This is a genomic window from Pseudomonas sp. HS-18, assembly GCF_020401845.1.
GTDB classification, from domain to species: domain Bacteria; phylum Pseudomonadota; class Gammaproteobacteria; order Pseudomonadales; family Pseudomonadaceae; genus Pseudomonas; species Pseudomonas nitroreducens.
Genome location: NZ_CP084413.1, coordinates 6441729 through 6493503, shown reverse-complemented (window position 1 = coordinate 6493503; position 51775 = coordinate 6441729). Strand labels below are relative to the sequence as shown.

The following is a 51775-nucleotide window of genomic DNA, read 5'->3' as shown; positions in this document are numbered from 1 at the left end:
GGATATCCCCCAAAAGAAGTCGCAAAGCGAAACAGACCGCCATTGTATCCGCGCCAGACCAACTTATCCACAGTTAAGCGTGCCAGGACACAAGCAAAATCAAGGTGTTAATGATTTTACCGGTGGTCGGGTAATGGCGCCTTGAACCTTGTGGATAACAGCTTGATGGGGCAGGGGACGACGCAGGGGATCAATCTGTGGAAAAAACTTCTGTGGAAAAAACCGCATTCCATACCCAGCTTTCCAACCGGCCCCACACAACCCGCGCACGACTTCCCGACAGGGTTATCATTGGCTGTACCCCGCGCACCCTGTTCCCTTTGAGGAGTTATGCACAGGCAGATACCTGCATAAACATAATCATCGATTCAATCTTTAAAGAAAGAGATTTCCTTCCTTTCTATAGATTTTGTTTCCGATGCTGGTTGGAAATTGACCTGACCGCATGATTTCACTAGAATCGCCGGTCTCTTTAAACGGGGTCACTGCGACCTCATGTCGTCAAACCCAGGTACCGAATCATGAAACGTACTTTCCAACCCAGCACCCTCAAGCGCGCTCGCGTTCACGGCTTCCGCGCTCGCATGGCAACCAAGAACGGTCGTCAGGTTCTGTCGCGTCGTCGCGCCAAGGGCCGCAAGCGTCTGACCGTCTGATTTGTCCGACACAGGTGGTGAGTCAAGATTTCAGCCGGGAAAAACGTCTTCTGACAGCCCGGCAATTCACAGCAGTCTTCGACTCCCCCACCTCCAAGGTTCCCGGCAAGCACATTCTGCTGCTGGCGCGCGAAAACGGTCTCGATCATCCCCGCCTCGGCCTGGTGATCGGCAAAAAGAACGTCAAGCTCGCCGTCGAGCGTAACCGCCTTAAACGCCTTCTCCGCGATTCCTTCCGCCTCAACCAGCAGAAGCTGGCTGGTCTGGATATCGTGGTGATCGCGCGCAAAGGTCTTGGCGATCTGGAGAATCCGGAGCTGCACCAGCAGTTCGGCAAACTCTGGGAGCGCCTGTTGCGCAATCGGCCAAGTCCGGAACCCGCGACAGAATCTCCGGGAGTGGCCGACAGTTCCCATGCGTAGACTGGCGCTGTTACTGATCCAGTTTTACCGCTACGCCATCAGTCCCATGATGGGCAGGCACTGTCGTTTCTACCCCAGCTGTTCCTGCTACGCGCAGGAGGCCATTGAAATCCATGGCTTCCTGCGTGGTGGCTGGCTGGCCGCTCGTCGCCTAGGCCGCTGCCATCCCTGGCACCCCGGTGGCTACGACCCGGTACCGCCAGATCCTTCCAAGCCCGCCCCTTCCTCGACGGCCGAGTAACCATGGACATCAAACGTTCAATCCTATTCGTCGCCCTGGCAATCGTGTCCTACGCGCTGGTTCTCCAGTGGAACAAGGACTACGGCCAGCCCGAACTGCCGGCGCAGACCGCGACCTTCAATCAGACTGAAGGCCTGCCGGACACTTCCGTGCCTGCCGGCAACGCGGCCAACGCTGACGTACCCACCACGCAGAACGCCCAGGCCAGCCTGCCTAACGAGCAGAAGCCGGCAGCAGCCAGCGAACAGCTGATCCGCGTGAAGACTGATGTCCTGGACCTGACCATCGACCCGCGCGGCGGCGACGTGATCAAGCTTGGTCTGACCCAGTACCCGCTGCGCCAGGACCGCCCGGATGTGCCGTTCCCGCTGTTCGAGCGTGACAACCAGCGTACCTACCTGGCCCAGAGCGGCCTGACCGGTGCCAATGGTCCGGACGCCGCTGCCAGCGGGCGCCCGCTCTACGCTTCGGCTAAACCTGTCTACGAACTGGCGGACGGCCAGGACCAGATGGTCGTCGACCTGACTTATGCACAGGACGGCGTCAGCTACATCAAGCGCTTCACCTTCCACCGCGGCCTGAAAAGCGACTGCACCGAGAAAGAAAAGGCGCAGAAGAAGCTCGAGTGCATCAACCCCAATGCCTATCAGGTCGGCGTGAGCTACCTGATCGACAACCAGAGCGACAAACCGTGGAGCGCCTCGCTGTTCGCCCAGCTCAAGCGTGACGCCAGCGTCGACCCGTCCTCTACCACCGCGACCGGTGTGTCGACCTACCTCGGCGCCGCGGTCTGGACCCCTGAAAAGCCCTACGTAAAAGTGTCCATGAAGGACATGGACAAGGAGCAGTTCAAGGAAACCGTCCAGGGAGGCTGGGTAGCCTGGCTGCAGCACTACTTCGTCACCGCCTGGGTTCCCGCCAAGGGCGATACCCACAGCGTGATGACCCGCAAGGACGCTCAGGGCAACTACATCGTCGGCTACACCGGCCCCAACCTGACGGTTGCGCCGGGTGCCAAGGGCGAAACCAGCATGACCCTGTACGCCGGCCCCAAACTGCAGGCGTACCTGAAGGAACTGTCCCCGGGCCTGGAACTGACCGTCGACTACGGTCCGCTGTGGTTCATCGCCCAGCCGATCTTCTGGCTGCTGCAACATATCCACAACCTGGTGGGTAACTGGGGCTGGTCGATCATCTTCCTGACCATCGTCATCAAACTGGCCTTCTTCCCGCTGTCCGCCGCCAGCTACCGCTCCATGGCCCGCATGCGCGCCGTGTCGCCGAAACTGGCCGCCCTGAAGGAACAGCACGGCGACGATCGCCAGAAGATGTCCCAGGCGATGATGGAGCTGTACAAAAAAGAGAAGATCAATCCGCTGGGCGGCTGCCTGCCGATCCTGGTGCAGATGCCGGTCTTCCTCTCCCTGTACTGGGTACTGCTTGAAAGCGTCGAGATGCGCCAGGCTCCGTGGCTGGGCTGGATCGTCGACCTGTCGGTGAAGGATCCGTTCTTCATCCTGCCGATCATCATGGGCGCTACCATGCTGGTTCAGCAGATGCTCAACCCGACTCCGCCGGACCCCATGCAGGCCAAGGTCATGAAGCTGATGCCGATCATCTTCACCTTCTTCTTCCTGTGGTTCCCGGCTGGTCTGGTTCTGTACTGGGTTGTGAACAACTGCCTGTCCATCGCGCAGCAGTGGTACATTACCCGTCGGATCGAGGCTTCCGCGAAGAAGGCTCCCGCCTGATATCGCAGCCTCAAACCGATCGACAAGACGCCCCCTAGTGGGGCGTTTTGCTATGTGGATAACGTTGCTTTCCCGCGCGCCACGAACACAACCGCGAGACCGCCGACATGAATACAGCCCGTGAAACCATCGCCGCCGTTGCCACCGCTCAGGGCCGTGGCGGGGTGGGCATTGTCCGCGTCTCCGGTCCCCGTGCCCGCACCATGGCCATTACCCTGAGCGGGCGCGAGCCGCAGCCTCGCCATGCGCACTACGGGCCGTTCCATGCCGATGATGGCGACGTTATCGACGAAGGCCTGCTGCTCTTCTTCCCCGGCCCGAATTCCTTCACCGGCGAGGATGTGCTCGAACTGCAGGGCCACGGCGGCCCGGTGGTGATGGATATGCTGCTGCAACGTTGCCTGGAGCTGGGAGCGCGCCAGGCCCGTCCGGGTGAGTTCAGCGAACGCGCCTTCCTCAACGACAAGCTCGACCTGGCCCAGGCTGAAGCCATCGCCGACCTTATCGAGGCCAGCTCAGCCCAGGCTGCGCGCAATGCCGTGCGTTCACTGCAAGGAGAGTTCTCCCGCCGCGTGCACAGCCTGACCGATCAATTGATCGGCCTGCGCATGTATGTCGAGGCCGCCATCGACTTCCCGGAAGAGGAAATCGACTTCCTCGCCGATGGCCATGTGCTGTCGCAACTGGATGCGGTGCGCGCAGAGCTTGCCTCGGTATTGCGCGAGGCTGGCCAGGGCGCGCTGCTGCGCGATGGCATGACCGTAGTGATCGCCGGGCGTCCCAATGCCGGCAAATCGAGCCTGCTGAACGCCCTGGCCGGCCGCGAAGCCGCCATCGTCACCGATATCGCCGGCACCACCCGCGACGTGTTGCGCGAACATATCCACATCGACGGTATGCCGCTGCACATTATCGACACCGCCGGTCTGCGCAGCACTGATGATCATGTGGAAAAGATCGGCGTGGAACGCGCGCTGAAGGCAATCAGCGAAGCCGACCGCGTGCTTTTGGTAGTGGACTCCACCGCGCCGGAAGCCAGCGACCCCTTCGCCTTGTGGCCTGAGTTCCTGGACAGCCGACCCGATCCGGCGCACGTGACCCTAATCCGCAACAAGGCGGATTTATCCACAGAGTCAGTCGGGCTGCAGGAGAGCGCTGACGGTCACGTCACCATCGCCTTGTCCGCCCGCTCGGGGAATGGGCTGGACCTGTTGCGCGAGCACCTGAAGGCCTGCATGGGCTTCGAGCAAACAGCAGAGAGCAGCTTCAGCGCCCGCCGCCGGCACCTGGAGGCCTTGCGCCAGGCAGGAGATAGCCTCGAGCATGGCCGCGCACAGCTCACCCTGAGCGGCGCAGGTGAACTGCTGGCCGAGGACCTGCGCCAGGCCCAGCAGGCACTTGGCGAGATTACCGGCGCCTTCACGCCGGACGACCTTTTAGGCCGAATCTTCTCCAGCTTCTGCATCGGCAAGTAATCCACAACCCAGCCTTTCCCCACCGGTGACGGAGCCATTCCGTCACCGCGCATCCTGCCGTCCCCGTTTTCCCTCTGGAACATCTATCCACAGCCATGAATACAGCTGAAGCCTAGTGATGCGTGGCTTTCAGAGAATAAAAGGATCCTTCCACAGGCATTCGTGAACCCTGTGGAAAAGTACCGTACAGATTAGTAGACAACCCCTGCACCATCCTGTGGGTAAATCCACCTGTTGATAACATGCTACTTCATCCACAGGCTGAACACGGGAGATCCCCTGCAACCTGACAGCATCGACACAGGGTTGTTATCGGCTGAAACCTTTATGGTTCAAGGCCTGCATCGGCTTATCCACAGAAAACCGCTTCACCATACATAAACACAAGCTCTAAAAAGATTTAAAAAAGTTCCTCTCTTTTATTTTCTATAGCGTCGAACAAAACCGATTGGCTATTTTTTGTTCAGCGCCTTCAATCGAAAGCCCTTAACCCCTATACTGTCCGGCTCTCTTCTTTCTCCTTGATCAACAGGCACGAGGTGCGTGGTGGATTTCCCTTCCCGTTTTGACGTGATCGTGATCGGCGGCGGCCATGCCGGCACAGAGGCCGCATTAGCGGCTGCACGCATGGGCGTGAAGACGCTGCTGCTCACCCACAATGTGGAAACCCTCGGCCAGATGAGCTGCAACCCCGCCATCGGTGGGATCGGCAAGAGCCATCTGGTCAAGGAAATCGATGCCCTGGGCGGCGCCATGGCGCTGGCCACCGATAAAGGCGGCATCCAGTTCCGCGTCCTGAACAGCCGCAAGGGCCCGGCCGTACGCGCTACGCGTGCACAGGCAGACCGCATCCTCTACAAGGCAGCGGTGCGGGAAATCCTCGAGAACCAGCCCAACCTCTGGATATTCCAGCAGTCCTGCGATGACCTGATCGTCGAGCAGGATCAGGTGCGCGGCGTGGTGACCCAGATGGGTCTGAAATTCCATGCGGATAACGTCGTGCTTACCGCCGGCACCTTCCTCGGCGGACTTATCCACATCGGTCTGCAGAATTACTCCGGCGGCCGCGCAGGCGATCCGCCCTCCATCGCCCTGGCCAAGCGCCTTCGCGAGCTGCCGCTGCGTGTCGGTCGCCTGAAGACCGGGACGCCTCCGCGCATCGATGGTCGCAGCGTCGATTTCAGCGTGATGACCGAACAACCGGGCGATACCCCGATTCCCGTGATGTCCTTCCTCGGTTCCAGGGAAATGCATCCGCGCCAGGTCAGTTGCTGGATCACCCACACCAACTCGCGGACCCACGAGATCATCGCGTCCAACCTCGATCGCTCGCCCATGTACTCCGGTGTGATCGAAGGTGTCGGTCCGCGTTACTGCCCGTCGATCGAAGACAAGATCCATCGCTTCGCCGACAAGGACAGCCATCAGGTTTTCCTCGAACCCGAGGGCCTGACCACGCACGAGCTGTATCCGAACGGCATCTCCACGTCGCTGCCCTTCGATGTGCAGCTGGATATCGTCCGGTCGATCCGCGGCATGGAGAACGCGCATATCGTTCGCCCGGGCTACGCCATCGAGTACGACTACTTCGACCCGCGTGACCTCAAGTACAGCCTGGAAACCAAGGTGATCGACGGCCTGTTCTTTGCTGGCCAGATCAATGGCACCACTGGCTACGAAGAAGCCGGCGCCCAGGGCCTGCTCGCCGGCACCAACGCCGCACTGCGTTCGCAAGGCCGCGACAGCTGGTGCCCGCGTCGTGACGAGGCCTACATCGGCGTACTGGTCGACGACCTGATCACCCTCGGTACCCAGGAGCCGTACCGCATGTTCACCTCGCGCGCCGAATACCGGCTGATCCTGCGCGAGGACAATGCCGATCTGCGCCTGACCGAAAAGGGCCGCGAGCTGGGTCTCATCGACGACGAGCGCTGGGCTGTATTCGAAGCCAAGCGCGAAGGTATCGAGCGTGAAGAACAGCGGCTGAAGAGCACCTGGGTTCGCCCCAACACTGCGCAGGGCGATGCCATCGCCGATCGCTTCGGCACTCCGCTGGCTCACGAATACAACCTGCTCAACCTGCTGGCCCGTCCGGAAATCGACTACGCAAGCCTGGCCGAAGTGACCGGCGCTGGCGCAGAAGACCCGCAGGTCGCCGAACAGGTGGAGATCCGCACCAAGTACGCCGGCTATATCGATCGCCAGCAGGAAGAGATCGCTCGCCTGCGTGCCAGCGAGGACACCCGCCTGCCTGTGGATATCGACTACCAGTCCATTTCCGGGCTGTCGAAGGAGATTCAGCTCAAGCTGGGTAATGCCCGACCGGAAACCCTCGGTCAGGCCGGCCGCATCCCGGGCGTGACACCGGCGGCGATTTCCCTGTTGCTGATCCATCTGAAGAAACGCTCGTCCGGTCGTCAGCTGGAGCAGAGCGCCTGATGTCCGTGGTCACTGCCCGTCACGCCGACGAACTCGCGCGTGGCATCCAGACGCTCGGCCTGGATATCGACGCCGCTGCCCAGCAACGACTGCTGGACTACCTGGCCCTGCTGGCCAAGTGGAACAAGGCCTACAACCTCACCGCCGTGCGCGATGTGGATGAAATGGTCTCGCGCCACCTGCTCGACAGTCTGAGCATCGTCGCGCAATTCGAAGCCGCCGGCGGTGAGCGCTGGCTGGATGTCGGCAGCGGTGGAGGCATGCCTGGTATCCCGCTGGCCATACTGTTCCCCGCAAAGTCCCTGACCCTGCTGGACAGCAACGGCAAGAAGACCCGCTTCCTGACCCAGGTGAGGCTGGAGCTCAAGCTCGACAACCTGCAGGTTATCCACAGCCGTGTGGAAGCCTTCCAGCCCGAGCAGCCGTTCGACGGGATCGTCTCGCGGGCTTTCAGCAGCCTCGAAGACTTCACGAACTGGACGCGTCACCTGGGTGACACTCGAACCAACTGGCTGGCCATGAAAGGCGTGCACCCCAGCGACGAGCTCGCGGCACTCCCGGAAGATTTCCGGGTCGAAGCCGAACACGCTCTGGCGGTGCCGGGTTGCCAAGGCCAGCGCCATCTGCTGATACTGCGCCGCACTGCATGACGGGGAGTGGGGAAAACCATGGCTAAGGTATTCGCGATCGCCAACCAGAAGGGCGGCGTCGGCAAGACCACGACCTGTATCAACCTCGCGGCATCGCTGGTCGCCACCAAGCGACGCGTGCTGCTGATCGACCTCGATCCACAGGGCAATGCCACCACCGGCAGCGGTGTGGATAAGTTGTCCCTGGACCATTCCATCTACGACGTGCTCACCGGCGAATGCGACCTGGCCCAGGCCATGCAGTTCTCCGAGCACGGCGGTTACCAGCTGCTGCCCGCCAACCGCGACCTCACCGCGGCGGAAGTGGTGCTGCTGGAAATGGATATGAAGGAGCATCGTCTGCGCCACGCGCTGGCGCCGATCCGCGAGAACTACGACTTCATCCTCATCGACTGCCCGCCGTCGCTGTCGATGCTGACGGTCAACGCCCTGTCCGCCTCGGACGGCGTGATCATCCCCATGCAGTGCGAGTACTACGCACTGGAAGGGCTGACCGACCTGATGAACAGCATCCAGCGCATCGCCGAGCGCCTGAATCCGGCGCTGAAGATCGAAGGCCTCCTGCGCACCATGTACGACCCGCGCATCAGCCTGACCAACGACGTCAGCGCGCAGTTGCAGGAACACTTCGGCGACAAGCTCTACACCACCGTGATCCCGCGCAACGTGCGACTCGCTGAAGCCCCCAGCTTCGGCATGCCGGCGCTGGTCTACGACAAGCAATCGCGCGGTGCCCTCGCCTACCTGGCGCTGGCCGGCGAGCTGGTGCGCCGTCAGCGCGCCGCTCGCACCACCGCACCCGCCTAAGAGATTAAGGAACCCGCATGGCCGCCAAGAAACGAGGTCTCGGACGCGGGCTGGACGCCCTGCTCAGTGGCTCCAGCGCCGCTACGCTGCAGGAAGAAGCCGTTCAGGTGGACAGCAAGGAGCTGCAACACCTGCCGCTGGACCTGATCCAGCGCGGCAAGTACCAGCCCCGCCGCGACATGGACCCACAGGCCCTCGAGGAACTCGCCCAGTCGATCAAGGCCCAGGGTGTGATGCAGCCGATCGTGGTGCGCCCCATTGGCAACGGTCGCTACGAGATCATCGCTGGCGAGCGCCGCTGGCGCGCCACCCAGCAGGCCGGCCTGGACAAGATCCCGGCGATGGTCCGCGAAGTGCCCGACGAAGCTGCCATCGCCATGGCACTGATCGAGAACATCCAGCGCGAAGACCTCAATCCCATCGAGGAAGCGGCTGCCCTGCAGCGCCTGCAGCAGGAATTCCAGCTGACCCAGCAACAGGTCGCCGACGCCGTGGGCAAATCCCGCGTCACCGTGGCCAATCTGTTGCGGCTGATCGCTCTGCCGGAGGAGATCAAGACCCTGCTCTCCCATGGCGACCTGGAAATGGGCCATGCCCGCGCCTTGCTCGGACTGCCGGAGAATCGGCAGGTTGAGGGTGCGCGACATGTTGTCGCACGCGGTTTCACTGTGCGTCAGACCGAAGCACTAGTGCGCCAGTGGCTCAATACATCCGAGGAACCTGTCAAAACGGTCAGGACCGACCCGGACATCAGCCGCCTCGAACAGCGCCTGGCCGAGCGCCTGGGCGCTCCCGTGCAGATTCGCCATGGCCAGAAGGGCAAGGGCCAGTTGGTGATCCGCTACAACTCCCTCGACGAGCTGCAGGGTGTGCTCGCCCACATACGCTGATACGAAAGGCTATGTAGGGGGTCGTCGGAAATCACTACCTGACGGTTGAACGGGTATGCGGCGCCCCCTATACTCTGCGCGCAATTTTGTCGGCACAAAGTATGCCAAGTTGTTGATTTGTGAAGCCGACGCCAGAGGACTGTGAGCTCAGATGGAACCCCGCAAGCCCAATCGTTTGCCCTTCCATCGTCAACCGGCGTTTCGCCTGTTGCTCGTCCAACTGGTGGTGCTGCTTATCGGTGCAGCAACCCTGTGGTTTGCCCGGGGATCGGTCGCAGGTTATTCCGGATTGCTCGGAGGCCTGATTGCGTGGTTGCCGAATCTGTACTTTGCTCGCAAGGCGTTCCGTTATAGCGGCGCGCGTTCTGCCCAGCTGATAGTCCGGTCCTTTTATGCCGGTGAGGCGGGAAAACTGATTCTGACGGCAGTGCTCTTCGCACTGACGTTCGCAGGTGTGAAGCCGCTGGCGCCCCTGGCGCTGTTCGGCCTCTACCTGCTGACCCTCGCGGTCAGCTGGTTTGCACCCCTGCTGATGCGAAACACATTTACAAGACCTTAGAGCGATTGAGGCAAACATGGCAGCAGAAAGCGCTTCGGGTTACATCCAGCACCACTTGCAGAACCTGACCCTGGGTCGTCTGCCGGATGGTTCCTGGGGGTTCGCCCACACCGCCGAACAAGCCAAGGAAATGGGCTTCTGGGCATTCCACGTTGATACCCTGGGCTGGTCCGTATTCCTCGGCCTGGTGTTCATCCTGATCTTCCGCATGGCAGCCAAGAAGGCCACCAGCGGTCAACCTGGCGGCCTGCAGAACTTCGTCGAAGTTCTCGTGGAGTTCGTCGACGGCAGCGTGAAGGACACCTTCCACGGCCGTAATCCGCTCATCGCACCGCTGGCGTTGACCGTGTTCGTCTGGATCTTCCTGATGAACCTGATCGACCTGGTGCCCGTGGACTTCCTGCCGCTGGCGGCTCAGGCGGTCACCGGCAACGAGCACCTGTTCTTCCGCGCCGTGGCCACTACCGACCCGAATGCTACCTTCGGCATGTCGATCGCCGTGTTCGCGCTGATCATCTTCTACAGCATCAAGGTCAAGGGCATCGGCGGCTTCCTCGGCGAGCTGACCCTGCACCCGTTCCACAGCAGCAACATGGTGGTTCAGATCATCCTGATCCCCGTGAACTTCCTGCTGGAGTTCGTGACCCTGATCGCCAAGCCCGTATCCCTGGCACTGCGTCTGTTCGGCAACATGTACGCCGGCGAGCTGATCTTCATCCTGATCGCCGTGATGTTCGGTTCCGGCATCCTCTGGCTGGGCGGCATGGGCGTGGTGCTGAACTGGGCGTGGGCCGTGTTCCACATCCTGATCATCACCCTGCAGGCCTTCATCTTCATGATGCTGACCATCGTCTACCTGTCGATGGCCCACGAAGACAGCCACTGATCCAAAGATTCTATGCGCCCATTCCCTCGCGGGAGTGGGCGTAAGAAGAGCTTCACCACCTTAACTTGCTTCAACCTTTAACCAACACGACAAAAAAGTCGGGAGGAAAAATGGAAACTGTAGTTGGACTCACTGCTATCGCCGTTGCACTGCTGATCGGTCTGGGCGCTCTGGGTACCGCCATCGGCTTCGGCCTGCTGGGCGGCAAGTTCCTGGAAGGCGCTGCTCGTCAGCCGGAAATGGTTCCGATGCTGCAGGTCAAAATGTTCATCGTCGCCGGCCTGCTCGACGCCGTGACCATGATCGGTGTTGGTATCGCTCTGTTCTTCACCTTCGCTAACCCGTTCATTGCTCAGGTTGCCCAGTAATTTCCGCAACGCGGAAATCTGTGACTGAACAACGAACGAGCGAGGTATTGGCGTGAACATTAATGCAACTCTGATCGGCCAGGCCATCGCGTTCGCCATCTTCGTCCTGTTCTGCATGAAGTTCGTGTGGCCTCCGGTCATTGCGGCTCTGCACGAGCGTCAGAAGAAGATCGCCGACGGCCTGGACGCTGCCAACCGCGCGGCTCGTGACCTGGAACTGGCCCACGAGAAAGCGGGTCAGCAACTGCGCGAAGCCAAGGCTCAGGCAGCCGAAATCATCGAGCAGGCGAAGAAGAGCGCTAACCAGATCGTTGACGAAGCCCGTGATCAGGCCCGTGCCGAAGGTGATCGCATGATCGCCCAGGCCAAAGCCCAGATCGAACAGGAACTCAACAGCGTCAAAGACGCCCTGCGTGCCCAAGTGGGTGCCCTGGCTGTCTCCGGCGCCGAGAAGATCCTGGGTGCTTCGATCGATGCCAACGCGCAAAAGCAGCTGGTTGATCAACTGGCCGCCGAGATCTAAGCAGAGGGCGATATGGCAGAACTGACCACATTGGCTCGTCCTTACGCGAAGGCGGCTTTCGAGTACGCCCAGGCTCATCAGCAATTGGCCGATTGGTCTGCTGCTCTGGGTGTGCTGGCTGCAGTGTCGCAGGACGACACCGTGCGCCAGCTGCTCAAGGAGCCTCAGCTGACCGCAGCCGCCAAGGCTGACGCGCTGATCGACGTGTGTGGCGACAAGCTCAATGCTCCGGCCCAGAACTTCGTCCGGACTGTGGCTGAAAACAAGCGGCTCGACCTGCTGCCGACCATCTTCGTGATGTTCGAGCAACTCAAGGCCGAGCAGGAAAAATTGGTCGAGGTCGAGGTCACCAGTGCCTTCGCCCTGGACCAGCAACAGCAGGACAAACTCGCCAAGGCTCTCAGCGCCCGGCTCAGTCGCGAAGTGCGACTTCATGCGTCGGAAGACGCGAGCCTGATCGGCGGCGTGGTTATTCGCGCCGGCGACTTGGTAATCGATGGCTCGGTGCGCGGCAAAATCGCGAAACTGGCCGAAGCGTTGAAATCTTGAGTTTGAAGGGGCAGCGGCATGCAGCAACTCAATCCTTCCGAAATTAGTGAAATCATCAAGGGGCGCATCGAGAAACTCGACGTCGCCTCGCAAGCGCGCAACGAAGGCACCATCGTCAGTGTTTCCGATGGCATCGTGCGCATCTTCGGTCTGGCCGACGTCATGTACGGCGAGATGATCGAATTCCCGGGCGGCGTCTACGGTATGGCGCTGAACCTGGAGCAAGACTCCGTCGGTGCTGTGGTACTGGGTGAATACCAGGACCTCAAAGAAGGCATGAACGCCAAGTGCACCGGCCGCATCCTGGAAGTCCCGGTTGGTCCGGAACTGCTGGGTCGCGTTGTCGACGCCCTGGGTAACCCGATCGATGGCAAAGGCCCGATCGATGCCAAACTGACCGACGCTGTCGAGAAAGTGGCACCGGGCGTGATCTGGCGTAAGTCGGTAGACCAGCCGGTTCAGACCGGTTACAAGTCGGTCGACGCCATGATCCCGGTTGGCCGTGGCCAGCGCGAGCTGATCATCGGTGACCGTCAGATCGGTAAAACCGCTCTGGCCATCGACGCCATCATCAACCAGAAGAACAGCGGCATCCGCTGCGTCTACGTTGCCATCGGTCAGAAGCAATCGACCATCGCCAACGTCGTTCGCAAGCTGGAAGAAAACGGCGCCCTGGCCAACACCATCGTGGTGGTTGCCAGCGCTTCCGAATCCGCCGCTCTGCAATACCTGGCTCCGTACTCCGGCTGCACCATGGGCGAGTACTTCCGTGACCGCGGCGAAGACGCTCTGATCGTTTATGACGATCTGTCCAAGCAAGCTGTTGCCTACCGCCAGATCTCCCTGCTGCTGCGCCGTCCGCCGGGCCGCGAAGCTTACCCGGGTGACGTGTTCTATCTCCACAGCCGTCTGCTGGAGCGCGCTTCCCGCGTTTCCGAAGAGTACGTAGAGAAGTTCACCAACGGCGAAGTGAAAGGCAAGACCGGTTCCCTGACCGCCCTGCCGATCATCGAGACCCAGGCCGGCGACGTTTCCGCGTTCGTTCCGACCAACGTGATCTCGATCACCGACGGCCAGATCTTCCTGGAATCCGCCATGTTCAACTCGGGTATCCGTCCGGCCGTCAACGCCGGTATCTCGGTATCCCGTGTCGGTGGCGCGGCCCAGACCAAGATCATCAAGAAGCTCTCCGGTGGCATTCGTACCGCCCTGGCCCAGTACCGTGAACTGGCGGCCTTCGCCCAGTTCGCCTCGGACCTGGACGACGCGACCCGCAAGCAGCTGGAACATGGTCAGCGCGTTACCGAGCTGATGAAGCAGAAGCAGTACGCGCCGATGTCCATCGCCGAGATGTCGCTGTCCCTGTATGCCGCCGAGCGTGGCTTCCTGCAGGACGTCGAGATCGCCAAGGTGGGCGCCTTCGAACAAGCACTGATCGCCTACTTCCAACGTGAGAACGCCGCTCTGCTGGCGAAGATCAACGAGAAGGGTGACTTCAACGACGAAATCGACGCAGGCATCAAGGCCGGCATCGAGAAGTTCAAGGCCACCCAAACCTGGTAAGCCGCAGCGGGGGTCGGTGACGGCCCCCGCCTGCTAAACCGATAGGTGTGAAATGGCAGGCGCAAAAGAGATTCGCAGCAAGATTGCGAGCATCAAAAGCACGCAAAAAATCACCAATGCCATGGAAAAGGTGGCGGTGAGCAAGATGCGCAAGGCACAAATGCGCATGGCGGCCGGCCGTCCCTACGCGGAGCGCATTCGCCAGGTGATCGGCCATCTGGCCAACGCCAACCCGGAATACCGTCACCCGTTCATGGTCGAGCGTGAAGTAAAACGCGTCGGCTACATCGTGGTGAGCTCCGACCGTGGCCTGGCTGGCGGCCTGAACATCAACCTGTTCAAGGCGCTCGTCAAGGACATGAGCGGGCAGCGCGATCGTGGCGCGGAGATTGATCTCTGCGTGATCGGCTCCAAGGGTGCATCCTTCTTCAAGAGCTATGGCGGCAACGTGGTTGCAGCTATCAGCCACCTGGGCGAAGAGCCGTCGATCAACGATCTGATCGGCAGCGTCAAGGTCATGCTGGATGCCTACCTGGAAGGTCGTATCGATCGCCTGTACGTGGTTTCCAACAAGTTCGTCAACACCATGACCCAGAAGCCGACCGTGGAACAGCTGATTCCGCTGGTGGCCGAGGACAATGCCGAGCTGAAGCACCACTGGGACTACCTCTACGAACCCGACGCCAAGGCCCTCCTCGACGGCCTGCTGGTGCGCTACGTGGAATCCCAGGTGTACCAGGCCGTGGTTGAGAACAACGCCTGTGAGCAGGCGGCCCGGATGATTGCAATGAAGAACGCTACCGACAACGCCGGTGATCTGATCAGTGGTCTGCAACTGATCTACAACAAGGCGCGTCAGGCGGCGATCACCCAGGAAATCTCGGAAATCGTCGGCGGCGCTGCCGCGGTGTAAGAACAGGTTCAAAATTCAGAGGAACCAGACATGAGTAGCGGACGTATCGTTCAAATCATCGGCGCCGTGATCGACGTGGAATTCCCGCGCGATGCCGTGCCGAGCATCTACGAGGCCCTGAAGGTTCAGGGCGTCGAAACCACTCTGGAAGTTCAGCAGCAGCTGGGCGACGGCGTGGTTCGTTCCATTGCGATGGGTTCCACCGAAGGCCTCAAGCGTGGCCTGAACGTGGAAAGCACCGGCGCAGCCATCTCCGTCCCGGTCGGCACCAAGACCCTGGGCCGTATCATGGACGTGCTGGGCAACCCGATCGACGAAGCGGGCCCGATCGGCGAAGAAGAGCGCTGGGGTATTCACCGCGACGCTCCGTCCTACGCTGACCAGGCTGGCGGCAACGACCTGCTGGAAACCGGCATCAAGGTAATCGACCTGGTCTGCCCGTTCGCCAAGGGCGGTAAAGTCGGTCTGTTCGGTGGTGCCGGTGTCGGCAAGACCGTCAACATGATGGAACTGATCCGTAACATCGCCATGGAGCACAGCGGTTACTCTGTGTTCGCAGGTGTGGGCGAGCGTACTCGTGAGGGTAACGACTTCTACCACGAGATGAAGGATTCCGGCGTACTGGACAAGGTAGCCCTGGTTTACGGCCAGATGAACGAGCCGCCGGGCAACCGTCTGCGCGTTGCGCTGACCGGCCTGACCATGGCCGAGAAGTTCCGTGACGAAGGCCGTGACGTACTGCTGTTCATCGACAACATCTACCGTTACACCCTCGCCGGTACCGAAGTATCCGCACTGCTGGGCCGTATGCCTTCCGCAGTAGGTTACCAGCCGACCCTGGCCGAAGAGATGGGCGTTCTGCAAGAGCGCATCACCTCCACCAAGAAAGGCTCGATCACCTCGATCCAGGCCGTCTACGTTCCCGCGGATGACCTGACCGACCCGAGCCCGGCGACCACCTTCGCCCACTTGGACGCCACCGTCGTACTGTCCCGTGACATCGCCTCCCTGGGTATCTACCCGGCCGTGGATCCGCTGGACTCGACTTCCCGTCAGCTGGACCCGCTGGTCATCGGCCAGGATCACTACGACACCGCTCGTGGCGTGCAGTACGTTCTGCAGCGCTACAAGGAGCTGAAGGACATCATCGCGATCCTCGGCATGGACGAACTGTCCGAAGCCGACAAGCTGCTGGTGGCCCGTGCTCGTAAGATCCAGCGCTTCCTGTCCCAGCCGTTCTTCGTGGCTGAAGTATTCACCGGCTCGCCGGGCAAATACGTCTCCCTGAAGGACACCATCGCTGGCTTCAAAGGCATCCTCAACGGCGACTACGATCACCTGCCCGAGCAGGCGTTCTACATGGTCGGCGGCATCGAAGAAGCCATCGAGAAAGCGAAGAAGCTGTAATCCGTGCGCCCGGCAACGGGCGCCCAGGCCGTCGAGGAGCGTTGCGAGCGACGGTCAGGCAAGGCGGAATTGATCGAAGAAGCGCAGTTTACGTTGGTAAACGAGCATTCTGAGATCGATTCCAACGCCGCCTGGCCTAGCGCAGTAGCGCATCGACAGCCTAATTACGTGAGGCAAGGGTATGGCTATTACAGTCCACTGCGACATCGTCAGCGCCGAAGCGGAGATCTTCTCCGGTCTGGTCGAGCTGGTCGTAGCGCACGGCTCCCTGGGCGATCTGGGTATCGCTCCGGGCCACGCGCCGCTGATCACCGAGCTCAAGCCGGGTCCGATCCGCCTGGTGAAGCAGGGTGGCGAGCAGGAGGTGTACTACATCTCCGGCGGCTTCCTCGAAGTACAGCCGAACATGGTCAAGGTTCTCGCCGACACCGTGATTCGCGCAGGCGACCTCGACGAAGCGGCTGCCCAGACCGCACTGAAGGAAGCTGAGAAGGCTCTGCAAGGTAAAGGTGCAGAGTTCGACTACAGCTCCGCCGCAGCCCGCCTGGCCGAAGCCGCAGCGCAACTGCGCACGGTCCAGCAGGTTCGCAAGAAGTACGGCGGCTAAGCCGCGAAGTCCTCAGGGACTTCAGCGTCAAATGGGAAAAGGGTAGCCTTGGCTACCCTTTTTCTTTTTCCACTCGCGGATAATCCCGCTCACCAGGACGGTCTCCCACCCATGTCTCTCGAAATCGTCATTCTTGCTGCCGGCCAGGGCACCCGCATGCGCTCGGCACTGCCGAAAGTCCTGCATCCGGTCGCTGGCAAACCGATGCTTGCCCACGTGATCGATACCGCCCGAGGCCTTGGCCCGTCGCGCATCCATGTGGTGATTGGCCATGGCGCCGACCTGGTGCGTGAGCGCCTGCAGGCGGATGACCTGAATTTCGTTATCCAGGAACAGCAGCTGGGTACCGGCCATGCTGTGGCGCAGGCAGCCCCGTTCCTGAGTGCAGACAATGTGCTGATCCTCTACGGCGATGTGCCGCTGATCGAGCAACCGACCCTGGAACGCCTGATGGCCCAGGCCACGCCGGAACAGCTGGCACTGCTGACGGTCGAGCTGGACGATCCGACTGGCTACGGCCGCATCATCCGCGGCGCCGATGGCGAGGTTCGGGCGATCGTCGAGCAGAAGGACGCTACCCCCGAGCAGCGTGCCATCCGCGAAGGCAACACCGGCATCCTCGCTGCGCCCCGTGAGCGCTTGCTGGGCTGGTTGTCGCGGTTGTCCAACTCCAACGCCCAGGGCGAGTACTACCTCACCGACGTCATCGCCATGGCGGTGGGGGACGGCCTGCGCGTGGCCACTGCCCAGCCGCAGGTGGCGATGGAAACCCAGGGCGCCAATGACCGCCTGCAGCTTTCCGAGCTGGAGCGCTTCTTCCAGCAGCGCGTGGCGCGCCGCCTGATGGCTCAAGGCGTGACCCTGATCGACCCGGCGCGTTTCGACGTTCGTGGCGAAGTCAGCGTCGGCCGCGACGTCAGCATCGACATCAACGTGATTCTCGAGGGTCAGGTGGAGATCGAGGATGACGTGCAGATCGGCCCGAACTGCTACATCAAGGACAGCACGCTGCGTCGCGGTGCGATCATCAAGGCCAATTCGCACCTGGAAGGCGCCCATGTCGGCCCCGACAGCGATGTCGGCCCGTTTGCCCGCCTGCGTCCGGGCAGCGTGCTGGAGCGCAAGGTGCATGTGGGTAACTTCGTCGAGCTGAAGAATGCACACCTGCAGGATGGCGTGAAGGTCGGCCACCTGACCTACCTGGGTGACAGCGAAGTCGGTGCGCGCTCCAACATCGGTGCCGGCACCATCACCTGCAACTACGATGGCGCCAACAAGTGGCGTACCACTATCGGCGAAGACGTTTTCATCGGCTCCAACAATTCGCTGGTGGCGCCTGTGGATATCGGCACCGGGGCCACGACTGGCGCGGGTTCCACCATTACCGCCGAAGTCCCGGCCGGCACCCTGGGCGTCGGTCGCGTCAAGCAGCGGGTGATCGAAGGCTGGAAGCGCCCGGAAAAGATCAAGAAATCCTGATTCACAACGCATCGCCCTGTGGGTAAGTCGTTATCCACAGGGCGATTTTTTCTGTTATTCACAAAGCCTTGCTGTGCAGTGGCTCGTTCTTGCTGGAGTTTTCCCGGTCATGCTCGGCGTCGCCATCCTGATCTTTCTGATCACCGATCCATTCGGCAATATCGCGGTGTTCCTCGCCGCCCTCAAATCCGTACCGGCTGAACGCCGTCTGAAGGTAGCGTTGCGTGAACTGCTCTTCGCGCTGGGTCTGCTGCTGCTGTTCCTCACCCTGGGCGAGCACATCCTCACCGGACTCGGCTTGTCCAAGGAAGCCACCGGTATCGCTGGCGGCATAATCCTGTTCGTGGTCGCCATGCGCCTGATCTTCCCCACGCCCCAGGGCGTGCTGGGCGACATGCCGGACAACGAGCCGCTGTTCGTGCCGCTGGCTACCCCGGCGGTGGCGGGGCCGTCAGCGCTGGCGATGCTGATCACCCTGCGCAGCACCTACACTGGTCCCTTGTGGGAGCTGTATCTGGCGGTGATCCTGGCCTGGGCCGCGACCGCCTTCATCCTGATGCAGGCGGCATTCCTCCAGCGCTTCCTCGGCCCGCGCGGGCTGATGGCGGTGGAGCGTCTGGCCGGCATGCTGCTGATCATGCTCAGCGTCAACATGCTCCTGCAGAACGTGCGCAGCTTCCTGCACATCGCCGCCTGATGCTGTCCCCTTGAGAACTGCCATGACCCTGCGTGTCCTGACCTTCGTGCTTCTCACCACACTGCTCGCCGGCTGTGCCGACAAGGGGCTGCAGATCGATCGCGAGCACGTGTCGAAGAACCAGGACAGCCGCATCCAGTACGTCATCGTCCACTACACCTCGGCCGACCTGCCGCGTTCGCTGGCGCTGTTGACCCACGGCGAGGTGAGTGCGCACTACCTGATCGGCGACAACCCGGCGACCATCTACCAGTTGGTGGACGAAAACCGTCGCGCCTGGCACGCCGGCGCCAGCGAATGGCAGGGCCGGACCTGGCTGAATTCCACGTCCATCGGCATCGAACTGGTGAACCCCGGCTACCGCGACACCCCCAGCGGCAAGATCTGGTATCCCTATCCGGATGCTCAGATCGACGCATTGATCGCCTTGCTCAAGGACATCACCAAGCGCCAGGGCATCACCCCGGAACACATCCTCGGGCACAGCGACATCGCCCCGCAGCGCAAGGTCGACCCGGGCCCGCTGTTTCCCTGGAAGAAGCTGGCCGACGCGGGCCTGATTCCCTGGCCGAAGCCGGGCGAGCTGTCGCGCCGGCTGGCCGAGCTGAATGGGCAATTGCCGGCACCGGTCTGGTTCCAGCAGCAGCTGGCACGCCACGGTTACGCGGTGCCGCTCGGTGGTGTGATGGATGAGGAAACCCGCAATGTGATCGCGGCGTTCCAGATGCGTTTCCGCCCGGCGCGCTTCGACGGCGAACCGGATCTGGAAACCGCCGCGCTGCTGCTGGCCGTACCGACGTCTTAAACCGGCAACAGCAGGTAGAAGCGCGAGCCCTTGCCCTGTTGCGAGCGCAGGGCAATGCGTCCACCGTGCAATTGCACGATTTCCCGGCACAGGGCCAGGCCGAGTCCGACGCCGCCTTTCTTGCGACCCACCTGCACGAAAGGCTCGAAGATACGTCCCTGCTGGCTGAGCGGTATGCCGTCGCCGCTATCTTCCACGGCAATCGCCACGCGCTCGTCCTGGCAACGCGCCTGCAGGCGGATAGTGCCGCCCTCGGGAGTGTGGCGCAGGGCATTGCCGATCAGGTTGTCCAGCACCCGTTCGATCTGCGTGCGGTCGATGTTGATGGGCGGCAGTCCCTCGGCGATCTCCAGGTCCAACTCGATGTGCTTCTCCGCTGCGGGCCCGATGAAGCGGTGGTTCGCCTGACGAAGCAGGTCGGCAACGTCGCAGGGCTGCAACTCCAGCTTCTGAGTGCCGCTCTGGTAGCGGGAGAAGTTCAGCAGATCGTTGATCAGCCGCACCAGACGATGCATTTCCTCGTCCACCGTACGCACCAGGTCTCGCTCGCGGGATTCCGCGGGGAATTTCAGGCGCTCGGCGAGCAGGCCGAAGGCCATGTGCATGCCGGTCATGGGGGTGCGCAGTTCGTGTGAGGCTCGCAGTACGAAGTCGTTGCGCACGCGCTCGAAGGCGCGCTGCTCGGTGACATCGCGCACCACCATCACCGCGCCGATGTTGCGGCCGTCGTCATGGCTGACCGGCGAAATGCCCCAGGTCAGCAGCCGGCTTTCGCCACTCACTTCCACCACCAGGTCCTGCGGGGTCTCCTCCAGAAGGTTGCCACTTAGCACGCGCTGCACTGCCTGGGTCAGCGCCGGGTTGTTCAGCATCGTGCCGAGGTCCTGGCCCTGGGGATCGCCATGGGAGAACAACTGGCGCGTGGCGACCGGATTGGCGTGCTCGATGCGGCCATGCCGATCAAGGATCACCAGGCCGTCATCGATGCTGTCCAGCACTGCCAGCAGGCGCTTGCGCCCTGAGCCCAGGGCTTCGGTGTTGCTCGCCCGATAGAGGCGCAGCGCTTCGGCCATCAGGCCGAAGCGGCGGCTCAGGGAAGACATCTCGGCGACGCCGGAGACCGGCAAGGTCACGTCGAAATCCCCCTGGCCTATCTTGTCCGCCGCCTTGGCCAGCGTCTCGATCGGGGCGCCGAAGCGCCGGGCGATGCTATGGGCGGTGATAAAGCCGACGACCAGGATGGCGATGCCGATCAGCCCGAGCAGGCCGCTGATCAGCAAGGTTCGGTCACGGGCCGAGCGTTCGTCGTTGCTGATGTTTTCCATCGCCACCTGGTGCAGCGCCAGCAAACGGTTGCGCAAGACGTCCAGGGTGCGGCTGAGGTCGCTGTCTTCCAGCAGTTCCGGGCGCCCCGGTCCAGGCGTATCGGTCGCCTCGACGAACAGTCGGTGGGCGTCGGCGATCTCCGTCATGGCCTGGCGTTCGCCGCTGTTGCGCGCGAGCGCGCGGCCACGCTCGAGCGCCTGGGAGAAATGCGTGCGGGCCAGTTCCAGATGTTCAGCGCTCGGTCGCGCGCTGAGAACCTGCACCAGTTCGTCGCCCAGCGCCTGGCGCAGGCGCTGACTGACCTCGATGGCTTCGAAGTTGCGCTGGATCAGCTGGGCCTGCTGACGGCCGGTCAGCACCACGCTGAACAGGCCCAGCAGCAGGCCCAGCAGGGCTACCGTGATGAGTGCGGAGATGCTGAGAAACAGCCTCGTGCGCAGCGTCATCGGGATAGGCAGGTTCACAGGCTGTACTGCTTGCGCTTGCGATAGAGGGTGGAAGCGTCGATCCCCAGAGTCTTGGCCGCCTGGTCAAGGGTAGCGCTGGAGGCCATCACGGCGGCGATGTGGGCTTTCTCCAGTTCCTCCAGGCTCATTGCCTCGCCGATGCGCGGCGCGGAGTTGGAAGTCTGTTCCCCGATGGCGAGCTGTTCCACGCCAATGAGATCAAGATTGCAGATGATGCTCGCCCGTTCAATTACGTTGCGCAGCTCTCGCACGTTCCCCGGCCAGGCGTAGCGGCGCAGCAGCGCGCGGGCCTCGTCGGTGAAGCCGCGGGCAGGGCGGCCGTAGTCCTTCACGAAGCGCGCCAGGAAGCGTTCGGCCAGGCCGATGATGTCCTCGGCGCGTTCGCGCAGCGGCGGCAGGTTCAGCACGATGACGTTCAGACGGTAGAGCAGGTCTTCGCGGAACGCGCCCTGGGCGACCATGCCGGCCAGATCCCGGTTGGTGGCGGCGAGGATGCGCACATCGGCGTTGCGGGTCACCGGGTCACCGACGCGCTCATACTCCTTGTCCTGGATGAATCGCAGTAACTTGGGCTGCAAAGTGAGGGGAAAATCGCCGATCTCGTCGAGGAACAGCGTGCCGCCATCTGCTTGGCTGATGCGCCCCAGGGTGTTTTCGGTGGCGCCGGTGAAGGCACCGCGGCTGTGGCCGAACAGCTCGCTTTCCATCAGTTCGGCGGTCAGGGAAGGGCAGTTGATCGTTACGCAGGATTTCTTCGCGCGCTTGCTCCAGTTGTGGATCGCCCGCGCCAATTCGCCCTTGCCCGAGCCGGACTCGCCGAGGATGAGAATATTGGCGTCGGTGGCGGCGACCTGGCGGGCGGTTTCCAGCACAGCGGCCATGGCCGGGCTGTGGGATTCCAGCACGTCGCCCTGTTTGCGCATCTCTCCTTCCAGCGCCTCGATGCGCGCGGTGAGCTGGCGCACTTCCAGTTGCTTGGCGGCGGCCAGGCGCAACTGGTCGGGGCTGCAGGGTTTCACCAGGTAGTCGGCGGCGCCGGCCTGCATGGCGTCCACGGCGGTGTCCACAGCCGAATGCGCGGTGACTATCACCACCCGCATCCAGGGCGCCTGCACCCGCATCTGCGCCAGAACGTCCAGGCCGTTGTCATCGCCCAGACGCAGGTCGAGGAAGCAAAGATCGAATACCTGACGTTGCAGCAGGTTCTCGGCCTGCTGTGCGCTGCTGGCGGTCGCCACGCTATAGCCTTCGTCCTCCAGGCAATAGCGGAACGAGCGCAGGATGGCGGACTCGTCATCGACCAGAAGGATGCGGCCCTGCTGTTCAGGCGTTGCGTCCATTCAGCGTTTTCCTCGTATGAATCGTTGTTGTTAAGTGTGGGATTTTGCTTAGTCCAGGGATTTTCGTGCAAGTTGCAAGAATCTTTCGCTCCCCTCGGGCAGGGTGCACAGTCAGGGGGGCTGTATGAATTACTCAACACATTGAATTAAAAGATTTTTATTCTAATAAGCGCACTGGCATGGGGCTTGCGAATCCAATAGCGAAACATCGTTGGACGGAGACCGCCATGCCTAACCCGAAGATCCTTGCCCTGGCCCTGGGTTCCGCGCTGCTCGCCCTGCAGCCTCTCGCCAGCCACGCTGCCGAAGCCGGAATCGCCGCGCAGTTGGCCGAAGCCCGCCAGGAGGGCTCGATCTGGACGGCCATCAATCTCAATCGCGAACTCAAGCCTTACGCCATCAAGGTGGACGTCGAGAACGGACGCGCACAACTGACCGGCGCTGTCGCCAGTGAGGAGCAGAAGGCACTGGCCGGGCAGATTGCCGGCAGTGTCGAAGGTATCAGCGCTGTGGATAACCAACTGGCCGTCGATGCCTCCCTGGCGGATGCGCAGAAAGGCGATGCCGCCAAGGACGATGGCGTTGTGCAGCGCTGGGACGACGCGACTCTCGCTGCCAAGGTGAAATCCAAGCTGTTGCTGGAAAAACGTGCCGATGGCCTGGATATCAAGGTCACCAGTCGCTCTGGCGCCGTCACGCTGGAGGGCACGGCTGCCAGCGAGGACGCCAGCCAGCAGGCTGCTCATCTCGCCGCGCAGACCGAAGGCGTCACCTCTGTGGATAACCGCCTCAAGGTCGACCCGGATGCCGCGTCGACGCAGAAGCTGGAGAAATCCGTCGGCGACGCCCAGGCGGCTGTCAGCGATGCCTGGATAACCAGCCAGATCAAGGCCGGCATCCTCTCAGCCCACGCGCTGGATGGCCTGTCCATCGGTGTGTCCACCCGCGATGGCGTGGTGACCCTCAGTGGCCAGGTACCGAGCGCTGACGAGCGCCAGCAATTGATCGATTCCGCGCGCAAGACCCGCGGTGTGCGTGAGGTGGATGCCACCGCGCTGAAGGTGGCCGGCCAGGCCGCCTAACGCTTCCACCCTTCCTTGCAGGAGTAACTCCCATGTCCCGCATGACCAGTCAGCTCAACGAACTTATCGAGATCACCCGCGACGGCCAGCGCTTCTACCAGCACGCCATCCAGGAAGTGAAGGACGCGCGTCTGCAGAGGCTGTTCCAGTCCATGGCGCAGGCCAAGACCGACGTGATCAATGCTCTCGCCGGCAAGGTTGCCGCCAACCATGAGGAGCCCGCCGCCGGCGGCACCCTGTTGGGCAAGCTGCGCCAGGTCTACGCCGACACCCGTGCCACCCTGGCGAGCGACGAAGGCGCCACCTACGTCGCCCAGTTGGAGGAAACCGAGGATCGCATCCTCCATGCCTTCGAGGACGCCATGCAGAAAGGCACGCCGGAAACCCAGGCGTTGCTGCGTGCCGAACTGCCCAAGGTGCGGGCCTGCCATGACCAGATGAGCCAGCTCAAGCACTCGCTGAAGTGACGTGGTTCACAGGGCGCAGGGACGCGCCCTGGAAGCGGGGTTGCAAAACGCACGACCAATCCTCCCCCATCGTGCAGGATGCAGCTCAAAGGGACCTTAGTACGAGATTCAAGTTATTGATTTATAAGGTAAAAATAGAAAATTCAAGACTGGCACGCGGCGTGCAATTTCTCTGATAAGCCAGTCAACAAACCACCCGCGGCGGCGAGAGCGAAAAGTCCGATAGAAAACGGACCGAAGCTCGAACAAGAAGACCGGAGGCGGGCAGGAGAAACGGGATGAACAGCGCAATGAACAGCCAGGTGCACGTCGCACGAATCGATGTCTGGAGCCGGATCTTCTTCGCCGGTGCCCTTGTGCTGCTGCTGATCAATCAGGTGCAGCTGCAGATGCAGGTCTCCCGCACTCAGGCCGCCAGCGTTACGGCCGCTTACGTGCCGACCACCTCCAGCACGCCTGGCCTGTACCGCGAAGCTTCGCGTTATCCACAGACCGCGCCGGCTCGCAACCAGCCCCAGGTGCTGCCTGCCCCGCAGGCACAGACCCAGGCGCAGGTGCAGCCGATGGCGCGACCGCAGGGCGGCTGGGTGTTCTGACCGAATTCATGAATCGCCGGCGGGCCGAGGGCCTGCCCGATACGTCCGCAGTGCCCGGAAGCGCCCGGGCGGACAAAGCCTTCCGGAGGCTGCCTTGCGAATACTCCGCGGGCTTTCACTGGAGCAGGCACCTGGAGTGGGTGCCGAACCGACAACGAGAAGAGGAGAGACCCCATGCTTAGCTGGGCACTGACATTCCTGATCATCGCCATCATCGCCGCAGTCCTCGGCTTCGGTGGTATCGCAGGCGCAGCCACCAGTATCGCCAAGATCCTGTTCGTGATTTTCCTGGTGCTGTTCATCGTGTCGTTCTTCATGGGTCGTCGTCGAGGTTGATGCCCACGGACCAGGCTGAAGACGAGCAAGGAGCTTACCGATGAGTTTTACCCGCAGCCTCCTGCTGTCCCTTCTGCTTGCCGGCGCCGGGGCGAATGCCCTGGCCGCCGAGGCGGACAAGGACGCGCAGTACCGCCTCAACGAGCTGATCGCCACCGACGAGCAGTACCGTGAAACCTGGCAATCGGTAGTCAAGGAGGAGAGCCGCCTGCCGGACTGGGTGATGAACCTCAGCGGCACCGCCACGCCGATGCAGGCGGTGGACGAGCAGGGCGACAAGTATCTGGTGGGTCAGCTGTGCGAGCAGCACAACTGCGCCGCCGAACGGTTGTACGTGGCCTTCACCTGGGACAAGGACAAGGCCTACGCGCTGTATGTGAAGGTTCCCGAGAACCTGCCGGCGGACAAGTCGCCGAGCAAGCACGCCAGTTTCCGCTGGCTCGGCGAGCCGGACGATTCGGTGAAACGGATCCTCGACGACCAGCTCAAGAGCGATCCCAACTGGTATTGATGCACCGATTTCGAATACCGCGTCGCCATTACGGCGTACGCATGGCCAGGGGGCCGGGACGTTCGGGATGCGCCATGTCTTGAGCGACCTAGGGGTACAGGGAGTACCTCCGCGTCAGCGGGCTGGGTCAGGCAAGGCGTACGGAACCGGGGCGACGCGCTCGCACCGGTTCCGGAGCGCCACACAGGTCAGGGCTTGAAGTTGGCCGCGTCGCGCGCCCAGCCATCGAGCACCGGCTTCAGGTCGTCGAGGGTGAGGTGAGTGCTGGAGTTCTCCAGCGTCTTGCCTGCACCCTTGCGCACCACCTTGGCGACCGGCTTGCTGGTCGCGCCATCCAATGCCTCGAATTCCACGAAAACCTCGGTGTCCTGGTCACGTGTGCCGATGGCGGTCGATGTTGCCGCTACCACCAGAGCGATCGGGATGACTTCATAGGCGTGCAGGCCTTCGTTCGATACGTCCACACCGCTGATCGCGGTGCGCAGCACCAGCGTGTCGCGGTCAGCCTGCTGGACGATGCGGTAGCGGCTGCCCAACTGCAGTTCGACCTGCTTCTTCAGGTAGTCGGGAATTTCGTTGAGGGTTGTCTGATCGAGGTTTTCGTTCGGCTTGGGCGGCGGGTAGTAGACCGGCCGCTCGACCAGCACCGAGCTGTAGTTCGCGAGCTTCAGGTTCGGGTCGACCCAGCGCAGCACCGGCTGGCCACTGGGCGAAGTGGCGGGCTTGAGTTGCGAGTAGTCGCCGAGGAAGCCCGAGTACTGCGAGGCGTCCGGTTTCTGGCTGGAACAACCGGCCAGCGCGAGTGCACCGGCAAAAAGCAGGGTAGGTACTACAGAGCGTCGCGTCATGGAGCGTCCTTATTCAGAGTGTCACCGCGTTGTGTTTTCATCACATCGAACAACCCATTGCTTACCCGGCTGTCGCGGCGGCAGGGTATCCGCGCCCTTGCTCGAAACCGCTCGAACTTCACTGATGTCGGTCAATCCGCACTCCGAAGGATCCGTCCTACAATGCCTCGCCGATCCCCGTCGGCCGAATCGACGGCCCTCCGGCATCCCAATAATGAAGAGCGGAATCCGACACTTATCCACAGTGCCTGCTTTCCCGCCAGCCTCGCAGTCGAAGGGCCCTTTTCCTCGCCCTCGGCCATCCATGACGGTCCCCTGGCGGCGACCGTACATCCGGTAACAAGAACCCGCCCGTGAGCGCGCGCGGACTTCTTATCCGAACAATCCGGGCCATTGATGGCCAATCAGCACCAAGCCTAGACGGCTTTGCAGAGCGCTGCGTGACAGGCATCGAGGAACCTGGATCATGCAGAAAATCAAGGGTCTTACGACCTGGAACCAAGGTTTCAGATGCCTTTTCCTATGCCGATTGTGCATGGGGTAGGCGTTTCCGGCATTAGACGGGAAAGGGGTGGGTCGGAATCATGCGCCCCTTTTTTCGCTGGCCGTCGGCATCCCGATGGTTTGGCGACCCCGACTTCCACAAGAATCAAGGGTGACTCACTATGGGCAAAGCCAAGCTCAGCCTCGCCTGGCAGATCCTCATCGGCCTGGTACTCGGAATTGCACTGGGCGCCGCGCTCAACCATTTCAGCGCGGAAAAGGCCTGGTGGATCAGCAACATCCTCCAGCCGGCGGGCGATATCTTCATCCGCCTGATCAAGATGATCGTTGTTCCGATCGTCATCTCCTCGCTCATCGTCGGCATCGCCGGCATGGGGGATGCTAAGAAGCTCGGGCGGATCGGCCTGAAGACCATCATCTACTTCGAGATCATCACCACGGTCGCCATCGTGGTTGGTCTGCTGCTGGCGAACATCTTCCAGCCCGGCGCCGGCATCGACATGAGCACCCTGGGCACTGTGGATATCTCCCAGTACGCGCAGACCGCCAAGGAAGTCGAACACCACCACGCGTTCATCGAGACCATCCTCAACCTGATCCCGTCGAACATCTTCGCGGCGATGGCCCGTGGCGAAATGCTGCCGATCATCTTCTTCTCGGTGATGTTCGGCCTGGGTCTGTCTTCGCTGCCGGCGCCGACTCGCGAGCCGCTGGTGAAGATGTTCCAGGGCGTGGCCGAGGCCATGTTCCGCGTCACCCACATGATCATGCGCTACGCCCCCATCGGTGTGTTCGCGCTGATCGCCGTGACGGTGGCCAACTTCGGCTTCGCCTCGCTGCTGCCGCTGGCCAAGCTGGTGGTACTGGTGTACTTCGCCATCGCCTTCTTCGCCTTCATGGTGCTGGGCCTGGCCGCACGCCTGTTCGGCTTCTCCATCATCAAGCTGATGCGCATCTTCAAGGACGAGCTGGTCCTGGCCTATTCCACCGCCAGCTCCGAGACCGTGCTGCCGCGCATCATCGAGAAGATGGAAGCCTACGGCGCGCCGAAGGCGGTCAGCAGCTTCGTGGTGCCCACCGGCTACTCGTTCAACCTCGATGGCTCGACCCTGTACCAGAGCATCGCAGCGATCTTCATCGCCCAGCTCTACGGCATCGACCTGTCCATCGGCCAGCAGTTGATGCTGGTGCTGACCCTGATGGTCACCTCCAAGGGCATCGCTGGCGTGCCGGGCGTTTCCTTCGTGGTGCTGCTGGCGACCCTCGGCAGCGTGGGCATTCCGCTGGAAGGCCTGGCCTTTATCGCCGGCGTCGACCGCATCATGGACATGGCGCGCACCGCACTGAACGTAATCGGCAACGCCCTGGCGGTGCTGGTCATCTCCAAGTGGGAAGGCGTGTACGACGCGCAGAAAGGTGCCCGCTACTGGCAGGCCATGCAGAACGGTCGCGTTGAAGCCTTCCTCGAAGGCGAGGGCGCGGATGGCAAGGAAAGCCCCGCCGCTCGCTGACCCGCAAGGGTTATCCACAAGGCCCCGGCAGCGTCCGGGGCCTTGTCGTTTCTGGCGTCGGAGGGGGCCGTGCCGCTATCATCCGGGCCATTCCAAGGGGGACGATTCATGCTCAACGGCCTGTGGCTGAGCTTTTTCATGGTGGCGGCGGTCACCGCGCTTTCCCGCTGGCTGCTGGGGGGAGAAGCCACCGTCTTCGCCGCCATGGTGGAAAGCCTGTTCGCCATGGCCAAGCTGTCGGTGGAAGTCATGGTGTTGCTGTTCGGCACCCTGACCCTTTGGCTCGGCTTCCTGCGCATCGCCGAAAAGGCCGGGCTGGTGGAAAAGCTCGCGGTCGTCCTTGGCCCGCTGTTCCGCCGCCTGATGCCGGAAGTGCCCGCCGGCCACCCGGCCATCGGCCTGATCACCCTGAACTTCGCCGCCAACGGCCTGGGCCTGGACAACGCCGCCACGCCCATCGGCCTGAAAGCCATGAAGGCGCTGCAGGAGCTCAACCCCAGCAGCACCACTGCGAGTAATGCGCAGATCCTCTTCCTGGTGCTCAACGCTTCCTCCCTGACGTTGCTGCCGGTGACCATCTTCATGTACCGCGCCCAGCAGGGCGCGGTGGACCCGACCTTGGTGTTCCTGCCGATCCTCCTGGCCACCAGCGCCTCCAGCCTGGTCGGGTTGCTCAGCGTTGCCGTCATGCAGCGCCTGAGACTGTGGGACCCGGTCGTGCTGGCCTACCTGATTCCCGGCGCGCTGGCGCTGGGTGCCTTCATGGCGCTGCTGGCGGGGCTGTCCGCCACCGCGCTGGCGCAACTGTCCTCGTTGCTGGGCAACCTGACGCTGTTCGGCATCATCATGCTGTTCCTCATCGTCGGCTGGCTGAAAAAGGTGCCGGTGTACGAAACCTTCGTCGAAGGCGCGAAGGAAGGCTTCGACGTTGCCAGGAGCCTGCTGCCGTACCTGGTGGCGATGCTCTGCGCCGTTGGCGTGTTGCGCGCCTCAGGTGCGCTGGAGATGGCACTGGACGGCATTCGCTGGGTGGTCGAGGGCGTGGGCTGGGATACCCGTTTCGTCGATGCACTGCCCACCGCGCTGGTCAAGCCGTTCTCCGGCAGCGCCGCGCGGGCGATGCTGCTGGAGACCATGCAATCCCACGGCGTGGACAGCTTCCCGGCCCTGGTAGCCGCCACCGTGCAGGGCAGCACCGAGACCACCTTCTATGTGCTGGCCGTGTACTTCGGCGCCGTCGGTATCCAGCGTGCCCGCCATGCCGTGGGTTGCGCGCTGCTGGCAGACCTGGCCGGCGTGCTGGCGTCCATCGGCGTGTGCTACTGGTTCTTCGCCTGAAACTGGCGGGCCGCCCCGCGCTTCGTCTGCTCCTGGAACAGCAGCCATTCGCGCTGGATCACCTGGTAGGGCACGAAGACACTGAGCCGCTCCATTCCGGCCAGTTCCGGTCGGTTCGCCGGTGGCGTCCAGCCGGCGTGGAAGCCGATGTTGATCCCGAGCACGCTGCCATCTCCGGCCAGCAGCGGGCCGCCGGACATGCCCTTGGCCATCGCGGCATCGTGCACGCCGTAGCGCTCGGTACTTTGCGATCCGGAGTTGATGAACGGGACCGGCCAGACCCGACCCTGGGAACTCACCGGGATCATCAGCGTGCTGCTGCCGATGGCGGTCACCTGTTCACCTGGGCGGAAATCCCGCCAGTGCGGAACTTCACCCGCAGCCTTGTGAGCGATGAACAGCAGGTCGCAACCGGTGCTGCAGCGGTACGCCTGATTCATCAGAAAAGGAGTGTGGGCGGCGGTTACTGCGTAGTCGGCGTTCCACTGCACCGCGGAAGCAACCAGCAGGCCGGGCAGTGGCGGGCCTGACAGGACCTGGAAGTACCGCTCGGTCAAGCGACTGTCGGTTTCCGGCGATACCCAGCCATTGCATCCTGTCAACGACAGGATGAGTAGGAAACTCCATTTCATATCATTAGCCTTTTCCGTTTAATTTGTGGGAAAAGTTAATGATTATTGAAAGAAAATTCCTATATAAAATTAGAATTTATTACGCAGTAAAATAGCTTGTTAATAATCTTGTATGGCGAAAGTTTCCTAGGAAGTTTCTGAAGGAAGTTGATATAAAATTTCAGGAATAAACTTATTTGTCAAAAAAACCAAGTACCAATTTATAACTGTCAAGACGTTACTTGTTTTTGCCGACGAACAGCATCGAAGCTTTCACGAAGCTTTCAAACCCATGTAATTCACACCTTTCAGCCATTTTTCGATTGTCTGATGGCGGTCATTACACATAGGGTTACAAATAAGTCGGCCCTCCACTGCCCCGATCCACCCGGATGGCGACTGTCGATTTCCCTCGTGGAAATTTCCCGTGTGTCAGCCTGAGTGATGTCCCCATGGCCTCGAACAATTCCAAAGCCAAAGCCGTCTTCCGCGTGGTGAGTGGCAACTTCCTCGAGATGTACGACTTCATGGTGTATGGCTTCTACGCCACCGCCATTGCCAAGACCTTCTTCCCCGGCGACGACCCCTTCGCCTCCCTAATGCTGTCGCTGGCGACCTTCGGCGCCGGCTTCCTGATGCGCCCGCTGGGCGCCATCTTCCTTGGCGCGTATATCGACCGCCACGGTCGCCGCCAGGGCCTGATCATTACCCTTGGCCTGATGGCCTTGGGCACCCTGCTGATCGCTTTTGTTCCGGGATACGCCACCCTGGGTGTCGCAGCACCTTTGCTGGTGCTGTTCGGCCGGTTGCTGCAGGGCTTTTCCGCCGGCGTGGAGCTGGGCGGCGTGTCGGTCTACCTCGCGGAAATCGCCACCCCGGGCAAGCGCGGCTTCTTCGTCAGTTGGCAGTCGGCCAGCCAGCAGGTCGCCGTGGTGTTTGCCGGCCTGCTGGGCGTGATCCTCAACCACTGGCTGAGCCCGCAGGACATGGGCGAGTGGGGCTGGCGCGTGCCCTTCTTCATCGGCTGCCTGATCGTCCCCGCGCTGTTCATCATCCGTCGCTCGCTGGAGGAAACCCCGGAGTTCCAGCAGCGCAAGCATCGTCCGACCCTGGGCCAGGTGCTGCGCTCCATCGGCCAGAACTTCGGCCTGGTGCTGGCCGGCACTGCCATGGTGGTAATGACCACCGTGTCGTTCTACCTGATCACCGCCTACACCCCGACCTTCGGCAGGAACGAGCTGCACCTGTCGGACTTCGACAGCCTGCTGGTGACCATGTGCGTGGGCCTGTCCAACTTCATCTGGCTGCCGCTGATGGGGGCGGTGTCCGATCGCATCGGCCGCAAGCCGCTGTTGCTGGCCGCCACCGTGCTGGCACTGGTCACCGCCTACCCAATGTTGTCCTGGTTGGTGGCGGAGCCCAGTTTCGCTCGCCTGCTGGAGGTGGAGCTATGGCTGTCCTTCCTCTATGGCAGCTACAACGGTGCGATGGTTGTCGCGCTCACCGAGATCATGCCGGCCGACGTACGCACCACCGGCTTCTCCCTGGCCTACAGCCTGGCGACTGCGACCTTCGGCGGCTTCACCCCGGCGGTCTGCACCTGGCTTATCCACACCCTCGACAACAAGGCCGCGCCGGGAATCTGGCTCAGTGGTGCGGCGGCCCTGGGCCTGCTCGCCACCCTGGTGCTGTTCCGCAAGGGCGCCCGTGCGCGGGAAGGGGCGCTGGCCGCTGGGGTCTGAGACCCTCTGCGACGTTCTGCCCCAGCGCGGTTTCGGGCGGCATTGACTCAAGTCAGGCTTGCCCGGACCGCGCAGGAGAAGGATAGGGTCAACCCAATCCCTCTTCTCCAGCGGAGAACGCGTCATGATCACCCACCCCACCGCCGAGCTCGCAGCCCTCGGGGCTGTTGGCGCCGATCACTGGATAGAAACTCTCGAAGACGGCAGCCATGTGCTGATCCGGCCGTTGCGCGCCGAAGACCGTGAGCGCGAGCGCCTGTTCCTCGAGCGCCTATCCCCCATGACCCGCAAATTCCGCTTCCACGGCGAAGTGAAGATCGACGACAAGCTGCTCGATCGCCTGATGGACGTGGACTACCAGACCACCATGGCCTTCATCGCACTGACCCATGTGGACGGCGAGCTGCGCGAAGTCGGCATCAGCCGTTACGCGGCTGTGGACAACCAGCAATGCGAATGCGCGGTGACCATCGCCGACGAGTTCAAGCAACTGGGCCTTGGCCTTGCACTGATGCGCCACCTGATCGACGTGGCCAAGCGCAATGGCTTCCACCAGATGTATTCGATCGACTCGTCCATGGACCGGGACATGCGCGACATGGCCCGCGAGCTGGGCTTCCGCGCCCAGGTCGACCCGGACGATTCCTGCCAGGTCATCCGCCGCCTCGCCCTCTGAGGCTTATCCGGCCCGGCGGGCAATCAGCCCCGCCGGCGCCGGAGCGCCAGCCCGACCAGTACCGCCAACAGCAGCGCGCCCAGCGCTGAAAGTGGATAGACCCTATCGTCGTCCAGCAGCGGTTTCTCGATACGCAGATACCCCTCGTCCTTGAACAGCTGCTGCGCCACGTCGTTGGCTTGCGTGAGGCTGACCCTTGCCAGGCGCTTGTCCTCGTCGGGGAACTTGCCGTCGTCGAAGTCCGCCAGCGCGCCCCAGTAGTAATCCGCCAGCGTCGAGTTGCCCGGCGTGCTCCAGGCCAGTTGCGCGCGCGCCACGCGCTGGATGCGGGCAAAGCGCTGTGGGTCGAGGCCGTCGTGGCGGATCTTGTCCACCAGGTCCTTCAGGGCCTGCTGGGTCACCTTCTCCTGATCGCGCTCGACATCGGCGTTCAGGCTCATGAAGCCCTGGTTGGCCCAGGCGGTGCGTTCGCTCCAGGGGCCATAGGAGAGCTCCCGGCGTACACGCAGTTCGGTGTAGAGCGCATCGTTCAGGTAGGCCTGCAGCAGGTCCAGCGTGGCGCCGTCGGCTTCCGCCGGCTCGGGGAAAATCCAGTGCAGTACCGCGCTTTCGCCGAACAGCCCGGTGGTCAGGCTGCGCTGGCGCTCGGCCCCCTTTTTCATCTGCGGCAGGTCGCGGCGCTCCGGGGTGTCGTGATCGACCAGGGCGCCGTAGGTACGGCCCAGGTAGACCGGCAGGCGCGGGTCGAGGTCGCCGACGATGATCAGGGTCATGTTGCTGGGGACATACCAGTCCTTGCGCAACTGCTCCAGCTGGGTCCGGGTCAGGTTATCCACAGGCGCGCGCTCGTCGCACGACAGCCCCAGTTCCACGGCCAGCTGTTCCTGGCCGGCGCGGCTGACGTTCTGGTGGTCCAGCCAGCGCTGCAGGTGCGAATAATGGCCGCCGTCCTCGCGCACCAGTACCTGTTTGGCGGAGTCGATCTTGCGCTGGTCGAGCTGGGTGCGGGTGATGATTTCCAGCAGCAGGTCCAGCACCTGGCGCTGGGTGGCGGCGGGGGATTCGACGACGAAAGCGGTGTCGCCCTCGCTGGTGTAGGCGTTCCATTGGCCGCCCAGGGCCTGCATGCGCGCTTCCAGGTCGGCCTCGTCGCCGCCATCCAGGCCGCTGAAGAACAGGTGCTCCATCAGGTGCGGAAGCTGCCGGTCGCGGCAACTGAAATCACTGAAGCCGACGCCGACGATCAGGCGGATCGACACGTGGCCCTTCTCGTGGGTGGGCTTGAACAGTACGCCCATGCCGTTCTCCAGCTGATAGGCCTCGACCGTCTGTCGCTGGTCGGCAAGGGACCAGGTGGTGAGCAGCAGGGACAGCAGGGGGACGAACAACCAACGCATGAGCGGTGAGCCTGGACGCAAAGCCGTGAGGATAGCGGATTGACCGACGCGAACCCACCGCGTTCAACCTTTGTCGGGTGGCATCTTTGGTCATGGGGCTGGCTTGTGCGGTCACTGTCGGTGCTGGCGCAGTGGAACTACGCTGCAAGCACGCACCCTTCAATAGCCCAAAGTTCGCCGCGTTCCCGAGCGATCTGGAGGTTTCATGCGCGTATTGATCACCGGCGCCGCTGGCTTTCTGGGGCAGAGCCTGCTCAATGAACTGGCCGTGCAGCACCTGGATTGGACGCTGATCGCCGGAGACGTCAGGCGCATCAATACCCAGGGCCTGCGACCGAACATCGAGCCGGTTGCGCTGGACCTGGGTGTGGCTGCGCAGGTGAATGCCTGCGTAGAACAATGGCGACCGGACGCCATCGTCCATCTCGCCGCCGTGGTCAACCCGCCGCGGGAAATGACCCCGCAGAAGCTGCACGCCATCGAAGTCGGCGGCACTCGCGCGCTGATCGAGGCGGCGCGGCAGACCGGCGTTAAGCAACTGATAGTCACCAGTTCCGGCGTCGCTTATGGCTTCCACCGCGACAATGCCGAGTGGATCGACGAATCCCATCCGCTGCGCGGACACCCCCACCTGCTCCAGGCGCGTTGCAAGCAGGAGATCGAACAACTGCTGGCGGATGCGCGGAAACGTTATCCACAGCTCAAGCAGTTGATCCTGCGTCCCGGCACCATTCTCGGCCGACGTGTGCATAACCCGCTGAGCGAACTTTTTGCCCGGCCCACCATGGTGGGCGTGCTGGGGCACCGCAGCCGCTTCGTGTTCATCTGGGACCAGGATGTCGTGAATGTGATCCGCCAGGGGCTGGAACGCGGCAGCGAGGGCATCTACAACCTCGCCGGCGATGGTGCGTTGTCCTTGCGCGAAATCGCCGGCCTGCTCAACAAACCCTATCGGTCCATGCCCGCAGGCCTGCTGCGCATGGGGCTGGGGCTGCTCAAGCCGCTGGGTTTGTCGCGCTTCGGCCCGGAGCAGGTGGACTACCTGCGCTATCGGCCAGTGCTGGACAATCGCCGGTTGAAGGAAGAGTTCGGCTACGAGCCGCGCTATTCCAGCCGCGAGGCCTTCCTGGCCTATCTCGCGGCGCGGGGACCGAACGGCTGAGTCGCAGGCTGTGGATATCCTGTAGGCAAGTCTGTTGAAAAGCTTACTGGCGGTTACTTGTCGCTGCCGGCTAATTGCCTGACTGTCGCCTCCGCTGGCGATATTCGCCCGGTGTCAGCCCCGTCCAATGACGGAAGGCACGGAAGAACACGCTGGGTTCGGAATAGCCGAGCAGGGCGGCGATATCCGTGGCCGGCAGGTTGCCTTCGCCCAGGTAGCGTTCCGCCAGTTGCCGGCGGGTGTCGGCGAGCAGCTGTTGATAACTGCTGCCTTCCTCCGCCAGTCGGCGCTGCAGCGTGCGCTCGCTCAGGCCCAGTTCGCTGGCAACCGAAGCGCGGCCCGGTTCGCCGCGGGCCAGTTGCTCACCCAGGAGGGCGACGACACGGCCGCTGATGCTGGCGCTGGGCAGCCGGGCGAGCAGGCCTTCGGCGTGCTGGCGCAGCAGATCGCGCAGCGGCGGATTGGCCTGGGGCAGTGGTGCGTCGATGAGTGCCCTGGGTAGGCCCATGGCGTAGTCAGGCGCTTCAAACTGCAGAGGGCAGCCGAAGGCCTTTTCATATTCTTCGAGATTCTCCGGCTGGCTGTGCATGAAGCGGCAGCCGGCCAATTGCAGGCCGCTGAGCAGGGCGCGCAGCTGGCGCGCCCAGAACCCCAGCAGCGCCAGGGCGCGGGCGCGGGTCGCCGGCGTTTCGGGGCTCAGCGGGCGGTAGGTCACCCAGATGATCTCGGCTTGCGCCTCGATGGCCACCTGGCCGCCTTCGCCTACCAGGCGCTGGTAGCGCATGGCCGATTCGAGGGCGTCGCCCAGCGTGGTGCTCGACTGCAGCAGATAGCCCAGCGCGCTGAAGGATGCCGGCGACAGGGCGCGGCCCATGGCCAGGCCGGGCTCATCGTGCTTCAGGTCGGTCTGGATCACCTGCCACATGCGCTCCTGCAGCGCGAAGTCGATACGCGCATCCGGGTCGCTGAGCTGGGATTGCTGAATGCCGCTGGCAGCGAGCAGCGCATCGCGGTTCATACCGAGACGTACGGCCGCCAGCAGAATGGCCTGGGTCAGGCTGGCGCTGACCGAGGGAGGGCGTTGGGATTGAGTGCATGCTTCCATGGCGGCGGATTCTGCCCGAACCCTGGGCGTCGTGATATCAGGACTTTGTAGGGGCTGGCGAACGCTCCGTCGAAGCGCTCGCCCAGTCCCTGGCCGTCAACCCGTCGCGCTGGAGCCGGGCGGAGCCGGGCGCTGCTGATCCTGTACCGCTTCGACTTCGCGCTCGACGAAGTCATCGTCTTCCCCAGGTTCAGTGGTTGCCGAACTGCTGGCATCCGGGTTGTCCAGAACAGCATAGGCGATGGCGCAGAACAGCGAGTTCAAGCGCTTCATGTCGCTGATCAGGTCCAGGTGCAGCGAGCTGGTCTCGATGCTCTGTACCACCTGCTGACGCAGGCGGTCGACATGCGAGTGGGCGAAGCGCCGTTCCTGCAGGCGGAAGCGCTGCTTGGCACGGCGCAGGCGCTTGGCGCCTTCCTGGTCACCATTGAGGAACACCGACAGGGACAGGCGCAGGTTGGCCACCAACTGACCGTGCAGCACGGTGATCTCCTCCAGGCCGTTGTCGGAGAAGGATCGGCTGCGCGAGGTCTTCTTGTCCTGCACGGCGCCGAGCATGTGTTCGATGATGTCGCCCGCCTGCTCGAGGTTGATCGCCAGCTCGATGATCTCCGCCCAGCGACGGCTGTCGGCTTCGCTCAGGTCTTCGCGGGGCATGCGCGCCAGGTACAGCTTGATCGCGGTGTAGAGGGCGTCGACGTCGTCGTCCTGCTTGCGGATTTCCTTGCCCAGCAGCGGGTCGCCGCTGTGGATAACCTGCATCAGGTTGTTCAGCATCTGTTCGACGATATCGCCCATGCGCAGGGTTTCGCGCACCGCGTTGACCAGCGCCAGGCTTGGCGTGTCCAGTGCACCGGGGTCGAGGTGGCGCGGGCGGACGATATCTTCCGGCGAATGGCGGTCGGGCATGAGGCGCGTACAGAAGGCCGCCATTTGTCCGGTCAGCGGCAGGCAGGCGAGGCAGCGGGTGGTGTTGTAGAGCACGTGGAAGGCGATCACCAGTTCGGCGGTGCTGAACTGCCAGTGGTCGATCCAGTCTGCCAGCGGGCCCACCAGCGGCAGCACCAGGGCGCAGCCGGCGACCTTGAACAGCAGGCTGCCCAGCGCCACGCGGCGGCCGGCGGCGTTCTGCGAGGAGGCACTGATCATCGCCAGGATTCCGCTGCCCAGGTTGGCGCCGATCACCAGGCACAGCGCCACTTTCAGCGAGATCACCTTGGAGGCGGCCAGCGTCGCGGTAAGCAGCACGGCCGCCAGGCTGGAATAGGAAATCATCGCGAACAGCGCGCCGGTGAGCGCATCCAGCATCACGTCGCCGGTCAGGCTGGAGAACAGCACCTTGACGCCCTTGGCCTGGGTCATCGGCTCCGCTGCCGCGACGATCAGCTGCAGCGCCAGGATGATCAGCCCCAGGCCGATGAACACCCGGCCGAGCTGGCCCAGGCGCGACTTCTGTCGGCCGAGGAAGAAGATCACCCCGAAGAAGATCAACAGCGGCGACAGCCACGACAGGTCCAGGGTCAGCACCCGTGCCATCAGCGCCGTGCCGACGTCCGCGCCGAGCATGATCGCCAGCGCTGGCGCCAGGGCCATCAGTCCGGTGGCGACGAAGGAGGTCGCCAGCAGCGCCGTGGCGTTGCTGCTCTGCACCAGCGCGGTGACACCGATGCCGGCGGCGAAGGCCAGCGGGCGCTTTTCCACGCTGCGGCTGAGGATTTTTCGCAGGTTACTGCCGTAGACCCTGAGGATGCCGGTGCGGACGATGTGAGTGCCCCACACCAACAGGGCGACGGCAGAGAGCAGATCGAGCAGTTTGAGCATGTCGGGCCCCCTTGCACGCAAATGGGCCCGCGGGCGGAGCGTCCGTCGACGGACCCTGTAACGACCTCGCCCGCGGCTCCGTACAGACAGCGCGGAGGGCCGAGAAGGACACGGCAGCATTCAGGCGATTGTCACAAGACTGTCATGGTAGACCCTCGTTCTTCCCTGAGGGTTCGCCAAATCTCTGATTTGCCGGGATTCCTGTCTGTCAGTAAAGCCGATCAAACACGGGTGCGAGAGGCTTTGCATCGGTTATTTCGCACGGATCGGCGGGCGGATATGTCTAGACTGCCTAACCATTTGCTGACAGAAGTGCTCATCGACATGGATGCGCCACAGGCCGAGGAGAAGTCGCATGCGTAGGTCGTTCCCCCTCCTGATCGTACTGGCGTTGGCCGGTTGCGGCGACAAGTCGGCGCTGCCGTTCACCGCCGGCACCGGACCTCAACCGCAATTGCCCGAACCCCAGAGCAGCGTGCTGCCCACCGTCAACATCGCCACCGCCACCGGCTGGCCCGCCGGGCAGATGCCCCGTGCTGCCGAAGGCCTGGAGGTGCAGCGCTTCGCCGACAAGCTGGAACACCCGCGTTGGCTTTACGTTCTGCCCAACGGCGATGTGCTGGTGGCGGAAAGCTCGGCACCGCCCAAGGAAGAGTCCGGCGGATTGAAGGACTGGGTCGCCGGCAAGGTCATGGCCAAGGCCGGGGCCTCGGTACCCAGCGCCAACCGCATCACCCTGCTGCGCGACGCCGATGGCGATGGCGTGCCGGAACAGCGCAGCGTGCTGCTGGAGGGCCTGTTCTCGCCCTTCGGCATGGCGCTTGTGGATAACTGGCTGTATGTCGCCAACGCCGATGCCGTGGTGCGCTTCCCGTACAAGACCGGTGAGACGGCGATCAGCGCACCGGCGGAAAAGGTCGTCGACCTGCCGGGCGGGCCGATCAACCACCACTGGACCAAGAACATCCTCGCCAGCCCCGACGGCCGCTACCTCTACGCCACCGTCGGCTCCAACAGCAACGTCGGCGAGAACGGGCTGGACGCGGAGAAGTACCGCGCGGCGATCCTGCAGATCGACCTTTCCAGCCGTAACGTGCGGGTATTCGCCTCCGGCCTGCGCAACCCCAACGGGCTGGGCTGGGAGCCCAACAGCGGCGCCCTGTGGACAGCCGTCAACGAGCGCGACGAACTGGGCAACGACCTGGTGCCGGACTACATGACCTCGGTGAAGGACGGCGGCTTCTACGGCTGGCCCTGGAGCTACTTCGGCCAGCATGTGGATAAACGCGTCGAACCGCCGCGCCCGGACATGGTGCAGAAGGCCCTGGTGCCCGACTACGCCCTGGGTTCGCACACCGCCTCCCTCGGCCTTGCCTTCTATCAAGGCAGCCTGCTGCCGGAGCGCTATCGTGGCGGCGTGTTCATCGGCCAGCACGGCTCGTGGAACCGCAAGCCGCGCAGCGGTTACCAGGTGGTGTTCATCCCCTTCGGCGGCGGCAAGCCCAACGGCCAGCCGGTGACGGTGCTGGATGGTTTCGTCAACGACAAGGAGGAAGCCATGGGCCGTCCGGTCGGCGTCGCTGTGGATAAGTTTGGCGGCCTGCTGGTGGCCGATGATGTGGGTAACACCGTATGGCGGTTGCGCCCGGCTACCCTGAAGTGAATCGACGAGGAGGCCGCATGGCCAAGCTACATCGCCTGATCCTGATGGCCGCGCTACTGACGCTGGGCGCGTGCAGCAGTCTGTTCGGCACGCGCGATCCGCTGCGCATCGACCTGGTCGGCCTGGAGCCGGCGACCGGGCAGGGCATGGAAGCGCGCTTCACGGTCAAGCTGCGGGTGCAGAACCCCAATGACCAGGCCATCGACTACGACGGTATCGCCCTGGACCTTTCGGTGAACGGCCAGCCGCTGGCCAGCGGGGTGAGCGACGCCAGCGGGCAGGTGCCGCGATTCGGCGAAACGGTGATCAGTGTGCCGGTGAGCATCTCGGCTTTCTCTGCGCTCCGCCAGGCCTGGGGCCTGTCCGGCGGTCCACCGCGCCAGGGCATGCCCTACGAAATCAGCGGCAAACTGGCCGGTGGGTTGTTCGGTACGGTGCGCTTCAACGACAAGGGCGTGCTGAACTGGCCGGAGCCGGTTGCACGTCCTTGAGGTACGTTGCTGTGGATAAACCGGGCTGTGGATAGCCCGGTTTTTTATTGCCTGCCGTGGGCTACTGGCCTGGGATGTCCTTGCGCAGCTTCACCGGATCCACTTCCTTCTTCCCACGCGCGGTGCGCATGCGGATGTTCAGCGCTTCCACCGCCAGCGAGAAGGCCATGGCGAAGTAGACGTAGCCCTTGGGCACGTGGACTTCGAAGGCTTCGGCGATGAGCACGGTGCCGACCACGATAAGGAAGGACAGCGCGAGCATCTTCAGCGACGGGTGCTTGTCGATGAAGTCGCTGATGGCGCCCGCCGCCAGCATCATCACCATGACCGCCACGACGATGGCCGCGACCATCACCGGCACGTTGGAAACCATGCCCACGGCGGTGATCACCGAGTCCAGCGAGAACACGATGTCGATGATGGCGATCTGGATGATGGTGCCGATGAATCCACCCATCACGCTCTTGGGTTCTCCCTCGGTTTCATCCTCGCCCTCCAGGCCGTGGAAGATTTCGCTGCTGCTTTTCCACAGCAGGAACAGGCCGCCGAAGAACAGGATCAGATCGCGCCCGGAGATGCCCTGGCCGAACACGTGGAACAGGTCGGCGGTCAGGCGCATGACCCAGGTGATCGAGAGCAGCAGCAGGATGCGCGTGACCATCGCCAGCGCCAGTCCGAAGAAGCGCGTGCGCGGCTGCATGTGCTTGGGCATGCGGCCGACCAGGATGGAGATCATGATGATGTTGTCGATGCCCAGGACGATTTCCAGGGCAGTCAGGGTGAAGAACGCAATCCAGATTTCAGGGCTGGTCAGCCATTCCATTGTCGCGGTACTCGAAGTCGGTCGTTGATCGGTCAGTCATTGAACAGCGGGAACAGGCCCAGCAGCAGCGCGGCGGCGAGGATCGCCAGGCACACCAGCACGGCCCATTTGAGGGTGAAGCGCTGATGGTCGCCGAAGTCGATCTTGGCCAGGCCTACCAGCAGGTAGGTCGAGGGCACCAGCGGGCTGAGCAGGTGCACAGGCTGGCCGACGATGGAGGCACGGGCCATTTCCACCGGCGTGATGCCGTACTGCGCGGCGGCCTGGGAGAGTACCGGGAGCACGCCGTAGTAGAAAGCGTCGTTGGACATGAAGAAGGTGAACGGCATGCTCACCAGCGCCGTGATGGTCGCCAGATACGGCCCCAGCGCCGGCGGGATCACCGCCAGCAGGCTCTTGGACATGGCTTCGACCATGCCCGTTCCGGAGAGGATCCCGGTGAATACGCCCGCGGCGAAAATCAGCGAGACCACCGCGAGGACGTTCTCGGCGTGGGCGCCGATGCGCTTCTTCTGCTCCAGGATGCAGGGATAGTTGACGATCATCGCGATCCCGAAGGCGATCATGAACAGCACCGGCATCGGCAGCAGGCCGGCGATCAGGGTGCCCATCAGCACAACGGTCAGCACGGCGTTGAACCACAACAGCTTCGGCCGACGCGCCTCGGGGTATTGCGACACACTCACTTCCGCCATCGCTTCGTGGTCGGTCGGCAGGTGCAACTCGCCCAGGCGGGCGCGCTCGCGTTTGCCGTAGGCCCAGGCGAGGGCGAAGATCGCCGCGATGCCGGCGAGCATGGCCGGGATCATCGGCACGAAGATGTCCGCCGGGTCGACGTGAAGGGCGCTGGCTGCGCGGGCAGTGGGGCCGCCCCAGGGCGTCATGTTCAGCACGCCGCTGGAGAGCATGATCAGGCAGGCCATCAGCAGCGGGCTCATGCCCAGGCGGCTGTACAGCGGCAGCACGGCGGCCACGCAGATCATGTAGGTGGTCGAGCCGTCGCCATCCAGCGAGACGATCATCGCCAGCGCGGCGGTGCCCATCGATACCTTCAGCGGATCGCCCTTCACCAGTTTGAGGATGCGCCGCACCGCCGGGTCGAACAGCCCGGAGTCGATCATGATGGCGAAGTAGAGGATGGCGAACATCAGCATCACGCCGGTTGGCGCGAGGGTGCGGATGCCGTCCAGCATCATCGGTCCCAGGCCCTTGGCGAAGCCGCCGAGCAGGGCGAAGGCGATCGGGACCAGGATCAGCGCGATCAGTGCCGAAAGCCGCTTGGTCATGATCAGGAACATGAAGGTCGCCACCATGGCGAAGGCGAGGAAAGTCAGCATGGGGATAACTCCGTCTCGGCGCCGAGGTTCAGCAGCGGCTGTGGATAAGCACGAGTGGTACGGACGGAGTGGGAGCGGGGGCGGACAGGAAACGGGGCATGAGCGATCACCGATTGTTGTTTTTGTACGCTGCGCGAACGCAGGTCCGGCCGGGAGGACCGAGGCGGCGATGCTAGGGGGTCAAGCTTTCAGCAGGCTTTCGCAGAATATTTCCACAGATCGGTGGGGATTTGCGCAGGTTCAATCCAGATGCAGTGGACAAATTTCAGGAGCCCAGCGCCTGGATCGCACCCATCACCAGCAGCAGGCTGGCGCCGGCCAGCAGTGTCTGCAGGGTGATGATCCCCGCCATCAGTCCGCTTTCGCCGCCCAGCTGGCGGGTCAGTACATAGGCGGTCGGGGCTGTGGGGAGCGCGAAGAACATCACCAGCAGTGCGCTCTCCAGCGGCGGCAGTGCCAGCAGGCGAGCGATGGCGAAGGCCAGCAAAGGCATGGCCAGCAGGCGGATTGCGCAGTTCCAGCCCAGTGCCGAGACCTCCGCGCGCAGCTCCTGCGGCTGTAGTGCTGCACCCACGCAGAGCAGGCCCAGCGGCAGGCTCGCTACGGCCAGCAGGTTGAACAGCCGGTCCGTACCGCCGGGCAGGCCGATGCCGCTCACATTCAGCAACGCGCCCGCCACGCAGGCGAGGATCAGCGGGTTCCTGACAATCGGCAGCAGTAGCGAACGCGGGCTGATGCCGCGTTCGGCAGTCAGCGCCCAGACCGACATCACGTTCACTGTCGGCACCATCAGCGCCAGCATCAGCGCGGCCAGGGTCAGGCCCGGTTTGCCATAGAGGCTGCCCACGGCCGCCAGCCCCAGGTAGGTGTTGAAGCGCAGCACGCCCTGGGCGATGGCGCCGAAGCGCGCGGCATTCCAGCCACGCAGGCGTTTGGCGATGAGCAGGGCAATCCAGGCGATACCCAGCCCGAGCACCACTGCCAGCGCCTGGCGGGCGAGGCCGGGGTCGTTCAGCGGCGCGCTGGCCAGGCTGCTGGCCAGTAGCGCAGGAAACAGGATGAAGTAGTTGAGCCGCTCGGCTGCCGGCCAGAAGGCCTCGCCGGGGAAACCTTTGCGGCGCAGCACGAAGCCGCCGACGATCAACGCGAACAATGGCCACAGGGCCTGGAACAGAGCGGTCACGGCAACCCCAAGAGGGTGGTGGGAGCGGGCATCTTGCCGAGGGTGAGGGGGCAAGGGCAAGGTGTGTGGATAAGTGCCGATCCTTGCCCGAAGTGGTTTTCCACAGGCTCAGGCGGTGTGGAAAACCTTGTCCACACCCTCAGCGGCGGAAACCGCCGCCGCCAATGTGGCCGCCGCCGAAATGCCCTCCACCGCCCCACTGCCGCTGCGTCTGATTGAAGCGCTGCTGGCCGACCTGCCGCGACTGGTACTGCTGCTCCAGTTGCCCACGCATGTTGGCCTGGTTCGGCTGGACGGGCTGCCAGCCATTGCTGGTGTGTTGCTGCCAGCCGTTGTCGGTGTGCTGGTAGACGTTGCCATCGTGCCCGGCGTAGACGTCGCCATTCTTCCAGGCCACGGCGTTGCCGGTGCGGCGGTTGTAGGTCACGCCGCGGTTGTCGTGGTCGTAGCTGTCGCGGCCGTCATCCACATCGCCGGATACCCCGCGCTCGGCGATGGTGGTGCGACCGGTCTGGGCGTTGTGCTTCACGCCCTGCTGGCCGGCCTTGAAGTCGCCGCTATCGGCATCGTAGGCCACGCCACTGCGCCCTGCGGCGGAGATACCGGTGGAAGCATTGGAATAGGCACCGCGCCGCCCGGCCACTCCCTGGTCGGTATAGGGGTTGAACGCCGCGCCCTGGCTACCGGCGAAACGGGTGCCGGTGCGCGGGTTGTAGCCGGCCGCCGAGCTGCCCTGCCACTGGGTGCCGGTCCAGGCGTTGTAGCCATAGGCGTGGGTGACGGTGCCCTGGCCCCAGCGCCCGTAGAAGTTGGCCTGGTTGATGTTGGTATAACTCCAGCCGCCCTGTGGATAAGGTCCCCAGTACGGGCCCCAGTAAGGCTCCGGCGTGCCCCACCAGGCCCCGGCGGCGTAGCCGAAGGCGAAGCCGGTCAGCGCGCCGACGGCAAAGCCCGCGCCATAGCCATAGGTCGGTGGATAACCGTAGTACACCGTGCTGCTGACATAGGCGGGATAGGCGTAGCCCGTGCCGTACACCACCGTGCCGTCGCTGTTGACCACCACGCCCAGGTATCCCGGCGTGTAGCCGACAACCACGGTCTGCGGGGTCACCGAGTAGATGTGCACATACGTCACGTAGTACACCGGCGAACTGGGCGGGATGCCGTAGATCGCCGCGGGCACTTCGGTGGCCACTTGCCACGGCCCGCTCGGGCTGGGCGCGGTGAACCAGACGCCGTTGCTCACGGCGAAGAACTGGTTGGCCGTCACTTCGATCACTGGCGTCGGCGTGTTCACCGCGTAGTTCAGGCTGGTGCCGGTGATCGACTGGAAATTCGGCGCGCCGTCATAGGTCACCTTCAGCGTGGCCTTGCTGCGCGAGACGCTGGCAGTCTGCGGAATGCTCGCGGAGATGGCGGCTTCCTTGGCCTGGGGCGTACCGGGAACCGACACGAGGACGTTGGCTTTCGGGTCCTTGGCGGAGATCTTCGCGAAGTCGGCGGGCAGGTCCTTGCCGGGCACATAGGTCCACGGGCCTTTCTCACCCGGGCCGCTGAACCAGCGGCCGGATACCAGCACGTACCAGGTGTTGTGGGTCGGATCGACGAACACCGCGTGATCGGCATTGTTCAGGCTCAGCAGGCTGACGCCGTCCACCGGCGCCATCTGCGCGGTGCCGTCGCTGACGATCAGTTCGGTGGGCTGCGTGGCCACCCGCACGGCCGGCGCCTTGCCCGGCTTCTTGCCGTTCTTGGGCAGCAGAGCGTCCACCGGGCCGGCCTTCTCCGCCGCCTGCTGGGCGCTGAGCAGCACCTTGGGCGGTTGGCTGAGCACCAGCCAGGTGCCGTCCAGCGCCTGCGCCGTGTACCAGTTACCGGCGGCGTTCAGGTAGTTGTTGCCCTGGGCGTCGCGCAGGAGCAGCACGCGGCTGTTGATAACCCGCTCGAAGTCGCTGCCCGTCAGGGCTTGCCACTTCGGCTGGCCGTCGATGATCACCAGCACGGTCGGGGTGCTGGCGAAAATGATCTGCGGCGCGTCGTTCTTCACTTCCACGTGGCGCAGCTTGTCCAGTTGCTGGTTCACCGCGTAGCTGGCCTGCAACTGGTCGAGGGAGACTGTCAGGCCTTCTTTGGGCAGCCGCGCCACCAGGGCATCGCGCACCTTGTCGGCGCTGTCTGGTGCGGTGGGGACTTCGACCTTTTCGATGCGCAGGTCGGTGAGTTGCACCAGGCCGCTGGCCTTGTCGATGGCGGCGGCGGCGGAGAACTGCGCCACCCCGTAGGTGGGCGCGGCATTGGCGGCGCCGATGGCGATGGCCGCCCGGCCGCCCATGCGGGTGCCGTCCCAGTCTTCGATCTGCGGCTGGAAGATCTGCACATGCTGGTCGCCCAGGGCGAAATCCCGGGGCCATTTCAGTTCTTCGGCCATTGCCGGCGAAGCGGGCGCACTGACCTGTGGTTGGCCCTGGGCGGCAACGGCAGCAGCGGGATGCAACGACAGCCCGGCGACGAGCGCCAGGGCCGAGAGAATGGGGCGGGGGGCCATGCTGGAAACCTTCCTTGAGGAGAGCTGCGTTCAACCATAGTGCAGCGCAGAACAACCCGCGCGCGGCCGAGCTCTCCCCTGCGCCATGCTGGTGCAATTTCGCCGGCAAGGCAGCTTTTTCTTATGGCGCAACGACATATTTAATAATTTTCCGAGCCTCCCGCTTCGGCCACCATCGGCCTGTCAGACATGTCGCGAGACAAAGCCTTCAGACGCTGGGCCATAGAGCCCGATGCCGCCCATGTCCCGGTTCTACCGGCCTCCTGGCCACTGCCGCAGTAAATCAACAACAAAGCCAAACGGCTGTGGGAGTGCTTCATGATCAAGTCCTTGCTCGTGCGTTCCATCGCGTGTTCCGCCCTGGCTCTCGCCGCCGCTTCTGGCGCGCAGGCCGGTACCCTGTCCATCGGCCATACCACCTGGGTCGGCTACGGCACCCTCTATCTCGCCCGCGACCTGGGCTACTTCAAGGAGCAGGGCCTCGACTTGCAGCTGACCACCATCGAGGAAGCCTCGATGTACATGGCGGCCCAGGCCTCCGGCCAGCTCTCCGGCTCCGCTTCCACCATCGACGAAATCCTCAAGTACCGGCCGAAGTTCTGCTTCAAGGCCGTGGCTGCGCTGGACGACAGCCATGGCGGCGACGGCGTGCTGGTGGGCAAGGACGTCACCTCCCTGGCCCAGCTGAAGGGCCAGGAAGTGGCGGTCAACGAAGGCTCTGTCTCGCAGTTCTGGTTGGCCTACCTGCTCAAGCACGCCGGCATGAGCATGAGCGACATCAAGGTGCAGAACATGACCGCCGACGATGCCGCCAGCGCCTTCATCGCCGGCCGCGTACCCGCCGCCGTGACCTGGGAACCGCACCTTTCGCTGGTACGCGAGAAGCAGCAGGGCAAGGTGCTGGTAGACAGCTCCACCACCCCCGGCGTGATCGTCGACGTGGTCGCCCTCAACTGCGACGTGATCGAGAAGCAGCCCGAGGACGTCAAGGCCCTGGTGAAAGGCCTGTACAAGGCCGTGCAGTACACCAAGGAGCACCCGGACGAGGCCTACGCCATCATGGCCAAGGGCGTCGGCGGTTACCTCTCCGATCCCAAGGCCCTGGCCGATGCCGCCAAGGGCGTGCGCTTCTACGACAAGGCCATGAGCGAGCAACTCATTGGCACTCCCGGCAAGCCCGGCGACATCAAGGGCTTGATCCGCCTCGCCAACGAAACCTGGAGCGGCCTGCAGGGCAAGCGCCTGGAAGTCAGCTACGACGACCTGGTCGACCCGCGCTTCGTCTCCGAGTAACCGTCTCACTCTTGTCCCCGCGGGCGGCGCCGTGCCGCTCGCCTGGAGGAATCCGCGATGCCTCGTCGTTCGCAATCCTGGCTCAGCCGTTGCCTGACGCCCAAGGTCGACCTGCCGCTGAAGCTGGTCTGGTCCGCCGGCACCCTGTGCTGGCTGCTCGTGTTCGGTCTGTGGGCCGGGCTCTCCTATGGCGGCGTGGTGCCGGCGATGTTCCTGCCCACCCCGGACGCGGTGCTCGCGGCCGGCGTGCGCCTGGCCAGTGACGGCACCCTCGCCACCCACGTGATGGCCAGCGTCAAGGTGGTGATGATCGGCTTCATCATCTCCTCGCTGGTGGCGGTGCCGCTGGGCCTGTTGATGGGCAGCTTCCGCATCGTCCAGGCCTTCCTCGAACCGCTGGTGAACTTCATTCGCTACCTGCCGGTGACCTCCTTCGTGCCGCTGTTCATCCTGTGGATCGGCATCGGCCTGGAACAGCGCGTCACCGTGATCATCTTCGGCGTGTTCTTCCAGCAACTGGTGATGATCGCGGACGTTTCCCGCGGCGTCGCCAAGGACCTGGTCAATGCGTCCTACACCCTGGGCTGCAACCGCCGCGACGTGGTCCTTCACGTGCTCGGCCCGGCGTCGCTGCCGGGCGTGCTCGACACCCTGCGCGTGACCATGGGCTGGGCCTGGACCTACCTGGTCGTGGCCGAACTGGTCGCCGCCTCCAGCGGCCTGGGCTACATCAGCCTCAAGGCCATGCGCGGCTTCCAGGTCGACGTGATCTTCCTGGCCATCGCCATCATTGGCCTGCTGGGCCTGATCACCGACCAACTCTTCCGATTCATCCGACTGAAGGTGGCGTCATGGGCGCAGTAGCGATCAAGCAGGAAGAAGCGGCCGTGACCGGTCAGGAACAAGCCAGGCCACCGCGCCTGCGGGTGGAGAACGTCAGCCTGCGCTACCGCACGCCCGAGGGCGGCACCTTCAGCGCGCTGGAGAGCGTCTCCTTCGAAGTGCCGGACCAGCAGTTCGCGGTCATCGTCGGCCCGTCCGGCTGCGGCAAGTCGAGCCTGCTCTACCTCACTGCCGGCCTGGCCGAGCCCACCGAAGGCGACATCTATGTCGGCGGCCAACTGGTCGACGGCCCGGGCGCCGACCGCGGCATGGTGTTCCAGAGCTACACCCTGTTCCCCTGGCTGACCGTGCGCCAGAACGTCGAGTTCGGCCTCAAGCGTCGCGGCATGCCGGCGGCCGAGCGCCGCGAGATCGTCGACTACTACCTCGACGAAGTCGGCCTGCGCCGCTTCGAGAACAACTATCCCAAGCAGCTCTCCGGCGGAATGATGCAGCGCGTGGCGATCGCCCGCGCGCTGGCCAACGACCCGCAGATCCTGCTGATGGACGAGCCCTTCGGCGCCCTCGACAGCCAGACCCGTATGCAGATGCAGCAACTGCTGCTGCGCGTGTGGGACCACAGCAAGAAGACCGTGGTGTTCGTCACCCACGACATCGACGAGGCCATCCTGCTGGGCGATCGCGTCTACGTCATGGGCGCACGCCCCGGCCGCATCAAGCGCATCCTCGACGTGCCCATCGAGCGCCCGCGCTCGCTGGACATGGTCATGGACCGCCAGTTCATCGAGATGAAGCGCGAGATCCTCGGGCTGCTGCACGACGACCTGGAAGAAGCGCACTGACCTGCCGCCGGCTGGCGCCCCCTGCAGGGCGCCGGCCGATGCGGTGATTCGCTGCAGCACCGTTCGGCCCCCTCTCCCTCGGGAGAGGGTTGGGGTGAGGGGTTCTGCCATTCACGCACGACTCCAAAGGGAGCCCCCATGTCCTCCTCCAACGATTCCACCTACGACTACCTCATCGTCGGCGCCGGTTCTGCCGGCTGCGTGCTGGCCAACCGCCTGAGCGCCGACCCGTCCGTGCGCGTCTGCCTCCTGGAAGCCGGCGGCAGCGATGCCAGCCCGCGCGTGCAGACCCCGGCCGGCACCATCACGCTGTACAAGAGCAAGATCTTCAGCTGGAACTTCTATTCCGCGCCGCAGAAGCGCCTGAACAACCGCTCGCTGCACTGCCCGCGTGGCAAGGCCCTGGGCGGCTCCAGCTCGATGAACAGCATGATCTACATCCGTGGCCACGCCTCCGACTACGACCGCTGGGAGCAGGACGGCTGTCCCGGCTGGGGCTGGAAGGACGTGCTGCCGTTCTTCAAGAAGTCCGAGCGCAACCTGCTCGGCCAGGACCCGGCGCTGCATGGCACCCTCGGTGAGCTGGTGGTGGACAAGCCGCGTGACCCCAACCCGTTGTCGAACCTGTTCATCAAGGCTGCCGAACACCTCGGCCTGCGCCGCAACGATGACTTCAACGGCCGCGAATTCGAGGGCGTGGGCATCTACAACGTGACCCAGAAGGACGCCAAGCGCCTGAGCAGCTACCGCGCCTTCGTCGCGCCGCTGCAGCGGCCGAACCTCACCGTGCTGACTGGCCGCCAGGTGGGTCGCCTGCTGCTGGAAGGCGAGCGCGTCACCGGCATCGAACTGCGCAGCGGCGAGCGCCTGCTGGCGCGCCGCGAAGTGATTCTGTCGGCCGGCTCCCTCGGCTCGCCGCAGATTCTCCTGGCTTCGGGCATCGGTCCGGGTGAGGAATTGAAAGCTGCCGGCATCGCGGTCAAGCACGACCTGCCGGGCGTTGGCAAGAACCTCCAGGACCACCTCGACGGCCTGGTCACCGTGCGCTCGCCCAGCCCGCTGAGCCTGGGCTTCTCCCTCGGCTCGCTGCCGCAGATCCTGCTGTCGCCGTTCAAGTACCTGCTGGCGAAGAAGGGCTGGCTGACCACCAACTACGTCGAGGCCGGTGGCTTCGCCCGCACACCATTGGCCGATTCGCTGGCCGATGTGCAGTTCCACTTCGTCCCCGGTTACCGCAGCCACCGTGGCCGCCTGTTCGAGTGGGGCCATGGCTACGCCGTGCACACCTGCGTATTGCGTCCGAAGAGCATCGGCGAGCTGCGCGTGAAGCCCGGCGGCGACATCGAGATCGACTACAACTTCCTCGCCAACGAGGAGGACGGCCGCGTGCTGGTGGAAGGCGTGAAGCTGGCGCGCAAGATTCTCGCCCAGCCGGAGTTCGACAACATCCGCGGCGCCGAAATGCTCCCCGGCCCGCAGGTGCAGACCGATGAGCAACTGCTCGAGCACCTGCGCGAATACGCCGCCACCGTGTTCCACCCAGTGGGCACCTGCAAGATGGGTGAGGACGCGATGGCGGTGGTCGACCTGCGCCTGCGCGTGCACGGCCTGAAGGGCCTGCGCGTGGTGGACGCGTCGATCATGCCGACGCTGATCAGTGGCAACACCAACGCACCGTGCATCATGCTCGGCGAGCGCGCGGCGGCGATGATCCTGGAAGACAGCCGCATCTCCTCCACCGTTCCCGCCCGCGCCGTCCCCGCCTGACGGCACTTTGTAGGAGCGAGGGGGGCGCCTAGCCCTTGCTCGCGAACCAGCGCGGCTCATGGAGTCGCCGGCTGAATCCGTTCGCGAGCAAGCTCGCTCCTACAGTTCCTGCTTGCTCGATCGTAGGATGGGTGGAGCTTGCGATACCCATCAGCGGACTTACCGGTAATCGATTGGTATCGCTTCGCTCCACGCCATCCTACGAGTGCCGTCGGTTGTGCCTATGGATAGCGTTTCCTACAGCCCCAGCTCGCTCAGCGACGGATGCTCATCCGGCCGGCGCCCTTGCGGCCAGCGGAACAGGCGTTCGTCCTCGCTGATCGGCAGGTCATTGATGCTGGCGTGGCGCTCGAACATCAGGCCGTTCTCGTCGAAGGCCCAGTTCTCGTTGCCATAGGAGCGGAACCAGTTGCCCGAATCGTCGTGCCATTCGTAGGCGAAACGCACGGCGATGCGGTTCT

At 63.4% G+C, this 51775-nt stretch carries 49 protein-coding genes (1 of these 49 running past the window's edge); 37 read left to right on the top strand and 12 right to left on the bottom strand.

From position 1 onward, the window contains the following. Positions 1 to 521: 521 nt before the first annotated feature. The 21 genes from rpmH (at position 522) to LDJ84_RS30015 (ending at position 19687) form a co-directional block, all read left to right on the top strand. Positions 522 to 656 (top strand): 50S ribosomal protein L34, encoded by a 135-nt coding sequence (gene rpmH / locus LDJ84_RS30115; RefSeq protein WP_003100258.1) that lies wholly within the window; start codon positions 522 to 524, stop codon positions 654 to 656. 14 nt (positions 657 to 670) lie between these two features. Then, complete coding sequence (rnpA, locus tag LDJ84_RS30110) at positions 671 to 1078, top strand: ribonuclease P protein component (RefSeq protein WP_226045696.1); 408 nt, start codon at positions 671 to 673, stop codon at positions 1076 to 1078. Further along, on the top strand, positions 1071 to 1319 hold the full coding sequence (gene yidD, locus LDJ84_RS30105; RefSeq protein ID WP_037007231.1) for a membrane protein insertion efficiency factor YidD: 249 nt from the start codon (positions 1071 to 1073) through the stop codon (positions 1317 to 1319). Before rnpA ends, yidD begins: the two co-directional genes overlap by 8 nt. A gap of 2 nt (positions 1320 to 1321) precedes the next feature. After that, positions 1322 to 3070, top strand: a complete 1749-nt coding sequence (yidC, locus tag LDJ84_RS30100; RefSeq protein WP_196912923.1) for a membrane protein insertase YidC — start codon at positions 1322 to 1324, stop codon at positions 3068 to 3070. A 107-nt stretch (positions 3071 to 3177) separates the two neighbouring features. Next, entirely contained in the window at positions 3178 to 4545 is a 1368-nt protein-coding gene (mnmE, locus tag LDJ84_RS30095) for a tRNA uridine-5-carboxymethylaminomethyl(34) synthesis GTPase MnmE (RefSeq protein WP_196912924.1), read from the top strand. A 546-nt stretch (positions 4546 to 5091) separates the two neighbouring features. Further along, positions 5092 to 6984, top strand: coding sequence for a tRNA uridine-5-carboxymethylaminomethyl(34) synthesis enzyme MnmG (gene mnmG, locus LDJ84_RS30090; RefSeq protein WP_084358491.1), 1893 nt, complete (start codon positions 5092 to 5094; stop codon positions 6982 to 6984). Then, the gene (gene rsmG, locus LDJ84_RS30085; protein WP_024765006.1) at positions 6984 to 7634 is read left to right on the top strand and encodes a 16S rRNA (guanine(527)-N(7))-methyltransferase RsmG; all 651 of its coding nucleotides are present in this window, start codon (positions 6984 to 6986) and stop codon (positions 7632 to 7634) included. The genes mnmG and rsmG overlap by 1 nt, the downstream gene beginning before the upstream one ends. A gap of 18 nt (positions 7635 to 7652) precedes the next feature. Next, positions 7653 to 8441, top strand: a complete 789-nt coding sequence (locus LDJ84_RS30080) for a ParA family protein (protein ID WP_024765005.1) — start codon at positions 7653 to 7655, stop codon at positions 8439 to 8441. A 17-nt stretch (positions 8442 to 8458) separates the two neighbouring features. After that, positions 8459 to 9331: a ParB/RepB/Spo0J family partition protein gene (locus LDJ84_RS30075; RefSeq protein ID WP_024765004.1), complete on the top strand. Its 873-nt coding sequence runs from the start codon at positions 8459 to 8461 to the stop codon at positions 9329 to 9331. Positions 9332 to 9482: 151 nt separating this feature from the next. Then, positions 9483 to 9890, top strand: a complete 408-nt coding sequence (locus LDJ84_RS30070; RefSeq protein ID WP_037010316.1) for a F0F1 ATP synthase subunit I — start codon at positions 9483 to 9485, stop codon at positions 9888 to 9890. A 16-nt stretch (positions 9891 to 9906) separates the two neighbouring features. Then, positions 9907 to 10776, top strand: a complete 870-nt coding sequence (gene atpB / locus LDJ84_RS30065; protein WP_017518843.1) for a F0F1 ATP synthase subunit A — start codon at positions 9907 to 9909, stop codon at positions 10774 to 10776. A gap of 110 nt (positions 10777 to 10886) precedes the next feature. After that, positions 10887 to 11144 (top strand): F0F1 ATP synthase subunit C, encoded by a 258-nt coding sequence (gene atpE / locus LDJ84_RS30060; RefSeq protein ID WP_003457994.1) that lies wholly within the window; start codon positions 10887 to 10889, stop codon positions 11142 to 11144. 52 nt (positions 11145 to 11196) lie between these two features. Then, complete coding sequence (locus tag LDJ84_RS30055) at positions 11197 to 11667, top strand: F0F1 ATP synthase subunit B (RefSeq protein WP_017518842.1); 471 nt, start codon at positions 11197 to 11199, stop codon at positions 11665 to 11667. Positions 11668 to 11679: 12 nt separating this feature from the next. Continuing rightward, entirely contained in the window at positions 11680 to 12216 is a 537-nt protein-coding gene (locus LDJ84_RS30050) for a F0F1 ATP synthase subunit delta (RefSeq protein ID WP_024765001.1), read from the top strand. A gap of 18 nt (positions 12217 to 12234) precedes the next feature. Beyond that, entirely contained in the window at positions 12235 to 13779 is a 1545-nt protein-coding gene (atpA, locus tag LDJ84_RS30045) for a F0F1 ATP synthase subunit alpha (RefSeq protein ID WP_017518840.1), read from the top strand. Between the two features lie 52 nt (positions 13780 to 13831). After that, positions 13832 to 14692: a F0F1 ATP synthase subunit gamma gene (gene atpG / locus LDJ84_RS30040; RefSeq protein WP_017518839.1), complete on the top strand. Its 861-nt coding sequence runs from the start codon at positions 13832 to 13834 to the stop codon at positions 14690 to 14692. 30 nt (positions 14693 to 14722) lie between these two features. Continuing rightward, complete coding sequence (gene atpD / locus LDJ84_RS30035) at positions 14723 to 16099, top strand: F0F1 ATP synthase subunit beta (RefSeq protein ID WP_017518838.1); 1377 nt, start codon at positions 14723 to 14725, stop codon at positions 16097 to 16099. 181 nt (positions 16100 to 16280) lie between these two features. Then, positions 16281 to 16706 (top strand): F0F1 ATP synthase subunit epsilon, encoded by a 426-nt coding sequence (locus tag LDJ84_RS30030; RefSeq protein WP_017518837.1) that lies wholly within the window; start codon positions 16281 to 16283, stop codon positions 16704 to 16706. Positions 16707 to 16817: 111 nt separating this feature from the next. Further along, complete coding sequence (gene glmU, locus LDJ84_RS30025; protein WP_196912925.1) at positions 16818 to 18185, top strand: bifunctional UDP-N-acetylglucosamine diphosphorylase/glucosamine-1-phosphate N-acetyltransferase GlmU; 1368 nt, start codon at positions 16818 to 16820, stop codon at positions 18183 to 18185. Between the two features lie 109 nt (positions 18186 to 18294). Further along, a complete protein-coding gene (locus LDJ84_RS30020; protein ID WP_017518835.1) occupies positions 18295 to 18882 on the top strand; it encodes a MarC family protein in 588 nt (195 codons plus the stop codon). A 22-nt stretch (positions 18883 to 18904) separates the two neighbouring features. Continuing rightward, positions 18905 to 19687: an N-acetylmuramoyl-L-alanine amidase gene (locus tag LDJ84_RS30015; protein ID WP_037010323.1), complete on the top strand. Its 783-nt coding sequence runs from the start codon at positions 18905 to 18907 to the stop codon at positions 19685 to 19687. On the opposite strand, the gene LDJ84_RS30010 is transcribed toward LDJ84_RS30015, so the two are convergent. Both LDJ84_RS30010 and algB read right to left on the bottom strand, forming a co-directional pair. Continuing rightward, positions 19684 to 21471, bottom strand: coding sequence for a KinB sensor domain-containing domain (locus LDJ84_RS30010; RefSeq protein WP_226046625.1), 1788 nt, complete (start codon positions 21469 to 21471; stop codon positions 19684 to 19686). The two genes, LDJ84_RS30015 and LDJ84_RS30010, sit on opposite strands and share 4 nt — an antisense overlap. A 2-nt stretch (positions 21472 to 21473) precedes the next feature. Further along, a complete protein-coding gene (gene algB / locus LDJ84_RS30005) occupies positions 21474 to 22820 on the bottom strand; it encodes a sigma-54-dependent response regulator transcription factor AlgB (protein WP_024764997.1) in 1347 nt (448 codons plus the stop codon). A 227-nt stretch (positions 22821 to 23047) separates the two neighbouring features. Between algB and LDJ84_RS30000 the strand changes: the two genes are divergently transcribed. The 5 genes from LDJ84_RS30000 (at position 23048) to LDJ84_RS29980 (ending at position 25812) form a co-directional block, all read left to right on the top strand. Continuing rightward, positions 23048 to 23902 (top strand): BON domain-containing protein, encoded by an 855-nt coding sequence (locus tag LDJ84_RS30000; protein ID WP_226045695.1) that lies wholly within the window; start codon positions 23048 to 23050, stop codon positions 23900 to 23902. 32 nt (positions 23903 to 23934) lie between these two features. Then, positions 23935 to 24369, top strand: coding sequence for a ferritin-like domain-containing protein (locus LDJ84_RS29995; RefSeq protein ID WP_226045694.1), 435 nt, complete (start codon positions 23935 to 23937; stop codon positions 24367 to 24369). 278 nt (positions 24370 to 24647) lie between these two features. Continuing rightward, the gene (locus LDJ84_RS29990) at positions 24648 to 24965 is read left to right on the top strand and encodes a hypothetical protein (protein ID WP_170858188.1); all 318 of its coding nucleotides are present in this window, start codon (positions 24648 to 24650) and stop codon (positions 24963 to 24965) included. Between the two features lie 174 nt (positions 24966 to 25139). Next, on the top strand, positions 25140 to 25301 hold the full coding sequence (locus tag LDJ84_RS29985) for a DUF1328 domain-containing protein (RefSeq protein WP_017518828.1): 162 nt from the start codon (positions 25140 to 25142) through the stop codon (positions 25299 to 25301). Between the two features lie 40 nt (positions 25302 to 25341). Continuing rightward, positions 25342 to 25812 (top strand): inhibitor of vertebrate lysozyme family protein, encoded by a 471-nt coding sequence (locus LDJ84_RS29980; protein ID WP_226045693.1) that lies wholly within the window; start codon positions 25342 to 25344, stop codon positions 25810 to 25812. A gap of 188 nt (positions 25813 to 26000) precedes the next feature. Here the strand turns inward: LDJ84_RS29980 and LDJ84_RS29975 are convergent, their stop codons facing one another. Next, entirely contained in the window at positions 26001 to 26660 is a 660-nt protein-coding gene (locus LDJ84_RS29975; RefSeq protein WP_024764992.1) for a DUF3313 domain-containing protein, read from the bottom strand. Positions 26661 to 27325: 665 nt separating this feature from the next. Between LDJ84_RS29975 and gltP the strand changes: the two genes are divergently transcribed. Continuing rightward, positions 27326 to 28675 (top strand): glutamate/aspartate:proton symporter GltP, encoded by a 1350-nt coding sequence (gene gltP / locus LDJ84_RS29970; RefSeq protein ID WP_037010334.1) that lies wholly within the window; start codon positions 27326 to 27328, stop codon positions 28673 to 28675. A 108-nt stretch (positions 28676 to 28783) separates the two neighbouring features. After that, complete coding sequence (locus LDJ84_RS29965; protein WP_024764990.1) at positions 28784 to 30013, top strand: nucleoside recognition domain-containing protein; 1230 nt, start codon at positions 28784 to 28786, stop codon at positions 30011 to 30013. Here the strand turns inward: LDJ84_RS29965 and LDJ84_RS29960 are convergent. Further along, positions 29995 to 30570, bottom strand: coding sequence for a S1C family serine protease (locus tag LDJ84_RS29960; protein WP_024764989.1), 576 nt, complete (start codon positions 30568 to 30570; stop codon positions 29995 to 29997). The genes LDJ84_RS29965 and LDJ84_RS29960 overlap by 19 nt on opposite strands. Before the next feature lie 506 nt (positions 30571 to 31076). Between LDJ84_RS29960 and LDJ84_RS29955 the strand changes: the two genes are divergently transcribed. Together LDJ84_RS29955 and LDJ84_RS29950 are read left to right on the top strand one after the other, a co-directional pair. Then, positions 31077 to 32366, top strand: a complete 1290-nt coding sequence (locus tag LDJ84_RS29955) for an MFS transporter (protein ID WP_226045692.1) — start codon at positions 31077 to 31079, stop codon at positions 32364 to 32366. Positions 32367 to 32490: 124 nt separating this feature from the next. Next, positions 32491 to 33042, top strand: a complete 552-nt coding sequence (locus LDJ84_RS29950) for a GNAT family N-acetyltransferase (RefSeq protein WP_024764987.1) — start codon at positions 32491 to 32493, stop codon at positions 33040 to 33042. A 23-nt stretch (positions 33043 to 33065) separates the two neighbouring features. Here LDJ84_RS29950 and LDJ84_RS29945 read toward each other — a convergent pair whose 3' ends face one another. Beyond that, positions 33066 to 34439: a M16 family metallopeptidase gene (locus tag LDJ84_RS29945; RefSeq protein WP_065083781.1), complete on the bottom strand. Its 1374-nt coding sequence runs from the start codon at positions 34437 to 34439 to the stop codon at positions 33066 to 33068. A gap of 205 nt (positions 34440 to 34644) precedes the next feature. On the opposite strand from LDJ84_RS29945, the gene LDJ84_RS29940 reads away from it, so the two are divergent. Continuing rightward, entirely contained in the window at positions 34645 to 35601 is a 957-nt protein-coding gene (locus LDJ84_RS29940; protein WP_024764985.1) for an NAD-dependent epimerase/dehydratase family protein, read from the top strand. 70 nt (positions 35602 to 35671) lie between these two features. Here LDJ84_RS29940 and LDJ84_RS29935 read toward each other — a convergent pair whose 3' ends face one another. Together LDJ84_RS29935 and LDJ84_RS29930 are read right to left on the bottom strand one after the other, a co-directional pair. After that, positions 35672 to 36706, bottom strand: coding sequence for an AraC family transcriptional regulator (locus tag LDJ84_RS29935; protein ID WP_084358497.1), 1035 nt, complete (start codon positions 36704 to 36706; stop codon positions 35672 to 35674). A 96-nt stretch (positions 36707 to 36802) separates the two neighbouring features. Then, positions 36803 to 38527, bottom strand: a complete 1725-nt coding sequence (locus LDJ84_RS29930; RefSeq protein WP_065083779.1) for a Na/Pi cotransporter family protein — start codon at positions 38525 to 38527, stop codon at positions 36803 to 36805. Positions 38528 to 38882: 355 nt separating this feature from the next. Here LDJ84_RS29930 and LDJ84_RS29925 point away from each other — a divergent pair, with 355 nt between their 5' ends. Both LDJ84_RS29925 and LDJ84_RS29920 read left to right on the top strand, forming a co-directional pair. Continuing rightward, positions 38883 to 40190: a PQQ-dependent sugar dehydrogenase gene (locus tag LDJ84_RS29925; RefSeq protein WP_226045691.1), complete on the top strand. Its 1308-nt coding sequence runs from the start codon at positions 38883 to 38885 to the stop codon at positions 40188 to 40190. 17 nt (positions 40191 to 40207) lie between these two features. Then, positions 40208 to 40681 carry an LEA type 2 family protein gene (locus LDJ84_RS29920; RefSeq protein WP_065083777.1) on the top strand — a complete coding sequence of 158 codons (474 nt, stop codon included), beginning with the start codon at positions 40208 to 40210 and terminating at the stop codon, positions 40679 to 40681. Positions 40682 to 40742: 61 nt separating this feature from the next. On the opposite strand, the gene LDJ84_RS29915 is transcribed toward LDJ84_RS29920, so the two are convergent. The 4 genes from LDJ84_RS29915 to LDJ84_RS29900 form a co-directional block, all read right to left on the bottom strand. Further along, a complete protein-coding gene (locus tag LDJ84_RS29915) occupies positions 40743 to 41504 on the bottom strand; it encodes a TerC family protein (protein WP_024764981.1) in 762 nt (253 codons plus the stop codon). A 32-nt stretch (positions 41505 to 41536) separates the two neighbouring features. Then, a complete protein-coding gene (locus tag LDJ84_RS29910; RefSeq protein ID WP_037010344.1) occupies positions 41537 to 42841 on the bottom strand; it encodes a CitMHS family transporter in 1305 nt (434 codons plus the stop codon). Between the two features lie 265 nt (positions 42842 to 43106). Continuing rightward, a complete protein-coding gene (locus LDJ84_RS29905; RefSeq protein WP_176707206.1) occupies positions 43107 to 44078 on the bottom strand; it encodes an AEC family transporter in 972 nt (323 codons plus the stop codon). 85 nt (positions 44079 to 44163) lie between these two features. Further along, the gene (locus LDJ84_RS29900; RefSeq protein ID WP_226045690.1) at positions 44164 to 46569 is read right to left on the bottom strand and encodes a carbohydrate-binding family V/XII; all 2406 of its coding nucleotides are present in this window, start codon (positions 46567 to 46569) and stop codon (positions 44164 to 44166) included. 318 nt (positions 46570 to 46887) lie between these two features. Here LDJ84_RS29900 and LDJ84_RS29895 point away from each other — a divergent pair, with 318 nt between their 5' ends. The 4 genes from LDJ84_RS29895 to LDJ84_RS29880 all read left to right on the top strand — a co-directional run bounded on the left by LDJ84_RS29895 (position 46888) and on the right by LDJ84_RS29880 (position 51314). Beyond that, entirely contained in the window at positions 46888 to 47862 is a 975-nt protein-coding gene (locus LDJ84_RS29895) for an ABC transporter substrate-binding protein (protein WP_024764977.1), read from the top strand. A gap of 57 nt (positions 47863 to 47919) precedes the next feature. Then, positions 47920 to 48726: an ABC transporter permease gene (locus LDJ84_RS29890; RefSeq protein ID WP_024764976.1), complete on the top strand. Its 807-nt coding sequence runs from the start codon at positions 47920 to 47922 to the stop codon at positions 48724 to 48726. Next, on the top strand, positions 48714 to 49547 hold the full coding sequence (locus LDJ84_RS29885) for an ABC transporter ATP-binding protein (RefSeq protein ID WP_024764975.1): 834 nt from the start codon (positions 48714 to 48716) through the stop codon (positions 49545 to 49547). The genes LDJ84_RS29890 and LDJ84_RS29885 overlap by 13 nt, the downstream gene beginning before the upstream one ends. 138 nt (positions 49548 to 49685) lie before the next feature. Beyond that, on the top strand, positions 49686 to 51314 hold the full coding sequence (locus LDJ84_RS29880) for a GMC family oxidoreductase (protein WP_226045689.1): 1629 nt from the start codon (positions 49686 to 49688) through the stop codon (positions 51312 to 51314). Positions 51315 to 51551: 237 nt separating this feature from the next. Here the strand turns inward: LDJ84_RS29880 and LDJ84_RS29875 are convergent, their stop codons facing one another. After that, positions 51552 to 51775, bottom strand: the end of a protein-coding gene (locus tag LDJ84_RS29875) for a DUF1348 family protein (protein ID WP_226045688.1). 247 nt of this gene lie beyond the right edge of the window; only the last 224 of its 471 coding nucleotides appear in the window; its start codon lies beyond the right edge, outside the window; its stop codon occupies positions 51552 to 51554.

Bases quoted from the DNA above. Each gene is read 5' to 3' on its own strand.
- rpmH (WP_003100258.1), top strand. From the start codon at position 522: ATGAAACGTACTTTCCAACCCAGCACCCTCAAGCGCGCTCGCGTTCAC.
- yidD (WP_037007231.1), top strand. From the start codon at position 1,071: ATGCGTAGACTGGCGCTGTTACTGATCCAGTTTTACCGCTACGCCATC.
- yidC (WP_196912923.1), top strand. From the start codon at position 1,322: ATGGACATCAAACGTTCAATCCTATTCGTCGCCCTGGCAATCGTGTCC.
- mnmE (WP_196912924.1), top strand. From the start codon at position 3,178: ATGAATACAGCCCGTGAAACCATCGCCGCCGTTGCCACCGCTCAGGGC.
- rsmG (WP_024765006.1), top strand. From the start codon at position 6,984: ATGTCCGTGGTCACTGCCCGTCACGCCGACGAACTCGCGCGTGGCATC.
- LDJ84_RS30080 (WP_024765005.1), top strand. From the start codon at position 7,653: ATGGCTAAGGTATTCGCGATCGCCAACCAGAAGGGCGGCGTCGGCAAG.
- LDJ84_RS30075 (WP_024765004.1), top strand. From the start codon at position 8,459: ATGGCCGCCAAGAAACGAGGTCTCGGACGCGGGCTGGACGCCCTGCTC.
- LDJ84_RS30070 (WP_037010316.1), top strand. From the start codon at position 9,483: ATGGAACCCCGCAAGCCCAATCGTTTGCCCTTCCATCGTCAACCGGCG.
- atpB (WP_017518843.1), top strand. From the start codon at position 9,907: ATGGCAGCAGAAAGCGCTTCGGGTTACATCCAGCACCACTTGCAGAAC.
- atpE (WP_003457994.1), top strand. From the start codon at position 10,887: ATGGAAACTGTAGTTGGACTCACTGCTATCGCCGTTGCACTGCTGATC.
- LDJ84_RS30050 (WP_024765001.1), top strand. From the start codon at position 11,680: ATGGCAGAACTGACCACATTGGCTCGTCCTTACGCGAAGGCGGCTTTC.
- atpA (WP_017518840.1), top strand. From the start codon at position 12,235: ATGCAGCAACTCAATCCTTCCGAAATTAGTGAAATCATCAAGGGGCGC.
- atpG (WP_017518839.1), top strand. From the start codon at position 13,832: ATGGCAGGCGCAAAAGAGATTCGCAGCAAGATTGCGAGCATCAAAAGC.
- atpD (WP_017518838.1), top strand. From the start codon at position 14,723: ATGAGTAGCGGACGTATCGTTCAAATCATCGGCGCCGTGATCGACGTG.
- LDJ84_RS30030 (WP_017518837.1), top strand. From the start codon at position 16,281: ATGGCTATTACAGTCCACTGCGACATCGTCAGCGCCGAAGCGGAGATC.
- glmU (WP_196912925.1), top strand. From the start codon at position 16,818: ATGTCTCTCGAAATCGTCATTCTTGCTGCCGGCCAGGGCACCCGCATG.
- LDJ84_RS30020 (WP_017518835.1), top strand. From the start codon at position 18,295: ATGCTCGGCGTCGCCATCCTGATCTTTCTGATCACCGATCCATTCGGC.
- LDJ84_RS30015 (WP_037010323.1), top strand. From the start codon at position 18,905: ATGACCCTGCGTGTCCTGACCTTCGTGCTTCTCACCACACTGCTCGCC.
- algB (WP_024764997.1), bottom strand. From the start codon at position 22,820: ATGGACGCAACGCCTGAACAGCAGGGCCGCATCCTTCTGGTCGATGAC.
- LDJ84_RS30000 (WP_226045695.1), top strand. From the start codon at position 23,048: ATGCCTAACCCGAAGATCCTTGCCCTGGCCCTGGGTTCCGCGCTGCTC.
- LDJ84_RS29995 (WP_226045694.1), top strand. From the start codon at position 23,935: ATGTCCCGCATGACCAGTCAGCTCAACGAACTTATCGAGATCACCCGC.
- LDJ84_RS29990 (WP_170858188.1), top strand. From the start codon at position 24,648: ATGAACAGCGCAATGAACAGCCAGGTGCACGTCGCACGAATCGATGTC.
- LDJ84_RS29985 (WP_017518828.1), top strand. From the start codon at position 25,140: ATGCTTAGCTGGGCACTGACATTCCTGATCATCGCCATCATCGCCGCA.
- LDJ84_RS29980 (WP_226045693.1), top strand. From the start codon at position 25,342: ATGAGTTTTACCCGCAGCCTCCTGCTGTCCCTTCTGCTTGCCGGCGCC.
- LDJ84_RS29975 (WP_024764992.1), bottom strand. From the start codon at position 26,660: ATGACGCGACGCTCTGTAGTACCTACCCTGCTTTTTGCCGGTGCACTC.
- gltP (WP_037010334.1), top strand. From the start codon at position 27,326: ATGGGCAAAGCCAAGCTCAGCCTCGCCTGGCAGATCCTCATCGGCCTG.
- LDJ84_RS29965 (WP_024764990.1), top strand. From the start codon at position 28,784: ATGCTCAACGGCCTGTGGCTGAGCTTTTTCATGGTGGCGGCGGTCACC.
- LDJ84_RS29955 (WP_226045692.1), top strand. From the start codon at position 31,077: ATGGCCTCGAACAATTCCAAAGCCAAAGCCGTCTTCCGCGTGGTGAGT.
- LDJ84_RS29950 (WP_024764987.1), top strand. From the start codon at position 32,491: ATGATCACCCACCCCACCGCCGAGCTCGCAGCCCTCGGGGCTGTTGGC.
- LDJ84_RS29945 (WP_065083781.1), bottom strand. From the start codon at position 34,439: ATGCGTTGGTTGTTCGTCCCCCTGCTGTCCCTGCTGCTCACCACCTGG.
- LDJ84_RS29940 (WP_024764985.1), top strand. From the start codon at position 34,645: ATGCGCGTATTGATCACCGGCGCCGCTGGCTTTCTGGGGCAGAGCCTG.
- LDJ84_RS29935 (WP_084358497.1), bottom strand. From the start codon at position 36,706: ATGGAAGCATGCACTCAATCCCAACGCCCTCCCTCGGTCAGCGCCAGC.
- LDJ84_RS29930 (WP_065083779.1), bottom strand. From the start codon at position 38,527: ATGCTCAAACTGCTCGATCTGCTCTCTGCCGTCGCCCTGTTGGTGTGG.
- LDJ84_RS29925 (WP_226045691.1), top strand. From the start codon at position 38,883: ATGCGTAGGTCGTTCCCCCTCCTGATCGTACTGGCGTTGGCCGGTTGC.
- LDJ84_RS29920 (WP_065083777.1), top strand. From the start codon at position 40,208: ATGGCCAAGCTACATCGCCTGATCCTGATGGCCGCGCTACTGACGCTG.
- LDJ84_RS29915 (WP_024764981.1), bottom strand. From the start codon at position 41,504: ATGGAATGGCTGACCAGCCCTGAAATCTGGATTGCGTTCTTCACCCTG.
- LDJ84_RS29910 (WP_037010344.1), bottom strand. From the start codon at position 42,841: ATGCTGACTTTCCTCGCCTTCGCCATGGTGGCGACCTTCATGTTCCTG.
- LDJ84_RS29900 (WP_226045690.1), bottom strand. From the start codon at position 46,569: ATGGCCCCCCGCCCCATTCTCTCGGCCCTGGCGCTCGTCGCCGGGCTG.
- LDJ84_RS29895 (WP_024764977.1), top strand. From the start codon at position 46,888: ATGATCAAGTCCTTGCTCGTGCGTTCCATCGCGTGTTCCGCCCTGGCT.
- LDJ84_RS29890 (WP_024764976.1), top strand. From the start codon at position 47,920: ATGCCTCGTCGTTCGCAATCCTGGCTCAGCCGTTGCCTGACGCCCAAG.
- LDJ84_RS29885 (WP_024764975.1), top strand. From the start codon at position 48,714: ATGGGCGCAGTAGCGATCAAGCAGGAAGAAGCGGCCGTGACCGGTCAG.
- LDJ84_RS29880 (WP_226045689.1), top strand. From the start codon at position 49,686: ATGTCCTCCTCCAACGATTCCACCTACGACTACCTCATCGTCGGCGCC.